The organism is Phyllobacterium chamaecytisi (genome assembly GCF_020164455.1).
Lineage (GTDB): Bacteria > Pseudomonadota > Alphaproteobacteria > Rhizobiales > Rhizobiaceae > Phyllobacterium > Phyllobacterium chamaecytisi.
In genome coordinates this window covers 1-57671 of record NZ_JAIQWW010000027.1, presented here as the reverse complement: position 1 = coordinate 57671, position 57671 = coordinate 1, and the positions used below count along the sequence as shown (strand labels likewise).

The 57671-nt window shown below is 54.7% G+C and carries 49 protein-coding genes, 2 tRNA genes and 1 riboswitch (1 of these 52 running past the window's edge); of the genes, 32 read left to right on the top strand and 19 right to left on the bottom strand.

Annotated features, from left to right (window positions below):
• The 4 genes from LB462_RS28060 to LB462_RS28045 form a co-directional block, all read left to right on the top strand.
• On the top strand, window positions 1–238 hold the end of the coding sequence (locus LB462_RS28060; protein ID WP_224514868.1) for a Dps family protein. It extends 329 nt beyond the left edge of the window; 238 of the gene's 567 nt are visible here — the last part of the coding sequence; its start codon lies off the left edge, out of view; the stop codon is at window positions 236–238.
• Window positions 238–1461 carry an oxalate decarboxylase family bicupin gene (locus tag LB462_RS28055; protein ID WP_304610459.1) on the top strand — a complete coding sequence of 408 codons (1224 nt, stop codon included), beginning with the start codon at window positions 238–240 and terminating at the stop codon, window positions 1459–1461. Before LB462_RS28060 ends, LB462_RS28055 begins: the two co-directional genes overlap by 1 nt.
• A gap of 74 nt (window positions 1462–1535) precedes the next feature.
• Window positions 1536–2345 carry a formate/nitrite transporter family protein gene (locus tag LB462_RS28050; RefSeq protein ID WP_224514866.1) on the top strand — a complete coding sequence of 270 codons (810 nt, stop codon included), beginning with the start codon at window positions 1536–1538 and terminating at the stop codon, window positions 2343–2345.
• Between the two features lie 51 nt (window positions 2346–2396).
• Entirely contained in the window at window positions 2397–4706 is a 2310-nt protein-coding gene (locus tag LB462_RS28045) for an FdhF/YdeP family oxidoreductase (protein WP_224514864.1), read from the top strand.
• Between the two features lie 236 nt (window positions 4707–4942).
• Here the strand turns inward: LB462_RS28045 and LB462_RS28040 are convergent.
• Window positions 4943–5018: transfer RNA gene (locus LB462_RS28040), tRNA-Thr, on the bottom strand.
• 267 nt (window positions 5019–5285) lie between these two features.
• On the opposite strand from LB462_RS28040, the gene LB462_RS28035 reads away from it, so the two are divergent.
• From LB462_RS28035 to LB462_RS28025, 3 genes are all read left to right on the top strand, one after another.
• Window positions 5286–5774: a (2Fe-2S)-binding protein gene (locus tag LB462_RS28035; RefSeq protein ID WP_112528209.1), complete on the top strand. Its 489-nt coding sequence runs from the start codon at window positions 5286–5288 to the stop codon at window positions 5772–5774.
• Between the two features lie 84 nt (window positions 5775–5858).
• Window positions 5859–8204: a xanthine dehydrogenase family protein molybdopterin-binding subunit gene (locus LB462_RS28030; protein WP_224514862.1), complete on the top strand. Its 2346-nt coding sequence runs from the start codon at window positions 5859–5861 to the stop codon at window positions 8202–8204.
• Between the two features lie 12 nt (window positions 8205–8216).
• A complete protein-coding gene (locus LB462_RS28025; RefSeq protein WP_224514860.1) occupies window positions 8217–9026 on the top strand; it encodes an FAD binding domain-containing protein in 810 nt (269 codons plus the stop codon).
• Between the two features lie 34 nt (window positions 9027–9060).
• On the opposite strand, the gene LB462_RS28020 is transcribed toward LB462_RS28025, so the two are convergent.
• Window positions 9061–10023 carry an NAD(P)H-dependent flavin oxidoreductase gene (locus LB462_RS28020; RefSeq protein ID WP_224514858.1) on the bottom strand — a complete coding sequence of 321 codons (963 nt, stop codon included), beginning with the start codon at window positions 10021–10023 and terminating at the stop codon, window positions 9061–9063.
• Window positions 10024–10257: 234 nt separating this feature from the next.
• On the opposite strand from LB462_RS28020, the gene LB462_RS28015 reads away from it, so the two are divergent.
• Both LB462_RS28015 and LB462_RS28010 read left to right on the top strand, forming a co-directional pair.
• On the top strand, window positions 10258–11301 hold the full coding sequence (locus LB462_RS28015) for a hypothetical protein (RefSeq protein WP_224514856.1): 1044 nt from the start codon (window positions 10258–10260) through the stop codon (window positions 11299–11301).
• A 6-nt stretch (window positions 11302–11307) separates the two neighbouring features.
• Complete coding sequence (locus tag LB462_RS28010) at window positions 11308–12222, top strand: class I SAM-dependent methyltransferase (RefSeq protein ID WP_224514855.1); 915 nt, start codon at window positions 11308–11310, stop codon at window positions 12220–12222.
• On the opposite strand, the gene LB462_RS28005 is transcribed toward LB462_RS28010, so the two are convergent.
• The 3 genes from LB462_RS28005 to LB462_RS27995 all read right to left on the bottom strand — a co-directional run bounded on the left by LB462_RS28005 (window position 12223) and on the right by LB462_RS27995 (window position 17453).
• On the bottom strand, window positions 12223–13017 hold the full coding sequence (locus LB462_RS28005; RefSeq protein WP_224514853.1) for a TIGR02186 family protein: 795 nt from the start codon (window positions 13015–13017) through the stop codon (window positions 12223–12225).
• The gene (locus LB462_RS28000; RefSeq protein ID WP_209998059.1) at window positions 13014–13964 is read right to left on the bottom strand and encodes a sulfite exporter TauE/SafE family protein; all 951 of its coding nucleotides are present in this window, start codon (window positions 13962–13964) and stop codon (window positions 13014–13016) included. Before LB462_RS28000 ends, LB462_RS28005 begins: the two co-directional genes overlap by 4 nt.
• A gap of 186 nt (window positions 13965–14150) precedes the next feature.
• Entirely contained in the window at window positions 14151–17453 is a 3303-nt protein-coding gene (locus LB462_RS27995; protein ID WP_224514852.1) for a peptidoglycan-binding protein, read from the bottom strand.
• Window positions 17454–17899: 446 nt separating this feature from the next.
• Here LB462_RS27995 and LB462_RS27990 point away from each other — a divergent pair, with 446 nt between their 5' ends.
• The 6 genes from LB462_RS27990 to LB462_RS27965 all read left to right on the top strand — a co-directional run bounded on the left by LB462_RS27990 (window position 17900) and on the right by LB462_RS27965 (window position 26130).
• Window positions 17900–19693, top strand: coding sequence for an acyl-CoA dehydrogenase C-terminal domain-containing protein (locus LB462_RS27990; protein ID WP_224514850.1), 1794 nt, complete (start codon window positions 17900–17902; stop codon window positions 19691–19693).
• A gap of 64 nt (window positions 19694–19757) precedes the next feature.
• Window positions 19758–20930: an acyl-CoA dehydrogenase family protein gene (locus tag LB462_RS27985; protein ID WP_224514848.1), complete on the top strand. Its 1173-nt coding sequence runs from the start codon at window positions 19758–19760 to the stop codon at window positions 20928–20930.
• A gap of 27 nt (window positions 20931–20957) precedes the next feature.
• Window positions 20958–22166, top strand: coding sequence for an acetyl-CoA C-acetyltransferase (locus LB462_RS27980; RefSeq protein WP_224514846.1), 1209 nt, complete (start codon window positions 20958–20960; stop codon window positions 22164–22166).
• A 13-nt stretch (window positions 22167–22179) separates the two neighbouring features.
• Window positions 22180–24399: a 3-hydroxyacyl-CoA dehydrogenase NAD-binding domain-containing protein gene (locus LB462_RS27975; protein ID WP_224514844.1), complete on the top strand. Its 2220-nt coding sequence runs from the start codon at window positions 22180–22182 to the stop codon at window positions 24397–24399.
• 185 nt (window positions 24400–24584) lie between these two features.
• Window positions 24585–25226 (top strand): S24 family peptidase, encoded by a 642-nt coding sequence (locus LB462_RS27970; RefSeq protein ID WP_224514842.1) that lies wholly within the window; start codon window positions 24585–24587, stop codon window positions 25224–25226.
• Between the two features lie 13 nt (window positions 25227–25239).
• A complete protein-coding gene (locus tag LB462_RS27965) occupies window positions 25240–26130 on the top strand; it encodes a thermonuclease family protein (protein ID WP_224514840.1) in 891 nt (296 codons plus the stop codon).
• Here the strand turns inward: LB462_RS27965 and LB462_RS27960 are convergent, their stop codons facing one another.
• The 3 genes from LB462_RS27960 to LB462_RS27950 form a co-directional block, all read right to left on the bottom strand.
• The gene (locus LB462_RS27960; protein ID WP_224514838.1) at window positions 26131–26514 is read right to left on the bottom strand and encodes a VOC family protein; all 384 of its coding nucleotides are present in this window, start codon (window positions 26512–26514) and stop codon (window positions 26131–26133) included.
• A gap of 33 nt (window positions 26515–26547) precedes the next feature.
• Entirely contained in the window at window positions 26548–28203 is a 1656-nt protein-coding gene (locus LB462_RS27955) for a lysine--tRNA ligase (RefSeq protein WP_224514836.1), read from the bottom strand.
• Between the two features lie 123 nt (window positions 28204–28326).
• Complete coding sequence (locus LB462_RS27950; RefSeq protein ID WP_224514833.1) at window positions 28327–29166, bottom strand: transporter substrate-binding domain-containing protein; 840 nt, start codon at window positions 29164–29166, stop codon at window positions 28327–28329.
• Between the two features lie 350 nt (window positions 29167–29516).
• On the opposite strand from LB462_RS27950, the gene LB462_RS27945 reads away from it, so the two are divergent.
• Entirely contained in the window at window positions 29517–31301 is a 1785-nt protein-coding gene (locus LB462_RS27945) for a glycosyltransferase (RefSeq protein WP_224514832.1), read from the top strand.
• Here LB462_RS27945 and ppk2 read toward each other — a convergent pair.
• Entirely contained in the window at window positions 31273–32187 is a 915-nt protein-coding gene (gene ppk2, locus LB462_RS27940; protein ID WP_370637326.1) for a polyphosphate kinase 2, read from the bottom strand. The genes LB462_RS27945 and ppk2 overlap by 29 nt on opposite strands.
• An 84-nt stretch (window positions 32188–32271) precedes the next feature.
• Between ppk2 and LB462_RS27935 the strand changes: the two genes are divergently transcribed.
• The gene (locus LB462_RS27935; protein WP_224514827.1) at window positions 32272–33525 is read left to right on the top strand and encodes an ATP-binding protein; all 1254 of its coding nucleotides are present in this window, start codon (window positions 32272–32274) and stop codon (window positions 33523–33525) included.
• Window positions 33526–33596: 71 nt separating this feature from the next.
• Here LB462_RS27935 and LB462_RS27930 read toward each other — a convergent pair whose 3' ends face one another.
• Entirely contained in the window at window positions 33597–34121 is a 525-nt protein-coding gene (locus LB462_RS27930) for a GcrA family cell cycle regulator (RefSeq protein ID WP_112528248.1), read from the bottom strand.
• Window positions 34122–34615: 494 nt separating this feature from the next.
• Between LB462_RS27930 and LB462_RS27925 the strand changes: the two genes are divergently transcribed.
• The 3 genes from LB462_RS27925 to LB462_RS27915 are packed head-to-tail and all read left to right on the top strand — an operon-like array spanning window position 34616 to window position 37768.
• Entirely contained in the window at window positions 34616–35821 is a 1206-nt protein-coding gene (locus LB462_RS27925) for an aspartate aminotransferase family protein (RefSeq protein ID WP_224514825.1), read from the top strand.
• Between the two features lie 11 nt (window positions 35822–35832).
• Window positions 35833–36771, top strand: coding sequence for an ornithine carbamoyltransferase (gene argF / locus LB462_RS27920; protein WP_112528250.1), 939 nt, complete (start codon window positions 35833–35835; stop codon window positions 36769–36771).
• Window positions 36671–37768 (top strand): Hsp33 family molecular chaperone, encoded by a 1098-nt coding sequence (locus tag LB462_RS27915; RefSeq protein WP_370637325.1) that lies wholly within the window; start codon window positions 36671–36673, stop codon window positions 37766–37768. The genes argF and LB462_RS27915 overlap by 101 nt, the downstream gene beginning before the upstream one ends.
• 4 nt (window positions 37769–37772) lie before the next feature.
• On the opposite strand, the gene LB462_RS27910 is transcribed toward LB462_RS27915, so the two are convergent.
• A complete protein-coding gene (locus LB462_RS27910) occupies window positions 37773–38069 on the bottom strand; it encodes a hypothetical protein (protein ID WP_224514821.1) in 297 nt (98 codons plus the stop codon).
• On the bottom strand, window positions 38069–38461 hold the full coding sequence (gene apaG / locus LB462_RS27905; protein WP_112528256.1) for a Co2+/Mg2+ efflux facilitator ApaG/CorD: 393 nt from the start codon (window positions 38459–38461) through the stop codon (window positions 38069–38071). The genes LB462_RS27910 and apaG overlap by 1 nt, the downstream gene beginning before the upstream one ends.
• A gap of 148 nt (window positions 38462–38609) precedes the next feature.
• Here apaG and LB462_RS27900 point away from each other — a divergent pair, with 148 nt between their 5' ends.
• Window positions 38610–38945 carry an MmcQ/YjbR family DNA-binding protein gene (locus LB462_RS27900; protein WP_224514819.1) on the top strand — a complete coding sequence of 112 codons (336 nt, stop codon included), beginning with the start codon at window positions 38610–38612 and terminating at the stop codon, window positions 38943–38945.
• A 4-nt stretch (window positions 38946–38949) separates the two neighbouring features.
• Here the strand turns inward: LB462_RS27900 and LB462_RS27895 are convergent, their stop codons facing one another.
• On the bottom strand, window positions 38950–40143 hold the full coding sequence (locus LB462_RS27895) for an O-succinylhomoserine sulfhydrylase (RefSeq protein WP_224514817.1): 1194 nt from the start codon (window positions 40141–40143) through the stop codon (window positions 38950–38952).
• Between the two features lie 62 nt (window positions 40144–40205).
• Window positions 40206–40285, bottom strand: a riboswitch (SAM riboswitch).
• Between the two features lie 83 nt (window positions 40286–40368).
• Here LB462_RS27895 and LB462_RS27890 point away from each other — a divergent pair.
• The 5 genes from LB462_RS27890 to LB462_RS27870 all read left to right on the top strand — a co-directional run bounded on the left by LB462_RS27890 (window position 40369) and on the right by LB462_RS27870 (window position 43891).
• Window positions 40369–41460: a 2'-deoxycytidine 5'-triphosphate deaminase gene (locus LB462_RS27890; protein ID WP_224514816.1), complete on the top strand. Its 1092-nt coding sequence runs from the start codon at window positions 40369–40371 to the stop codon at window positions 41458–41460.
• 53 nt (window positions 41461–41513) lie between these two features.
• A tRNA-Gly gene (locus LB462_RS27885) sits at window positions 41514–41587 on the top strand.
• A 23-nt stretch (window positions 41588–41610) separates the two neighbouring features.
• A complete protein-coding gene (locus LB462_RS27880) occupies window positions 41611–41877 on the top strand; it encodes a DUF6460 domain-containing protein (protein WP_209998037.1) in 267 nt (88 codons plus the stop codon).
• A 79-nt stretch (window positions 41878–41956) separates the two neighbouring features.
• On the top strand, window positions 41957–42451 hold the full coding sequence (locus tag LB462_RS27875) for a CAP domain-containing protein (protein ID WP_224514814.1): 495 nt from the start codon (window positions 41957–41959) through the stop codon (window positions 42449–42451).
• An 87-nt stretch (window positions 42452–42538) separates the two neighbouring features.
• On the top strand, window positions 42539–43891 hold the full coding sequence (locus tag LB462_RS27870) for an MATE family efflux transporter (protein WP_224514805.1): 1353 nt from the start codon (window positions 42539–42541) through the stop codon (window positions 43889–43891).
• On the opposite strand, the gene LB462_RS27865 is transcribed toward LB462_RS27870, so the two are convergent.
• Window positions 43888–44976: a quinone-dependent dihydroorotate dehydrogenase gene (locus LB462_RS27865; protein ID WP_224514803.1), complete on the bottom strand. Its 1089-nt coding sequence runs from the start codon at window positions 44974–44976 to the stop codon at window positions 43888–43890. The two genes, LB462_RS27870 and LB462_RS27865, sit on opposite strands and share 4 nt — an antisense overlap.
• A complete protein-coding gene (locus LB462_RS27860) occupies window positions 44973–45320 on the bottom strand; it encodes a DUF952 domain-containing protein (protein WP_224514802.1) in 348 nt (115 codons plus the stop codon). The genes LB462_RS27865 and LB462_RS27860 overlap by 4 nt, the downstream gene beginning before the upstream one ends.
• 136 nt (window positions 45321–45456) lie before the next feature.
• Between LB462_RS27860 and LB462_RS27855 the strand changes: the two genes are divergently transcribed.
• Together LB462_RS27855 and LB462_RS27850 are read left to right on the top strand one after the other, a co-directional pair.
• A complete protein-coding gene (locus LB462_RS27855; RefSeq protein WP_112526299.1) occupies window positions 45457–45888 on the top strand; it encodes a hypothetical protein in 432 nt (143 codons plus the stop codon).
• A gap of 44 nt (window positions 45889–45932) precedes the next feature.
• The gene (locus LB462_RS27850; protein WP_224514800.1) at window positions 45933–46448 is read left to right on the top strand and encodes a VOC family protein; all 516 of its coding nucleotides are present in this window, start codon (window positions 45933–45935) and stop codon (window positions 46446–46448) included.
• A 41-nt stretch (window positions 46449–46489) separates the two neighbouring features.
• On the opposite strand, the gene pip is transcribed toward LB462_RS27850, so the two are convergent.
• Complete coding sequence (pip, locus tag LB462_RS27845; RefSeq protein WP_224514798.1) at window positions 46490–47440, bottom strand: prolyl aminopeptidase; 951 nt, start codon at window positions 47438–47440, stop codon at window positions 46490–46492.
• Window positions 47441–47667: 227 nt separating this feature from the next.
• Between pip and LB462_RS27840 the strand changes: the two genes are divergently transcribed.
• Window positions 47668–48339 carry a response regulator transcription factor gene (locus tag LB462_RS27840; RefSeq protein WP_224514796.1) on the top strand — a complete coding sequence of 224 codons (672 nt, stop codon included), beginning with the start codon at window positions 47668–47670 and terminating at the stop codon, window positions 48337–48339.
• A gap of 11 nt (window positions 48340–48350) precedes the next feature.
• On the opposite strand, the gene LB462_RS27835 is transcribed toward LB462_RS27840, so the two are convergent.
• Entirely contained in the window at window positions 48351–51842 is a 3492-nt protein-coding gene (locus LB462_RS27835) for a hybrid sensor histidine kinase/response regulator (protein WP_224514794.1), read from the bottom strand.
• A 224-nt stretch (window positions 51843–52066) separates the two neighbouring features.
• Here LB462_RS27835 and mscL point away from each other — a divergent pair, with 224 nt between their 5' ends.
• Window positions 52067–52483 carry a large conductance mechanosensitive channel protein MscL gene (mscL, locus tag LB462_RS27830; protein ID WP_224514793.1) on the top strand — a complete coding sequence of 139 codons (417 nt, stop codon included), beginning with the start codon at window positions 52067–52069 and terminating at the stop codon, window positions 52481–52483.
• A 112-nt stretch (window positions 52484–52595) separates the two neighbouring features.
• Window positions 52596–53762, top strand: a complete 1167-nt coding sequence (locus LB462_RS27825; RefSeq protein WP_224514792.1) for a pyridoxal phosphate-dependent aminotransferase — start codon at window positions 52596–52598, stop codon at window positions 53760–53762.
• An 8-nt stretch (window positions 53763–53770) separates the two neighbouring features.
• Here LB462_RS27825 and hemA read toward each other — a convergent pair whose 3' ends face one another.
• Window positions 53771–55048, bottom strand: a complete 1278-nt coding sequence (hemA, locus tag LB462_RS27820; protein WP_224514789.1) for a 5-aminolevulinate synthase — start codon at window positions 55046–55048, stop codon at window positions 53771–53773.
• Window positions 55049–55174: 126 nt separating this feature from the next.
• Window positions 55175–56185 carry an allantoicase gene (alc, locus tag LB462_RS27815; RefSeq protein ID WP_224514788.1) on the bottom strand — a complete coding sequence of 337 codons (1011 nt, stop codon included), beginning with the start codon at window positions 56183–56185 and terminating at the stop codon, window positions 55175–55177.
• A gap of 123 nt (window positions 56186–56308) precedes the next feature.
• Here alc and galE point away from each other — a divergent pair, with 123 nt between their 5' ends.
• The gene (gene galE, locus LB462_RS27810; protein ID WP_112526278.1) at window positions 56309–57301 is read left to right on the top strand and encodes a UDP-glucose 4-epimerase GalE; all 993 of its coding nucleotides are present in this window, start codon (window positions 56309–56311) and stop codon (window positions 57299–57301) included.
• Window positions 57302–57671 lie beyond the last annotated feature (370 nt).

Sequence of the window (57671 nt, the reverse complement as noted above, 5' to 3'; positions counted from 1 at the left end):
GATGTTGACTGAACTCGCCAGCGACAACAGGCAGCTCTCTTCATTCCTGCGTTGCACCCGCGATGTCTGCGACGTGCACCGGGATTTTAAGACGGCTGACTATTTCGAGACTTGGATCGACGAGGCCGATGGCCGAACGTGGTTTCTCATCGAAGCATGGCGTGCGCATCTCCGATCAACCCCGACAACAGCTGCGGCACTGCAGGTGCAAATGACATTATCGGAAAGGCTCATATAATGAATGCTTTTAGCCGTCGTGAGGCGCTCTTGGCGCTGTCTGCAGGTGGCATGGTCGCCGCTGCAGGGTCAACGAGTTATGCCGCAGACCTACCACAGCCGCGCCGCGCCGGAGCGGGCGGCGATGATCCTGGACCACGCAACGTAGATCGGGATATTCAGAATCCGGATATCCTTAATCAGCCGACTACCGATGCCGGTACCTTGCCAAATCTACGCTTTTCGTTTGCCGATGCGCCTATGAAGCAATATCCGGCCGGCTGGACCCGGCAAATTACGAAACGGGAACTTGGAATCTCCCAGAGCATCGCCGGCGTTGATATGCGGCTGAATGCCGGCGGCGTCCGGGAATTGCACTGGCACAAGGAATCCGAATGGGCTTACATTCTTTATGGGAATGCCAGGGTTACCGCTGTTGATCCCGAAGGCAAGAATTTTGTCGATGATCTTGGTCCAGGGGATATCTGGTATTTTCCATCTGGCACACCGCATTCCATTCAGGGGCTTGGTCCTGACGGCTGCGAATTTCTCCTCGTTTTCGATGATGGAGGTTTTGACGAGGACAGCACGTTCCTGTTGAGCGATTGGTTCAAGCATGTGCCAAAAAGTGTGCTCGCCAAAAATTTCGGCGTCCCTGTAACAAGCTTTGACAACCTGCCCGCTCCTAGCGACCGTTACATTTTCAATCTTCCCATTCCAGGCAACCTGGACAGTGACAAGATCGCTGGCGCAACCGCAGTTCCCAATGGTTTTGTGCATCGAATGGGTTCCCAGGTTCCGATCAAAACTAGCGGGGGCACCGTCCGCATTACCGACTCCAAGAACTTTCCCGTGTCAAAAACGATTGCCGCCGCCCTTGTGGAAGTCGAACCGGGCGGCATGCGGGAGTTGCACTGGCATCCGAATACCGACGAATGGCAATATTACATTCAAGGAATTGGAAGAATGGGCGTATTTGCAGCAAACGGCCACTCCCGCACATTTGATTTCGCAGCCGGCGACGTCGGTTATGTTCCTTTCGCAATGGGACATTACATCGAAAACATCGGCGACAAGCCCCTTGTGTTTCTTGAGACGTTCAAAAGTGACCACTACGCAGATGTCTCTCTCAATCAGTGGCTGGCACTTACCCCTCCGGAACTCGTCTCCGGACATTTGAACTTCGGCAAAGCAGCAATGGAAGCTCTGAAAAAAACCAAACAACCGGTTGTTAGCGGCGCGTAGATACGTTGCGCGGTGATCTACGGGCCGCGCGGCATCAACTTGGATACAGGCTTCGCCTCCCGAAAGGAATCCGGATGTACGAAGAAACAATCAACAAGCTCTCCGAGTCGGGCAAGTCCAAGTCCATAACCCTTAAGGGTAACCCGCTTGCCTTCATGATTGGCTCGACCATGGCGGGTGCATATATCGGCTTTGGCGACATAATCATGTTTACGGTGGGCGCACATGCAGACCCTTCATGGGCTCATCTTGTAATGGGTACTGTTTTCGCCTCGGCACTGACGATCGTCATTTTTGCCGGCTCGGAACTTTTCACCGGTATGACCATGTATATGCCGCTTGCGCTTCTGAGCGGCAAAACTGGTTTGATCGATCTCCTGCGCGTTTGGGTACTTTGCTGGCTGGGCAATTTCGCAGGAGCTTTCTTACTTGCGGTGCTCTTTAAACTTGGCGGCGGAGGTGTCCTGCTCGGCGACGGCAGTCCGGCATTCTTTGCCGCGGTTGCAGCGAAAATCAGTGCCCCGGCTCACGAGCTTTTTGCCCGGGGCATCATATGCAACTGGCTGGTTTGCCTCGCGATCTGGATGTCTTATCGAACCGAAAACGATGCTGCGAAAGTCTTTTTGATTTTTTGGCCGATCATGATTTTCGTTGCTGCTGGTTTCGAGCACTGCGTGGCAAACATGTTCGCCTTCTCATTAGCGCTCCTCGGTCCTCATCCAGCAACCATTAGTGTATATGGCGCTATGCACAATCTGGTATTTGTCACTTTGGGCAACATTGTTGGCGGCGGGATCATGGTGGCCTTCGGATACTGGGTGCAATTCGCAGGCACTGCCCAAGCGGCTTCTCCGCTTGCCAGAAGCCGGACGATCCCCCGGTGAGCAGGATCGGCTGACACTACCTTATCAACATCGTTTGAAAGCGGATTTGACATGGCCAGGAAAAGACCCCACGGCATTGAAACGTATAACGCAGCAGCCGGCGGCTGGGGCGCATTGAAGGCGGTGGCCGAAAGCCTTTCGCGGCAGCAGGTAGTCGCACAGGGAGCCGCAACACTCTTGAAGGTCAATCAACCCGATGGTTTTGACTGTCCTGGCTGCGCCTGGCCTGATCCGAAGCACACGTCTTCGTTCGAGTTTTGTGAGAATGGTGCCAAGGCCGTCACGTGGGAGTCTACCGCCAAACGCCTGACGCCGTCGTTCTTTGCATCTCACACCGTCTCAGAATTGTGGGATTGGCATGATCATGACCTCGAAAACCAGGGGCGACTAACCCATCCGCTGATCTATGATGGGACCGTAGACAGGTACGTGGAAATTGAATGGGACGAAGCATACCGGACGATCGCCGAAGTGCTGAACGCGCTCCCCGATCCGAATATGGCGGAATTCTACACCTCAGGCAGAGCCTCGAACGAAGCCGCCTTCCTTTTTCAACTGTTCGTGCGGGCTTACGGAACGAACAATTTCCCCGACTGTTCCAATATGTGCCACGAAGCGACAAGCGTGGGTTTGCCTCAATCGATCGGTGTCGGCAAAGGCACCGTCACACTTGAAGACTTCGATTATGCTGATGCCATCTTCAGCTTCGGACACAATCCCGGGACGAACCACCCCCGCATGATGACGACACTGCGGGAAGCTGCGAAGCGGGGTGTTCCGATAGTGGTCTTCAATCCGTTAAAAGAGCGGGCGCTCGAACGGTTTGCTTCCCCCCAAAGTGCCGTCGAGATGGCAACGCTGGCGTCCACAGAGATTGCCTCAGCCTATCATCAGGTGCGTCCCGGCGGTGATCTTGCCGTGCTGAAGGGGATGATGAAGCGAATTTTTCAACGGGACAGAGCGGATATAGAAAACGGCGGAAACGGCATGCTCGACCGTAGTTTTATTGCCGAACACACGGATGGCATCGAGGCTCTGCGAACAGACATCGATGAGACGACCTGGGATCAGATCGAGGCGATCTCCGGGCTCACGCGGGCGGCGATTGAAAGTGCCGGTGACGTTTACCTGAAGGCTAAGAACGTCATTCTCTGTTACGGGATGGGTATCACGCAGCACAGGAATGGTACTTCCAATGTTCAGCAAATCGCCAACTTTCTGATGTTGCGCGGGAACATCGGCCGTCAGGGAGCCGGCATTTGCCCATTGCGGGGCCATTCCAATGTTCAGGGTGATCGCACAGTAGGTATTACTGAAGCGCCCAACGCCGCGTTGCTGGATGGCATGGAGCGCGCCTTCGGCTTTCGCCCGGTGGCCGAGCAAGGTCACAGCGCCGTAGAGGCGATTGAAGCTATCTGCGAAGGCCGTTCAAAGGCGCTTATTTGTCTCGGTGGCAATCTTGCCGTGGCAATTTCGGACCCTGACGCCACGTTCGCCGGCATGCGGAAGCTGGATCTGGCGGTTCACCTTACGACCAAGCTCAACCGCTCCCATCTGCTGACGGCGAGAACATCGATTATACTGCCGGTCCTTGGTCGCACCGATCTCGATGTTCAGGCGACGGGCCCACAATCCGTCACGGTCGAAGACTCAATGTCGATGGTTCATGCATCGCGAGGCTTTCTGAAACCGCCAAGCGACTCGGTCCGCTCGGAGTCAGCTGTGATCGCCGGCATGGCCAAAGCCACCCTTGGCAACCGGCATGGTATAGCATGGGATGCAATGATCGAAAACTACGACAGGATACGCGACAAGATTGAAGTGGTCTTTCCGGACTTCCATGACTTCAACGAGAGGATAAGGCAGCCCGGCGGGTTTCGTCTGAGCGTGCCAGCGTCCATCCGTGACTGGCGCACCCCGGCCAAAAAGGCCCAGTTTCTGGTCGCCGAGGGCCTTAACGAAGATCCGCAAGTTTCGGATCCTGACCTTCTCACATTGACGACCATTCGCAGTCACGATCAGTACAATACTACGATCTACGGCATGGATGATCGTTACAGAGGCGTGTTTGGACGACGCGATGTCATCTTTCTCAACGGGGATGACCTCGCCAGCAGGGGGCTCTCTGAAGGAGATATACTTGACGTCGAAGCAGCCCGAAACCCCGCTGAAATTGATGACCGGCCGCGGCTGGTTCGCCGCCTCACTGCGATCGCGTACAATATCCCGAGCGGATCCGCTGCCGGATACTACCCGGAAATGAACGGCCTGATCGCCTTGTCGCACTACGACCGCCGCTCGGGAACCCCTGGATTCAAGTCAATTCCCATCCGCATCAGACTTGCGACACCAGGCGATTGATAGACCTGACAGAAGTTCGCAACCCGGCAACATTGAGCTTGGTACGGCCCCGACCACCGAATGGCTTCCGAGCTCGGCCTTGCTTGCGGTCCAAAGCACTATCGCGCTGACGTGTAAATAATTCGCCTTGTTCCGATAATAGTCGCTACCGCGCTGTCGGCGATCTAACGGATTGCTATTGCCATCTCCGCTCCTTCATCTTCTCGTTAGTCCAAAATGTTATGAAGATGAAAGTATGGTGCCGCATAGGTGACTCGAACACCTGACCCCATCATTACGAATGATGTGCTCTACCAACTGAGCTAATGCGGCAGGAAGAGAACTTCCCGATCCTTGAAAGCGGCCATCGTGATGTGCCGGCGGATGTGGCGCCTGATACCTTCATTGTGCTGCAAATGCAAGCCTAGAGATGCGTTCGTATCGTCAAACTACCAGTCTCCAACTCCCTCGATCCTCACGGGATCGCCAAATTAGAATTTTTCTATTTTGACGATAGACAAGTGCGAAAGAGCGGTTAATCTTCTCTCTACCACATGACGCCCGGAAGAGGCACCTGCGTCAACGTTCTGGGAGGAACCTATGGCCAAAGTGGAATTGTTCGTGAATGGGCGTGCCGTCACAGGCGAAGCCGAAGACCGCACACTGCTTGTGCACTTCCTGCGTGAAAATCTTGGGTTAACTGGCACGCATGTCGGGTGTGACACATCGCAATGCGGTGCCTGCGTGGTTCACGTCGATGGCAGGGCGGTCAAGTCCTGCACAATGCTGGCGGCCCAGGCCTCCGGCTCGACGATCACGACGATCGAGGGCCTCAGTCCAAACGGCGAACTGCATCCGCTTCAGGTCGCGTTTCGGGAAAATCATGCGCTTCAATGCGGTTTCTGCACGCCTGGCATGATTATGACTTCGGTCGATATGATACGGCGACACCCAAACGGGCTCGATGAAGCAACCGTGCGGGATCAGCTCGAAGGCAATATTTGCCGCTGTACCGGCTATCACAACATCGTCAAGGCCGTGCTCGACGCATCGGACAAAATGGGCAAGGGCGCCGTCAAAGCCGCCTGATCATTTGGATTTTCAGTTTTGTAGCCGGTGGCTTGGAGGTCAACTTTTTCCAGGCAAACGCGCTCGCGACAGGGAGACGAAGCCATGGGTGTTGAAGGTATCGGAGCACGTGTTCTTCGCAAAGAAGACAAAAGATTTATCACTGGCAAGGGCCGCTATACCGACGATATGTCCGTACCGGGCATGAAACATGCTGCCTTCGTGCGCAGCCCCCACGCTCACGCGAAAATCACCGGCATCGATGTTGAAACAGCGAAGAAGATGCCCGGCGTCATTGGCGTTCTGACAGGTGCGGAACTGAAGGCGGACGGCATCGGCAATCTCATTTGCGGCTGGATGATCCATTCCAAAGACGGAACGCCCATGAAGATGGGCGCTTGGTCGCCGCTTGCCACCGACACAGTGCGTTATGTGGGCGATGCAGTCGTTATCGTAATTGCTGATACAAAGGGCCAGGCGCGTGATGCCGCCGAGGCGGTCGACGTGTCATACGAAGAGCTTCCGGTCGTTGTGAAGACTGCCGAAGCCCTCAACGAAGGTGCGCCGCAACTTCATTCGGAAGCGCCAGGCAATCTGATTTTTGATTGGGACATCGGGGATGAAAAGGCCACGAATGATGCTTTCGCAGGCGCTGCTCATGTCACCAAGATGGATATTGTCAATGGCCGCCTTGTTCCCAATGCGATCGAACCGCGTGCTACACTCGGTGTCTATGATGCTGGCGAGGACCATTATACATGCTGGACGACGTCTCAAAATCCGCATGTCGCACGCTTGGTGCTGAGCGCATTTTACAATGTCGCTCCGGAAAACAAGCTTCGTGTCATCGCCCCGGACGTCGGGGGCGGCTTCGGATCGAAGATCTTCATTTATCCTGAAGAACTCATTTGCCTCTGGGCATCGAAAAAAACCGGCGTTCCGGTCAAATGGGTGGCCGACCGGACCGAAAGTTTCCTGGCGGATGCGCATGGCCGTGACCACGTCACGCATGCGGAACTAGCCTTTGACAAGGATAATAAAATCCTTGGTCTCAAAGTTCAGACGATCGCCAATCTCGGCGCCTACATGTCGCTATTCTCGAGCTCAGTGCCGACCTATCTTTATGCCACGCTTCTCTCTGGCCAATACGACATTCCGGCGATCCACGCCAATGTGAAAGCCGTTTATACCAACACGGCGCCCGTCGACGCCTATCGCGGGGCGGGGCGGCCGGAAGCAAGCTTTGTGCTTGAGCGCATCATGGAAACCGCAGCGCGCGAATTGAAGGTTTCTCCGGCAGAGCTTCGACGGAAAAATTTTATCCGCACTTTCCCGCACCAGACGCCGGTAATCATGAACTATGACGCGGGCGATTTCGATGCGACCCTTGATGCCGGGCTGAAGGCTGCCGATTATGAGGGATTCGAGAAGCGCCGCGAGGAGGCTGCCAAGCGCGGCAAGCTCCGCGGTATCGGATTGAGCTGCTACATCGAGGCCTGCGGCATTGCACCTTCCGCGGCAGTCGGCTCTCTTGGGGCAGGCGTGGGTCTGTGGGAGAGCGCTGAAGTCCGGGTCAACGCAATTGGCACGATCGAAATTCTGACTGGCTCCCATTCGCATGGTCAAGGACACGAGACAACGTTTGCCCAATTGGCTACCGAGCGTTTTGGTGTTCCGATCGAGAGCGTTTCCATCGTTCATGGAGATACGGACAAGGTGCAGATGGGGATGGGGACCTATGGCTCGCGTTCCGGTGCGGTCGGAATGTCAGCCGTCGTCAAGGCTTTGGATAAGGTGGAAGCCAAGGCAAAGAAAATTGCTGCCCATCTCCTCGAAGCAGATGAAGCCGATATCGAGATCAAGGACGGCAATGTCAGAGTCGCTGGCACCGACAAGTCGCTGCCCTGGTTTCAGGTAGCGCTTGCGGCATACACCGCCCACAATCTTCCCTCCGGTATGGAGCCGGGATTGAAAGAGGGTGCGTTCTACGATCCATCCAACTTCACGTTCCCAGGCGGCTGCCATATCTGCGAAGTAGAAGTCGATCCTGAGACGGGTGTGACAGAGATAATTCAGTTTGTCGCTGCGGATGATTTCGGCAAGATCATCAACCCGATGATCGTCGAAGGACAGGTCCACGGGGGACTGGCTCAAGGCATCGGCCAAGCACTGTTGGAAGGCACCCACTATGACGATACGGGGCAGCTGCTAACTGCCAGCTTCATGGACTACACCATGCCGCGCGCGCAGAACCTGCCGTCGTTTAACATCATGACGACAGAAACGCCGTGCCCGTCCAATCCGCTCGGAATCAAGGGATGCGGCGAGGCAGGGGCAATTGGTTCGCCGCCCGCCGTGATCAACGCCATCACTGATGCAATCCATAACAACAATCTGACCATGCCGGCGACACCGCAAATTGTGTGGAATGCCATTCAGGCTGCGAAGTGAAGGGACAGCACCATGTATGAGACACAGTATCATCGCGCTGCCTCCGTTGAAGAGGCTGCAAGACTGATGGGTGAAGCCGAAGATGGCAAATTCCTGGCTGGTGGAATGACACTGATTCCAACCATGAAGCAGCGTCTGGCGTCGCCGAGCGATCTTATAGATCTCAGGAGAATCGAAGCGTTGAAAGGCGTCACGGTCGATGGCCGCAACGTGCGGATTGGCGCGGTCACGACACATTACGATGTCTCGACTAGTGAGGAACTCGCAAAGATATGCCCAGCCATTACCAATCTCGCTGGCCATATCGGCGATCCGCAGGTGCGAAACATGGGCACGATTGGCGGGTCGATCGCCAACAACGATCCGGCTGCTGACTACCCGTCGGCGCTGTTGGCGCTTGATGCGACGATAATCACCAGCCAACGCTCCTTGCCCGCATCAGATTTCTTCATCGGCCTATTCGAAACGGCCCTTGAGCCAAACGAGATTATTGTGGCCGTGGAATTCGTCGGGCCGGATAGGGCGGCTTACAAAAAATTCCCAAATCCGGCTTCACTTTATGCAATGGCCGGTGTTTTCGTTGCCAAATCGGGCGACAATATCCGTGTTGCTGTAACAGGCGCAGGCGAGGGCGGCGTTTTTCGTCTCAAGGATGCAGAGACAGCACTCGCCGGAAACTTCAGCCCCTCGGCGCTGGATAGTCTCGCGGTGGATCCGGACGTACTCCTTTCCGACATGCATGCTTCTGCCGACTATCGCGCCAATCTGGTCAAGGTCATGGCGAAGCGTGCTGTAGCGGAGATCACGAACAGGCCGATGTGAGACGGACATCCCTCGTGGTGTGGCGACAGCACCGCTAAGCTGCACAAAGCGCCGTCTTTGCTGCGTGATATTCCTGCTCAAGGCGGGCGACGAGGCTGGCTGCGGGAGCGATTTCCTTGACGGCCGAAATGCCTTGGCCGCAGCCCCAGATGTCTTTCCAGGCCTTGGCGCCCGTCGTTGCGGACTCGAAATCCATCTTTGAGGGGTCGGCTTCCGGCAGGTGATCCGGGTCCATTCCCGCCTTGGCTATCGATGGCTTAAGATAATTTCCATGAATCCCGGTGAAGAAATTTGAATAAACGATATCAGAAGAACTGGAATCGACGATCATCTGTTTATAGTCATCGCCAGCGCGCGCTTCTGTGGTGGTAATGAAGGGCGAGCCGATATAGGCAAGGTCGGCACCCATGGCCTGCGCTGCCAGAATGGCGCGGCCGGTCGCGATGGCACCCGACAGCAACAAAGGCCCATCGAACCATTCACGGATTTCCTGGACAAGCGCGAACGGCGAGAGCATTCCCGCATGGCCGCCCGCACCTGCTGCGACTGCAATTAACCCGTCCGCGCCTTTGCGAATAGCTGAATTCGCGTGGCGGTTGTTGATGATGTCATGAAGGACAATACCACCATACGAGTGGATGGCCTCGTTCACCTCCGGAACCGCGCCCAACGATGAGATAACGATAGGAACTTTGTATTTTACGCACATCATTAAATCGTGTTCGAGCCGCTTGTTCGAGCGATGTACAATCTGGTTCACGGCAAAAGGCGCGGCAGGGCGGCCGGGGTTTTTCTCATCATGATTGCGTAGGCCTTCCGTAATCTCTGCGAGCCACTCGTCGAGCTGTGCTTCGGGGCGGGCATTCAAAGCCGGAAAAGATCCAACAATTCCGGCCTTACACTGGGCGAGCACGAGCGCTGGATGTGAAATAATAAACAACGGAGCGCCAACCACCGGAATTCGCAACTTCGACTTCAAAATATCCGGCAAGGCCATTGTCCATCTCCAAATTTTGACGTTAGCGTAAACGTAACTTGCTTTACCAGAGCTGATGCATTGGGGGCAAGTGAAAGGTAAGTGATCTTATGATCGAGCGGCGATGCAGTGTGTCGAACAATAGCGTTCATAATTCGAAACGGCCATCATTGCGCCGCGCGAGTCTTGAATAAGCAGCGAGATGCGTTATGGCTAGCCAATCATGCAAGCCGTGTTGAAGGGATAATTGTCGAGTTGGAAGCAATCGAGCAAGCGATCAGGAATGCGTTGGCCAAAGTCGACGTCGGGAACCCTGCGATTCGGCAGAAGGTTTACGAATCGGCTTGGGGAGCCCATGAGCGTTCGCTTGCGGCAAACGGGGCGTTGGACGATGGGCAACGGGACGAACGCCGCGAACGGCTGAAGGACGCAATCACCAGGATCGAAAAAGAAGTTCAGACAACTGGTTCGATAGTGCCTCCGGTGCCTGCGCCGGTTGTTGAAAGACGCGAACCGGTGCTTTCGCAGTCCACGACCAGGATCGAACCAACGATTGATGTTGGACAGGAACCTGAACTTGACGCGCCGGAACTGGTATCGGATGAACCTGTTACAGCCGATAATTATCGTCCGGACCGTTTGCGCTCACGGCTAAAGCGAAACACGGAACGCAAAAAGGCGAGCGGCCTAACCAAATTTGTTATCATTCTCGCCAGCCTGGCTCTAGCGCTCGGTCTGCTCTGGCTTGTTGCTTCCGGAATCATTAATTCGAAGCCATCCAGCATCCCGCCAAGCACCGGCAATCCGGCCGTAAGCGGTAGCCATGAGCCGCTGAAGGAAGGCGAGTTGTCACCTGAGGGTAACTGGATTACGGTTTTCGATCCGTCCGACACAACGCAGGTATCTGTCGCCGGACGGGCGACGGCGACGATCGGTGGCGATCAGGTGGAAAAGTATCTGCGTATCAAGTCGCCCGGTGAAGCCGATGAAGTTAGTTTCCAGGTCGGCCAAGGCGTTCTAGAACAGCTTGCCGGCAAAAACACGATGTTCGATATCGTAGCCAAGAGCGAGGATGGTGCGAGGACGCAAATGGCGGTGAGCTGCGACTTCGGGGATCTGGGTGATTGCGGACGCAAGCGTTTCGATGTTTCCGATGCGAGCAGCGAGTATCTGGTGCAGAAGCAATTTCCGGCGGACAAGAAACCGGCTGCGGGCGGCGCGATCAAGATCAATTCGGATATAACCCAGGCGGGAAAGTCGGTCGATATCATCTCGATTCGCGTCCAGGTTACGAATTAGAAGAGGATGGAGCGCGCGTTCCTATCTTCCGGCGATCTGATTGCCGACCGCCGTGCATCCTATGCTGACATGCTGTTCGAAACCGGAGATCATGGCGCGGCTGCCGACCTCATGCGGCAAGCGCTGGAGATAACTCCCAATTGGACTGCCGGGCTTTTTCGCCTTGGCGAGATGCATGAGGCGGCGGGGCAGGGTGATGCCGCGGCTGAAGCTTGGCGCAAATTGCTGCAGCTCGATCCAGATGATCGCTTTGGCGCAGGGCTCAAGCTTGCAGCAACCGGCCACGCTGCCGTACCGGAAACGCCGCCGACAGCCTATGTCGAAACCCTATTCGACGCTTATGCGCCAACCTTTGAAACAGCGCTTTTGGCGAGGCTGGAGTATCGCGTCCCCGAATTGCTGGCGAACGCCATCAAGGTGGCTGCGCCGGAACAGCGTTTCCGTTCCGTGCTTGATCTTGGCTGCGGCACCGGCCTGATGGGCCCGTATTTCCGCGCCGATGCCGATGAACTAGGCGGCGTGGACCTCTCCGAAGCCATGCTGCAGAAGGCTGCCGAAAAACAAGTTTATGACACTCTTATCAAAGGCGATGTCAACGAACTCGATACGCCTGCCCAAAGCGCCGATCTCATCATTGCGGCGGATGTCTTTGTCTATGTCGGTGATCTCCACCGTGCCTTCAACAATGTCGCCGGGGCCCTGGTCCCGGATGGGTTGTTCGCATTTTCCGTTGAGAACCATTCGAGCGACAACGAGCTGATCCTGCAGCCATCGCTACGTTACACCCATTCCGAAAGCTACGTTAGGCGGGTACTGGCGGAGAATTCCATGACATTGGTAAGTCTGCAGCAGGAGACCATCCGTCTTGATCGGGGCGAACCCCTGCAAGGGCTTATCGTCGTCGCGAAGCCCGACATCTGATTAATCTTTGCGGAATACCAGTCGTCCCATCCAACCAGTCACGACAGCAAGGAACACGGCAAAAAGACCGTAAAGCAGGCTGTATTGATTAGCGGCGCGGTAGATGCGGAACTCCAGCCCCGCTTTGACAATGTTGAGGCTCGTCGAGCTTTCACGCAAGAACTCACCATTGCGAAACAGATATGCGCGCGCAATGTGTTTGCCCACAGGCACGTTGGCGGGCAGTGAGAGGGTTGCACGGAACAACGTGGATGACAGGAATTGCACGTCGCCAGGGCGTTGATTGTATAGACGCTGTTTGAGCTTCAGCCGGGGTAACTCCTTGGTGAACTCCTTCAGGGATTCGCTCGATCCAAAGCCGTCGGGCATTGGCTCGTAGAAGATATTGTTGACCCCCAGGCTAAGCTGGCCGAATATTTTCGGCGTTGCTATATCCTGCAGATTGCGGGTTGATGCGAGTGAATAGGATGCCGGAATATGTTGGAATGATACGGATTCCGCATTGACCCAAATGCCAAAAAATCTGTCCTTGCGTCGCACGACAAAATCCCTCTCGGGACCTTCCAGAACCACAACGATATCATAGCGACCTTGCCGCTGGATCAGCGGATCAGCATTGTCCAACGCACCGAAAACCGTCAGGTCAGTGCCTCGGAAGCCGGATGTGATCGCGATCGTGTCAGTGGAGAGACCGATTTCAATGGTTTCCTTGTTGCCAGGCAATTGCTGTGCGTGGGCATGTCGTCCCGCAAAGAGTGCAATGATCAGAATTAAAGCAGCGGCGCGCGTATTCATGGCGCCCTCGTGGCGAGCGCAACCGCGACAGAGTAAAGATCATCGGGTGTGACAAAAAGTTCAATCGCGAGACGCAGACCAACCGCCAGAACCAGCATGGCCAGCAGCGCACGCAATTGTTCGCCGCGCAATTTCTGGCCGATGCGAGCGCCATATTGGGCGCCGATCACCCCCCCAGTCATCAAAAGCATCGCCAGTACGATATCGACTGACTGATTGGTCGTTGCCTGCATGACAGTGGTGAAGGCTGTGACGAAAACAATCTGATAGAGGGACGTACCAATGACCACATTCGTCGGTACCTTCAATAGGTAGATCATCGCAGGAACCATGATAAACCCGCCGCCGACACCCATGATCGAGGAGAGAAACCCTATGGCTCCGCCGAGCACCAAAACGGGGATGATGCTCACATAGATCTTCGAGGCGCGGAACCGCATCTTGAAAGGCAGGCGGTGTACCCAATTGTGCTGGCCCGGCTTCTTCAGATTGGAGAGCTGGCCAGCTCTCGTCCTTCGCATGGCCTGAAGGCTCTCATACAACATCAGACCGCCAACAGTGCTAAGAAAGACGACATAGAGAAGCGATACTATGAGATCGAGCTGGCCAAGTTCGCGCAACAAAACAAAGACATAAATACCGACGCCTGCACCAGCGATGCCGCCTACAACCAGCAACGAACCTAGCTTGACGTCGAGTGTGCCGCGTTTGAAATGGGTAAGAGCCCCGCTGAATGACGAAGCGATGACCTGGTTTGCGCCAGTAGCGACCGCAACAGCAGGTGGAATATTATAAAAGATAAGAAGCGGCGTTATCAAAAAACCGCCGCCAACGCCAAACATACCCGATAAAAATCCTACCGCCGCGCCCATAAAAAATAGCACGAAGACATTGACCGAAATCTCGGCGATAGGCAGGTAAATACCCAATGCGAACCCCAAACCCATTGTGGTGTCAGGACACCGTCGTAACACCACAATGACAGCAATTCTTTAAGGTTTCTTGCCCGCTTGCCGGGCTCAAGTCAAATTCTGACTGAGGCCCCCAATACATTGCGGTTTAAACGCGAATCCCTGTGTCGCAATAGCATTGTTATAATGGTTTTAAGAGAGAAACTCATGCCCTTGGCAAGGTCAGCCATTCTTCCTGAGTAAATTGCGAACCAGATCCTTGTCGATATTGCCGGTGGGCTTGAGCCCATTGTCCTTCTGGAACGCCATAATCGCGTCGCGTGTTTTAGAGCCGATTTTACCGTCCGAACCGCCGGCATCGTAGCCGTGCTTGTTGAGGATGAGTTGAACGTTGCGGATGGCCTTTTCCATGTCGATCGAACCGGTCGTCGTTGGGCTTTCCTGCCAGTCCGCGGGCACGTTAAGGGCGTTGGCGTCGGGATTCAGCTGTCTTGGCTTCCAAAGCTCGGTGGCAGCCTTCGCACGTTCAAGCTGCTCGGGAGACATGATCTTGGCCACGTCGTCTCGCTTCTGAGCAGCGTCCTTGTCACCGGCATTGGCCGCAATGGCGAACCATTTATAGCTCTCTTCCAGATTCTGTGGCAGGCCCACACCCTTGGCTGAAAGAATGCCAAGATTGAACTGGCTGTCCTTGACACCGAGTTCGGCTGCCTGGGTAAACCAACGCGCGGCGGCTTCGTTGTCCGGGGCTACACCATCGGTTCCGGCGGCAAAAAGGACTGCGAGGTTGTGCATGGCGCTCGCGTTGCCTTGTTCGGCGGCAAGCTGGTAATAAGTCTTGGCTTTCGCCAGATCGCGAGTAAGACCAAGGCCCTTCTCGTAGAAGTTGCCGATACGGTATTGCGCCGGCGCGAAGCCCCGTTCTGCAGCAAGATTGTACCATTCGGCTGCTTTGGCGAAGTCATTGCTGACACCGCGCCCGTCCATATAGTTGTTACCGATTTCGAAAAGAGCCTTGCTGTCGCCGTTTGCTGCCGCATCGCGCAGCGGTTGGGGTCCAGCCTCAGTCGGAATGGTCGGAATAGCTGTGGTCGATGCAGTATCGGTGACCGGTGCCACCGGCGTGGCGTCGATGGTGGATGGTGTTGCTTGCTGCGTGGCGATAACCGCTTCCACACTATCCGGTGCGGGCTGTGAGGCAGCCAGTTCCGTCGGTGCGCTGTTTTCGGCCGGAGTTGTAAGTTCCGGAGTCTTTCCTTGCTCTACAGGTTGTGGTGCTTTGGCTGCAACATCGCCTACTTGTTCGGGTGGCGTAGGCTGGGCAATGGATGCCTTATCAATTCCATCCGCATAGTTCAGATATGCATTCTTCAGTTGCAGACCTGCAATTGCGATCATGATCGCGCCGATCGCCAAGAGAATTGGCCTGCGCTGGCGTGTAAGCAGGCTGTCCTTGGTATCGTCAGTCCTGTCCGACACAGGAGTGCGTTTCTGGCTCTCGACTTCCGAGGCTGCTGCTTGAGCAGCGCGCCGAGCGGCGGCGATGAAATCGGCCTTGCCTTCCGATGTACCGCCGGCAAGTGGCATATCCCGGCGGTCGTCGCGAACGCGCTTTAGGATAGAATTCAGATCTGGCATACCGGAGCCAGGCTCAAGCGGACGGTTGAGGATGTTCGGATCCAGATCGACTTTATCGGTCTTCTTTGCCTCCTCGACGATATCGATTTCTAAGTCCTGTGGCACCATTTCCTGTTTGCTGCGTCCCTTCAGGCCGCGGGCAAGGCTGCTGAAGAGAGATCTTTTTTCGTGGGGTTCCTCTTCCGCAACATCAGCACGCATCGCTTCCGATGGCAGTTCCTGGCTTGTCAAGATGATCGCCGTATCGAGAGCCGGCCCGACATCTATGGGGGGATCGTAAGCCAGCGTAGCTTTCATCGCCGGCTCTTCGGGGATGGCTGTTTCTTCAATCCGGGCTGCAAGGGGCCTATGGACCGGAACCGGCCCGCTTTCGAGCGAGGCAAGACGGTCAACTATCTTGAGCAACGTATCGTGGATTGCCTCGAATGTCTTGCTGTTGCGCTCTTCGGATTTGCGTGAAAGTTTTTCCAGCGTCTTCAAGTCGGCGGCGAGTTCGCGGGCAATCATGCTATCGTGGTCGCTGCCAAAATTAGCACTGTTGCGGATCGCCTCAGTCGCAGCGTTGCGGGCAGCCTCTACGACGAGATCACGGTTTGCCGCCATTGATTCTTCGATCGCGTCGAGGCGTGGTGGGATCGCGGACATTTCGGCGTATCGATCATTCGATTGAGCCAGATGCTCGGCCAAACCCGTAATCTGCAGTTCAAGACTACGGATGACATCGTGCGTATTCTCGGTTTGCGGCATGTTTTGCGCAATGTAGCGTGCCATGTCCTCGAAACGGGCTTCGATATTGTCGGTCAAGCGAATGTCGCTGTTCTCGCTCATCAGGTGGTGGTCGTCGAGACGGCGCGTTAATTCTTCGAAGCGCTGATCGATCTTTTGGATGAACTCAGGATCAGCTACTGGCTGCGGTAGGGTTTCAAGCTTGTCGAGGATCTGCAGAACGCGGCTTTCAAGTTCGCGGAAATCGGAGATGTTGATCGCCGCCGGTGCGGTTTGCAAATGGCGCATCACTGCCGAAAGCTGTTCAGACAAGATGTCAAGACTGATCGCAGGTGTTTTGCTCTGCTCGGTAAGTTGATCGACACGCTCGGCGAGTTCGCCCATACGCTTGAGGATCGCATCCGAGGTGCGGTCGGGCGACGCCAGTGCCGCAATGCGCGCCTCCAGGCGTTCGAAGGCATCGACTTCGATTGATTGGCCTGAGACTGGTTGCGAGGTAGCGACGATGGCGCGGCTGATCTCGTCAAGTCGTTCATCGAGCTGCTGCATGTATTTGGAAGGCAGCGAGGTGCCACTTCCAGTAGTCGAAGGGTTGCGTTGTACAAAGGCATCGAAGCGTTCATCGATTGCATCCCAGCGATCGCCAAGATTCTGCACCGATTCTTCGCGGGCCAATGTATTGACCGTGCGCTTCAATTCATCGAGGTCCCCGCGCAGCATGGAAAGATGACCCGTCTCGGCCTGGCTTGCAGAAGCGCGATTGAACAGGCGATCACTTGAAGCGGTTGACCGGCTGAGTCTGCCAATCGTTTCGCTGTGTGGTTCCGCAGAGTTGACGGGCGCTATAATCTCGCCTTCCATCTCCTCACGGAGCTGTTTGAGTTGAGCGGCAATTGCCGAGAGGTCATACTTGTTTGAAACAGGTGCCTGGGTTGCTGCAACGTAGCGCGGGGTGGTCAATTGACCGGCACGGGAGGCGAGAGCGGCAAACCGGTCGGCAATATCCTCACTCTCCGGAAGAATCTCCTTCTTTGGCTCCATTGCACCGCGCAACTGACTTTCAAGGTCCTCGAGTGTACGGTTGAGACTGTCGAGCGACATCGCATCACGGCGTGCGCGATTTACATTGACCTGTTCCATTAGTGACCTCTGGTTCGTCATGGACGTCTGCTCGAGTTGACGCCACACCGTGGCGGGTGAAAAACCATCGCTCTGAGGAAACGGCCAATAGCGCTGTACGCGTCGGGGCCAAACCGGAGAGCCAGGGCTTGCGCCCCATGCGATCCGACAAGCCGTGAAAAACAAATCACACATAAACACGGTTCACCGTCATCGTGACATTGGCGAAACGTGGTAAACAACTGGTTAAGACCCTGTATGAAGTGGTTAAAAAAGTATTTGGCCGGCTTAATCCAAGTACGGCGATTTGCCCCGAAAAGACACCGCCGACCTTCAAAGTGGCGGACACTGCGCCTAAATGCATCGTTAAAAAGCGAACTCGAGATAATTTTGACGTTTACGCAAACGTCAAAATTTGCTAGGTTGGGCGACATCACAACGGCGCCATAACTCGTGTGCCGTTTTTGCTTTGTTTTGGAGGAAGCCTAATGCCGAGCTATCGCGCGCCTGTTGAAGACACGCTGTTCATCTTGAACGATGTTCTGGGTTTTGAACGCTACGGTAATCTGCAAGGTTTTGGCGACGCATCGCCGGATATTGTTGAAGCCATCCTCAGTGAAGGCGCAAAACTGGCCGAGAACACACTGTTCCCGGTTAACCAGATTGGTGACCAGGAAGGCTGCGTACGTCACGATGACGGTTCGGTAACAACCCCCAAGGGCTACAAGCAAGCGTTCGATCAATATCGCGAAGGTGGCTGGGTGGGCCTTGCCGTGCCGCAGGAATTTGGTGGTCAGGGTCTGCCATACACGCTGCATGTGGCGGCGGGTGAATACATGGCTTCGGCGAACATGGCGCTCGTCATGTATCCCGGCCTGACGCAGGGCGCGATTGCGGCTATTCTCACGCACGGCACCGACGACCAGAAACAGGCCTATTTGCCCAAAATGACCGATGGTACGTGGACAGGCACCATGAACCTCACGGAGCCGCATTGCGGCACCGATCTCGGTCTGTTGCGCAGCAAGGCTGTGCCGAATGCCGATGGTTCGTATCGGATTTCCGGCCAAAAGATTTTCATCTCTGCCGGCGAGCACGATATGGCCGAGAACATCATTCACCTGGTTCTCGCCCGTATCGAAGGCGCACCGGAAGGCACCAAGGGTATTTCGCTTTTCATCGTACCGAAGTTCAACCTGGACGAGAACGGCAATCCCGGGACGCGCAACGGCGTATCCTGCGGTTCAATCGAAGAGAAGATGGGCATCCATGGCAATTCGACCTGCGTCATGAATTATGACGAAGCGACCGGCTACCTGATCGGCGGAGAGAACAAGGGTCTGCGCGCCATGTTCACGATGATGAACGAGGCACGGTTGGGTGTTGCGCTGCAGGGTTTATCCATCGGCGAGATTGCCTATCAGAACGCTGCCATCTATGCGCGTGATCGTATCCAGGGCCGTGCACTCACCGGGCCAAAGCAGCCGGACAAGAAGGCTGACCCGATCATCGTTCATCCGGACATCCGCCGTATTCTTCTGACGATCAAGTCGTTCAACGAAGCCGGACGTGCGTTCATCCTGTGGTCAGCATTGAAATCGGATATTGCGCATCGCTCGAGTGATGAGACCGAAAGACAATTGGCGGATGACATTCTCGGCCTGATGACGCCGGTATTGAAAGGGGTCCTGACCGACAAGGGCTTCGAGCACGCTTGCATGGCGCAGCAGGTATTCGGCGGTCACGGCTACATCGAAGAACACGGAATGAGCCAGTATGTTCGTGATGCGCGTATCGCGATGATCTATGAGGGCGCAAATGGCATCCAGGCATTGGACCTGGTCGGCCGCAAGCTCGGTGCAAATGGCGGCCGTGCGGTCATGGCTTTCTTCAAGGAAGTCGGTGATTTCTGCGAGGAAAATCGCGGCGACGAGAAGCTGTCCTTCTTCACCAAGCATCTGAAGAAAGGCCTCAACGACTTGCAAGCGGCATCCATGTGGCTGATGCAGAACGGCATGGCGAACCCAGACAATGCGGGTGCCGCTTCGACCGACTACATGCATCTCTTCGGCCTGGTTTCGCTCGGCTACATGTGGGCGCGAATGGCCAAGGCATCGCATACCAAGCTTGCTGAAGGCGCCAGCAACAAGGCCTTCCATGAGACCAAGCTCGTCACGGGCAAGTTCTTCATGGAGCGCGTCATGCCGGAGACGTCGGCGCATCTTGCTCGCATTCAGACGGGAGCGGATACGATGATGGCGCTCGCTGCGGAGGCATTCTAAGCTACCGCACGCTCATTTCGAGCCGCGGTCTCGCGGCTCCTTTACTATTCTCGGGAGGTTTGTGATGGGTCTGCGACCGGAAGAAGTATTGGGTGTTCCAAAACCCGACTGGAAGACTGACGACGTTGTGATGCTGGAAGAGATGGCCACGAAATTTCTCGAGGCCGAGGTTCTGCCGCACTACGACCGTTTTGAGAAACAGGAAATGTTCGACCGTTCGGTCTGGGAGCTTGCCGGTGAGAATGGGCTTTTGTGCGCCTCGATGCCGGAAGAATATGGTGGGGCAGGTGGCACCTATGCGCACGAAAGCGCCATTCTTGAAGCCATCAGCCATGTCGGTGTCGACGGCTTCGGCATAGCACTGCACAATTCCATCGTTGCTCCCTATATCCTCCACTATGGGTCTGAAGAGCAAAAACAGAAATGGTTGCCGAAAATGGCGACCGGTGAGCTAATTGGCGCCATTGCTATGACTGAGCCCGGTGCGGGCTCGGACCTCCAGGGTGTAAAGACCAGTGCGAAAAGGGATGGCAATCATTATGTCATCAATGGGTCGAAGACATTCATCACCAACGGTCAACTCGCTAATTTGGTCATCGTCGTAACCAAGACCGACCCAGCGCAGGGCGCGAAAGGCACTTCGCTCTTCGTCGTGGAGACTGACGGGCAGCAGGGTTTCGAACGCGGCCGTAACCTCGATAAGATTGGGTTGAAATCGAACGATACGTCGGAACTCTTTTTCAATGATGTCCGCGTCCCCACTTCCAATCTTCTTGGCACGGAAGAGGGACAGGGTTTTGTCCAGCTGATGCAGCAATTGCCACAAGAACGGTTGCAGATTGGCGGGACTGCTATTGCCATGGCAGAACGCGCCATTGCGATTACATCGGACTATGTCAAGGAGCGCAAGGCTTTCGGCAAGGCCGTTATCGAGTTCCAGAACACACAGTTCAAGCTGGCCGAACTCAAGACGGAGGCCACGATCGGCCGCGTTTTCTACAATCATTGTGTCGAACGCCATGTGAATGGCGGGCTCGATCCGGTTACTGCCTCCATGGCAAAGTACTGGCTCAGCGACCTGCAGAACAAGGTCGTCGATGAGTGCCTGCAGCTGCATGGCGGGTATGGCTATATGAATGAATATCCGATTGCCCGCATGTTCCGCGACGCGCGCGTCCAGCGGATTTATGGCGGCACCAACGAAATCATGAAGCTTTTGATCGCCCGCAGCCTTTGAGCTGCCGGTTCGAACAGGGAGAATGAAATGACTGAGGCTTATATCTACGACCACGTCCGCACGCCGCGTGGCAGAGGCAAAAAGGACGGCAGCCTGCACGAAGTGCCTGCCGTCCGTCTCGGCGCTCATGTGCTTGAGGCGCTCCGGGATCGCAACGGCCTCGACACGGGCCTGGTCGATGACATCATCTACGGCTGCGTCGATCCGGTCGGCGAAGCTGGCGCTGTCATTCCGCGGTCCTCCGCATTTGAAGCGGGCTATGATTTCAAGGCGCCGGGCATGCAGATATCGCGTTTCTGCGCATCTGGTCTTGATGCCGTGAATTTCGCCGCCGCCAAGATCGTGCAGGGTGCGGACGACATCGTCATCGCCGGCGGTGTTGAATCCATGTCGCGGGTCGGCATGGGGATGTCGGGTGGCGCCTGGTACATGGATCCGTCGGTCGGCCTGCCAGGCTATTTCATGCCCCAGGGCGTTTCCGCTGACCTGATCGCCACGAAATATGGCTTCAGCCGCGATGATGTTGACGCTTACGCAGTTGAGAGCCAGAAGCGAGCCGGCGAAGCCTGGAAAAAAGGCTACTTCAAGAATTCGGTTCTCGAGATCAGAGACCAGAACGGCCTGACGATCCTCGATCATGACGAGCACATGCGGCCGACTACGGACATGCAGGCGCTGGCTTCGCTCAATCCATCCTTCGTGATGCCCGGTGAAATGGGGGGCTTCAACGCTGTCGGCATCCAGGCACATCCCGAAGTCGAGACGATTAATCACGTCCATCATGCCGGCAATTCGTCCGGCATCGTTGACGGGGCCGCCGGCGTATTGCTTGGCTCGAAGAGCGCGGGCAAGGCGATCGGCTCAAAGCCGCGTGCCCGCATCCGTGCATTCGCCAATATCGGTTCGGACCCGGCGTTGATGCTGACCGGACCAGTCGACGTAACCGAGAAACTCTTGAAGCGCGCCAAGATGAAGATTTCGGACATCGATCTCTTCGAGCTCAACGAGGCATTTGCTGCTGTGGTGCTGCGCTACATGCAGGCTTTCGACATTCCGCGCGACAAGATCAATGTCAATGGCGGCGCGATCGCCATGGGGCATCCGCTTGGCGCTACTGGTGCAATGATCCTCGGCACTGTTCTTGATGAACTGGAGCGCCGGGATCTCAATGTTGCGCTCGTGACACTGTGTATCGGTGCGGGCATGGGCACCGCAACCATCATCGAACGCGTCTGAGGAGATAAGGAAGATGAGCTATACGAACTTCAAATTCGACGTCGACGCGGACGGTATTGCACTCGTAACCTGGGATATGCCGGATAAATCCATGAATGTCTTCACCGAAGAGGTGATGAAGGAACTCGACGCGATCGTCGATCGGGTTGCGAAGGATGAAGCGATCAAGGGCGCCGTGATCACCTCCGGCAAGGACACTTTCTCCGGCGGTGCCGACTTGACCATGCTCAAGCGCATGTTCCAGCTTTTCCAGGAAGAGAAGGCGAAGGACCCGAAGAAGGCGGTCGAGCTCCTGTTCGAAAATACTGGCAAGATGGGTGGCCTTTTCCGCAAGCTGGAAACGTGCGGCAAGCCTTGGGTTTCCGCGATCAATGGCACCTGCATGGGCGGAGCCTTCGAGATGTCACTTGCCTGCCATGGCCGCGTCGTTTCCGACGACCCGTCGGTGAAGATGGCTCTGCCGGAAGTCAAGGTCGGCATCTTTCCGGGCGCCGGCGGCACACAACGCGTTCCGCGCCTCACCAACCAGCAGGACGCCCTGCAGATGATGACGACCGGTTCCAGTCTGACGGCGTCACGCGCCAAGGCGATGGGGCTGGTGCATGAGGTCGTTCCGGCCAAGAAGCTGGTTGAGTCTGCCAAGAAGATGATCAAGGCCGGTCTGAAGCCGGTACAACCTTGGGACGAGAAGGGCTTCAAGCTCCCGGGCGGTGCGATCTATTCAGCGGCAGGAGCAAATCTCTGGCCAGCCGCCACGGCAATCCTTCGCCGTGAGACCTACGGCAACTATCCAGGGGCGGCCTCTATCCTGAAATCGGTATATGAGGGCCTGCTAGTCCCGTTCGATACAGCACTCAAGATTGAGCAGCGTTACTTCACCAAAATACTGCAGACGACAGAAGCCGGAATGATGATCCGCTCACTGTTCGTATCCTTGCAGGAACTGAATAAGGGTGCCCGCCGTCCAGCTGATGTCAAACCGACGAAATTCAAAAAAATCGGTGTTATCGGTGCAGGCTTCATGGGAGCGGGCATTGCCTACGTCACTGCCAAAGCCGGCATCCCGGTGGTGCTCCTTGACCAAAGCCTCGAGGCTGCGGAAAAGGGCAAGGCGCATTCCGTCGAGCTGGCTACCAAGGAAATGCAGAAGGGCAAGGCCACTGCAGAAGAAAAGGAAAAGCTTCTCGGCCTGATCACACCATCTGCAGATTATGCCGATCTTGAAGGCGCAGATCTCGTCATCGAAGCGGTGTTCGAAGATCGTGAAGTCAAGCGGATCGCTACTGAAAAGGCGGAAGCCGTGTTGAAGCCCGCCGCGATCTTCGCATCTAACACGTCGACACTACCCATTACTGGCCTTGCCAAGGTCTCGCAACGTCCTAAGAATTTCGTCGGAATTCATTTTTTCTCGCCCGTCGACAAGATGCTGCTGGTGGAAGTCATTCTTGGCAAGAAAACATCGGACAAGGCGCTTGCCGTTGCGCTTGACTACGTACGCGCAATCAAGAAGACGCCGATTGTGGTCAATGACACACGCGGCTTCTACGTCAATCGCTGCGTTCTGCGTTACATGTCTGAAGCGTACAACATGCTCATCGAAGGTGTCCCACCCGCAATGATCGAGAATGTGGCGCGTATGGCAGGCATGCCGGTCGGTCCGCTGGCACTGAACGATGAGACTGCTATTGACCTGTCGCAGAAGATACTGAAGGCCACGCTGACCGATCTGGGCCCAAAGGCAATCGATCCACGGCATGTGGAGCTCGTCGACACGCTAGTCGATAGATATGACCGGCGCGGTCGTAAGAACGGCAAGGGCTTCTACGATTATCCGGCGAAGCCTGCCAAAAAGCATTTGTGGCCCGAGTTGAAGACGCTTTATCCGCAACAGGACCCGGACAAGATCGACGTCGAGGTACTGAAGCAGCGCTTCCTGTTCACGATCGCGCTGGAAGCTGCACGCGTCATGGAGGAAGGCATTGTCACTGATCCGCGTGAAGCGGATGTGGGGTCGATCCTTGCCTTCGGGTTTGCACCCTATACTGGCGGAACCCTTTCCTACATCGATGGGATGGGCGCGGCGAAGTTCGTCGAAATCGCCAAGGGCCTGCAGCGGAAGTATGGCGCACAGTTCAAGGCGCCAAAGCTTTTGCTCGACATGGCTGAGAAAGGCGAAACCTTTTACGACCGTTTCAATCCGTATTCCGCGGAAAACAAAAAGCAGGCTGCTTGATAATGCAACGACAGTTGCCGACATCGCGATGATGTCGGCAATTGACAATTTCCCATTCAAAAGTGTTGGGCCTCGCATCAAAACTGTGAAAAATGAGAAAGTTTTCCGTGATGCTACTCGACTTTTGTCAAGTTTCCTTTATAAAACACAGTTGAAGGTATTTTTTCCTTTATTTGGATCTCATCATGTTTTCACATGACCGCATATGGGCGGCCATAGATGCGCTGGCAGAACGCCACTCGCTTTCCGTCTCGGGATTGGCGAAGCGTGCGGGGCTTGATCCAACAACCTTCAACAAATCCAAGCGCTATGCTGTCGACGGGCGCGCACGGTGGCCGTCAACAGAGTCGCTCGCCAAGATCATGGAAGCTACCGGCGCTTCTCTGGACGAATTCATGACGCTCGTTCTGGGCAGGGCCAGCGGCGGAAATAGTGGCGCGACACGTGCTGTACCGCTGCTTGGCTTCGCGCAGGCCGGCGCTGGAGGCTTTTTCGACGATGGCGGCTTTCCTGTGGGTCAAGGCTGGGATGTCGTCGAGTTTCCGGTAGGGTCTGCCGACTCTGTTTATGCGCTTGAAGTGTCGGGCGAATCCATGCTGCCGCTCTATCGCGACGGCGATACGATCATCGTTGCGCCCGGCGCGGCAGTGCGACGGGGTGATCGTGTGGTGGTGCGTACAAAGGACGGGGAAGTCATGGCCAAGATACTTGCGAGGCAGACGCCGCGGACGATCGAGTTGCAATCGATGAATTCCGAGCATCCCAATCGCACCTTTGATGCAGTCCATATCGATTGGATCGCACGGATCCTGTGGGCAAGCCAATAGGAACGCATTTTACATGCGCCAGCTACCGCTTTATGTCCTGACCGTTCTGGTGGTTTTGGGGCTGATCTACGCTTTCGTCGCGCCGTTTAATGGTGCCATCGATATGCCAAATCAAAGCCAAGGTGTCGATGTCACGCCAGAGAATTTCGAACTGCCCGATGAGATGACCAATGCCGCGCCAGAAGATCCATCGGAAGCCACACAGCCGCAGGGAAGGGTTACATCACCGCAAGCGCGTCAAGTCGATCCGGATGCGATGGCTCCCTCAGGCATTGACAATGCACCGCTCGAACGGGTGGAGCCTCGCCCACCCCTGAGTACAACGCTGGAAATGCTTCCCGCACCGCCAACAGCTCCTACGCCGGCGCCACCTCCAACGCCTGTCGACAACACCGCCAAGCCAGTACTTCTTTATCGCCCCGTCGCTACCGCAGCTGGCACAATTGAAGCAGGCGGTTACCGAATCGCGCTGGATGGGATCGAGGTAGTTCAACCGGAGGAAACCTGCAATATGGATGGCGGTAGCGTATGGCCGTGTGGCATGGCTGCACGGACCGCGTTCCGCAATTGGCTACGCTCTCGCGCGGTCGAATGCAACGTGCCGGGACAACCGCCCGACGATATCATCGCCACACAATGCAGGCTCGGCAACGCGGATCTTGCCGAGTGGCTGGTGCAGAATGGTTGGGCGCGCGCGAAGGATGGAACGGTAATGGCGGATAGAATGAAGAAAGCCGAGGAAGCCAAGCTTGGTATCTTCGGTGGGCCGCCCGCAGCACTGCCAGCCTCAACCAACTTGCCCATCCCGTCGGTAAGTGATGCGCCGGAACCTGCCGCTGAGCCGCTACAGTCTCCGCCGCCATTGGCTGTACCAAATGCCCCATTCCCACCGCGCCCGGAATAGCTATGCTTCGTGGCAAACAGCCTCGATGTTATGGCCGTCAAGGTCTCGCACAAACGCACCGTAATAATTGGGATGGTAATGCGGACGCAATCCGGGTCGTCCGTTGTCACTACCGCCAGCCGCTATGGCAGCCGCGTGAAAAGCATTGACGATATCGCGGCTTTTGACACGAAAGGCGATGTGAAGCGGCGGTTTGTTCGGCTCGCCATTGGTTACCCAGAAGTCGGGCTTGCCACCCTCGCCAAAACCCGCCACATCCGCGCTTCCCGTTATTGAAGCTGGAACTTCGTGGAGCAATTCGTATCCAATTGGAGCGAGCGCTTCCCGATAGAATTTCTTGCTTCGCTCGAAGTCACTTACAACGACACCAGTGTGATCGATCATTCGTCCCTCCGAGAGAATTTGAGGCGCACTATCTCAAGTTAATTGTCCCGTGAGTGCCCTCGCAATCAACGCGCGGGTCTCGGCGATCCCGTAGAGTGCCACGAACGATCCGAAACGTGGTCCGCGTTCCTGGCCGATAAGAACCTCATAGAGCATCTGAAAGAACGATACGGACACACCTGGCCCACCCACCGGGCTTTTTTTTGTATGGTCCTGATAGCGTTCGATGCCGCGAGCCACGTCCAACATGGCATTCTGAATCGTGCTGCCGTCGGCATTGTCAGGCAGGGCTGCGAGCGTTTTGCCCATCCCCTCGAGTGCCAGACGTTCCACTTCGTCGGGTGCTCGGAATTTCTTTGTCGGCTTTACGAAATCGTTGAAATAACGGATAGCGTAGCCGACGAGTGCATCAAGTTCCGGACTGTTCTGCGGGGTAACGCCGGGTGCGTAGCGGGAAATGAAACCCCAGAGAACGCTACGGTTTTCGGCGTTGGAAGCGCTGACGAGATTCAACAGAAGCGCGAACGGTACTGGCATCTCCACAATCGGCGGACTACCATTGTGCAGGTGCCAGACGGGATTGTTCAGCCGGTCTCTCCAGGATTGGCGTTCGTAGGCGGAGAGATAGGTGAAATATTCGTCTACTGCCTTGGGAATGACATCAAAATAAAGCCGCTTTGCGGTTCTCGGCTTCTGGAACATGTAGAGACCGAGACTTTCCGTGGGTGCATAGGTCAGCCACTCGTCGATACTGATGCCATTCCCCTTCGACTTGGATATCTTCTGGCCAACATCATCGAGAAACAATTCATAGACGAAATGTTCGGGAGCGCGGCCTCCCAAAATCTCGCAAATGCGGTCGTACACGATTGCATTTGTCTGATGATCTTTGCCGAACATCTCGAAATCCACACCGAGAGCCGCCCAACGCATGCCGAAGTCAGGCTTCCATTGCAGTTTGACATTGCCACCGGTCACGGGGACGGTAGTCTCGGTGCCGTTTTCGTCGTCAAAAGTTATCGTGCCGTTCTTGGGGTCGACGTTCTTCATCGGTACGTAGAGAACCCTGCCGCTCGTGGGAGAGATCGGCAAAAAGGGGCTATAGGTTGCCTGGCGTTCCTCCCCGAGCGTTGGCAACATCACCTTCATGATGTCGTCATAGTGCTTGACTGCCCGAAGCAACACCTCATCGAAGCGTCCCGATTTGTAGTATTCCGTCGCACTGGCAAATTCGTAATCGAAGCCGAACGTGTCAAGAAAGCGGCACAGCATGACGTTGTTGTGGTCAGCAAAACTGCTGTAATCGCCACCAAAGGGATTTGGGACGGACGACAGTGGCTTATGCAGATGTGGCACTAGAGAGGAGGGGTCCGGTACGTTGTCCGGAATCTTCCGCATGCCGTCCATGTCGTCAGAAAAGCACAGCAGCTTGGTGTTGACCAGGTCCTTGGTCAACACACGAAAGGCATGGCGCACCATGGAAGTGCGCGCCACTTCGCCGAACGTGCCGATATGCGGCAGACCCGAGGGGCCATAGCCCGTTTCGAACAATATCGTCTCGGGGTAACCGGTCCTTTCATAGCGTTTAATGATCTTTCGCGCCTCCTCGAAAGGCCATGCTTTGGCCTCTGCTGCTGCCTCGATTAATTCGGGGCTCAGTTCGATTTGGGTATCAAGGCGCGAAGTCATTCGTTTTTCCTGTGTTCCTGCCGTCTGGTAAGGCGGGCGGACACTATGGCGCAAGGTGGCCGGCGTCAATTGCATGTGCCCGTTTGAAGACAATCTGCGCTGATCTCAAATGGTTCAATCAACTCAATAAAAATCGACCGGAAAATAACGCAGATAGAGTTCGGATGTAGTGCCTTTTTCCTCCATCGCCTTCAAAGCAAAATTAAAGGCATCGATAAGTTCGCTATTCTTGCGTGTGGTCGCAATGGTCATTCCATCACCCAGAAACTGGGGTGCGATATAGGGTCCACCGACGAAGGCGCAGCAGTTGCCCGACTCAATGCTGCCGATCCAGAAGGATAGATCCGACCCGTCACCGAATACGGCGTCAATCTTCTTTGCTTGGAGATCCTTGAGCATGAGATCACGCGAGGGGTAGCCGACCCAATGGCCCTTCGGGAAGTAGTCAGCAAAAATCACTTGATGCACAGACCCTGCTACAACGCCGACTGTCTTTTTCTCGAGCGTATCGGCAAGATGTTCAGTAAGTGGCGTTTCCTTCAGCGTCACAAATCGCGCAGGCAGCCTCATATAAGGCGTCGTAAAGGCGAGTTTCTGACGCAAGGCTGCCGTCGGTCTTAGGCCAGCAATAATCGCTTCCGCCTCTCCATTTTCAAGTGTTGGCAACAATTCATTCCATGGGCGCGCTTCAACCTGACACATTGCAGTGACAGCGAGCTCATCACAGATCGCCCGCACTAGATCGATACTGAAGCCGGAAATGCGTCCTGTACTATCAATAAAATTGAAGGGCGGATAGTCGACCGTAGTCACAAAACGAATGCGCTCGATTGTGGAAAGATTCGGCTTGGAAACATGTTCACGTCCGTCCCAATAGTGCGGAAAGTTCGACGCGGCATGGGCTGGCGACACCGCCATCAGGACGATGCTTAGAGTGGTTGTAGCGAGTGTGCGGAAATGCATTCGGTCTCAACGTAACAGTGTGATTTGCCGTGACAGTAACATGATCTGGGTGCCCTTGACAGGTTGGCTCCAGTCCGTTCAGAAAAACTAATGACAATCACGAAATTTCAATATTAATTGTTAATCTTTCGCATAGTCTGCGTTATATATCGAGAAATACTACTTCTAGTGTATTGATATTTTTATATTTCAATTTTTGATTGAAGGTTTCAAATGGTATTGTTGCGTAACTACATTTGCTATTTCCAGATGTCACCGGGGAGTTTAGTTGCCACCATCCTTCATTAGAGATACCCCCCATGACCAAGGAAATAGCGATTTCGCTCGCCGCTCGCCTCTGCGCAGGTGGAATGGCGAAGCCGCCGATCATCGCGGCGTTCAGGCGATCTTTTTACAATGCGACTTCCTTCCTCGAAGAGCTTTATGCATCCGATGGTGCCGATGACACACTGATCGCCTCGTGTATTGCTGATGAAGCAGGCTTGTTGTTTGATGAGATAGCTAAAGATGTACATGTCGTCGCCCCCACCATACCGAATTCAGTGGCTCTGAGGCGCATAAGACACGCAGTAGTCGTCACATGTGATCACACGACATTGATCTATATTGCGCCGACGCTGCAAGAAATTGCAGTGCTCAAACTTCATCTTCCCCAAAGCCAGGATATCGCAGCCCGATTGAGAATAACGACTCCCGCGCACCTTTTAGAATTTCTGCTACTGCATTACGAGCGGGCGCTAGCGGAAAATGCCGTAGACATTGTCGAAACGACTAGTCGAGGATTCTCGGCAAGGATTGTTGTAACCGGCAGCCAAGGCATCCTTCTCGGGCTTTCGAGCGCGTCAATCCTATTCGGGCTTGCGCTTGCACCTTCTTGCCTATGGTTCATTTTTCATATGCTTTTCTCGGTGTTTTTTTCCGGATGCATCCTACTGCGCCTATTGGCGATGAGGGCAACGATAAGAAGAGAAACGCGAGTCCTCCCAACCGTTCCAGCGCGCGAGCTTCCTGTCTATAGCGTCATGATTGCGCTTTACAAGGAGGCCGATGTAGTTCCGCAATTGGTCCGGGCCATGACTGAGCTCAACTGGCCACGCTCGAAGCTGGAAGTAACCTTCCTGTGCGAAGCGGATGATTTCGCGACCATTGCAGCGTTCGAGGATCAAAAACTACCCCATGGTTTCATGGTCATCCCGGTGCCCGGCATCGGGCCTCGTACAAAGCCGAAAGCCCTGAACTACGGACTTCAAATGGCGCGCGGAGAATTTGTGGTTGTTTATGACGCAGAAGACCGACCGGATCCCGATCAACTGCTCGAGGCATGGCAGCGCTTCAGTGTGGGAGGGGGCAATCTAGGCTGCCTGCAAGCTCCATTGGTTATTGCGAACGCTCACGAAGGATGGCTTGCCCGCTTGTTCGCATTTGAATACGCTGTGCATTTCTTTGGCCTTTTGCCCTGGCTTGCCCGCAACGGTCTCGTGTTACCGCTCGGCGGAAGTTCCAATCATTTTCGCCGCGACTGTCTCGAGGGAGTCGGCGGTTGGGACCCATACAACATGACCGAAGATGCTGAACTTGGTACGCGGCTCGCTCGTCGCGGATTTATTGTCGAGATGTTGTCGTTGCCAACGGTTGAAGATGCGCCGACGGTCACCGACGTGTGGTTGCGGCAGCGGACACGCTGGCTGAAAGGCTGGATGCAGACTTGGCTATTCGAGATGCGGCATCCGAGGCAGTTTCTGGGCGATCTCGGTTTTCGACGGTTTCTAGTCTATCACATGTTGATAGCAGGATTAATTGTCTCTTCGCTGCTGTATCCGCTCATGCTTGTTTTCATTGCGTATTCGGGGGTCAATCTTGTTTTGGAAAACGCTGCTACCGCCGATCGCGGTATTTTACTCTATGATTGCATGAATATTACTATGGGTTATCTTTCGTTCCACGCGCTGGGAAAGCGTAGCCCCGTAGGTAAAGATATAAAGGGTTCGATACTGCGCGTCATACCGTTTTATTGGATGTTGGTATCCGTCGCGGCATGGCGTGCGGTCAAACAGCTCTGCACACAGCCCTTTCTATGGGAAAAGACGCCTCACCGACCGGCCGCGGTTAGAGAAAGCCTGGACCCGAACCGATAATCAAGGCGTCCTCGTTGCCGATCAAATCGAGATCTCGGCCCTTGTAGGGTAGGCTCAAGAGTATTCGGCGGATTACTGCATGGCGTGCGCGGCGTTTGTCGTTGGAACGCACGATCGTCCACGGCGCGTAGGGCGTATGGGTCCGAGCAAACATCTGGTCGCGTGCCTTCGTATAGTCGTCCCACTTTTCGGCGCCCATGATATCGATCGGTGAGAATTTCCAGTTCTTTAAAGGGCTATGCCTGCGATCGTGGAAGCGTTTCAATTGCATGATCTGGCCGATATCAAGCCAGAATTTGAAAAAATGAATATCATCGGCCACGACCATACGCTCAAGGCCGGGTGTCTCTTCGAGAAATGTCTCATGCTGTTCGGGGGTGCAAAATCCTAGCACGGGTTCGACCCCCGCGCGATTATACCAGGAACGGTCGAAGGTTACGAATTCGCCCGTGGTGGGAAAGTGCGAGACATAGCGTTGGAAATACCATTGGCCCCGCTCGGTCTCGCTGGGTTTGGGCAAGGCGACGTTGCGCGCGGAGCGCGGGTTCATGTATTGACGCAAATTGAAGATCGTGCCGCCTTTGCCCGCCGCGTCGCGTCCCTCGAAAACCGCCATCACCCGGCCGCCGGTATCCTGCAGCCAGTATTGCAGCTTCACCAGCTCGATTTGCAGCTTCTCGAGGGTCTCCGCGTATTCGTCTTTTGGCATCTTTTCAGTATAGGGAAAATCACCGGATTCCAGCGCGCCATCCTCGATCCAGACCGGTAATTTCGGATCGTCAATATTGAAGCTGCGCTTCTTGCCGTCAATCTTCAGTTTGAGTGTGGATTTCCCCTGACCCGGGCGTTGCGATGTCTTTTTTGAATCTTTACCCAACTCATTCATCCTCAATTGACATAAAGCCATGTTATTGGGAGAGCGTTGGCTCGTCCAGAGGCGAAAAAGGACTGTAGTGCAGGAGTTTAACGCATGCGCATATGGAGGCTGGAAAGCCGGACCTTGTGGCGAAGAGCTGTGGAAAGGTTGATCCAGGCGCGGTTTGTGCTGGGAGTTGCTGCATTCATAACGGCCTTGGTTTTAAGTTCTGGCGCGTCCTGGTGGTTGAGTTTTGGCATCCTGATGCTGGTTTTCCTTGCCGTCGTCATGCTTTCCGCAGCTCTGCCCCGCAACACAGCCCGACACATCGATATGAATATTAATGATCCGGCAATCTTCAGCCTGTCAGGTCAGCAACTTGCAGCGCAATTGCCGGATCCGCTGATCATTTTTGATCATGAGGGGACGATACTTTACGTCAATCCTGCTGCCAATGGCGCTTTTCCGCCATTGGCGCGGGGCGGTGCGCTATTGATGCATTTTCGTGCGCCTGAAATGCAGACATTGGTCCAATCGGTCGTGGCGGATGCGATGGCGCGATCTGTCGACTACTTTGAGCGCGTTCCAGTAGAGCGCTGGTATCGCGCCACCGTGCTTCTGCTCGACCAGGCGGGTGGAGCAGATCGACAATATCTGTTGTCATTCCGCGACCAAACCGAGGCGCATCGTCTGGAGCGCATGCGGTCCGACTTCATCGCCAATGCCAGTCATGAGTTACGCACGCCGCTCGCCTCGCTCAGCGGTTTTATTGAGACATTACGAGGCCCCGCGCGAAATGATGAGGCGGCGCGCGATAATTTCCTCCAGATCATGCAGAAACAGGCCGAACGTATGGCGCGGCTGATCGATGACCTGCTGTCTTTATCGCGCATCGAGATGAAGGCACATATTGCCGTCAAGGATCAGGTTGATCTGGCGGTGGTGCTCAACCATGTGGCGGACTCGCTTAGTCCGCTCGCTGCCGAGCTTGGCGTCGAGTTCGAGCGCAACATTGATGCTGGCCCCATCAATGTTCTCGGCGATCGTGATGAACTGACGCAGGTTTTCCAAAACCTCCTGGAAAATGCCTGCAAATATGGCCAATCCGGCAAAAAGATTATCATTGAGTTAAAGCGGGATGGTGGGTCCATCAAGGCCACGATACAGGATTTCGGTCCGGGCATACCGGACGAGCATATACCGCGGCTTACTGAGCGGTTCTACCGTGTCAGCTTGGAGACGAGCCGGGCTCAAAAGGGAACTGGTCTTGGCCTTGCTATCGTCAAACACATCCTTACACGACATCGCGCACGGCTGACCGTCCGGTCCAAAGTAGGCGAAGGCTCGTCGTTCACCGTCGTGTTTTGACCCCTGAAAGGCCATAGCTCGCAACAAAAAAGGCGCCACTCGGCGCCTCTATGGGTTGTCTACACTCGAAACTACCGGATACGGCGGCGATCCGAAGCCGGCTGATACGCCAAACGGGAATGATAAGTGCAGTAAGGGCCGGATTCGCCGACATCATTACCGCAGAAATTGAAATCCGGCTGTAGAGGATCCCCGACTGGCCATTTGCAGGTTCGCTCGCTCAACTGCACCAGTTCAAGTCGCCGGGAAATTGGCACGACGACATCGGTCACCGTTTTCGTAACAGTGTGCGTCACGAGATCAGTGCTGTATTCTGTCTGCAATGCGGTTGCGCCGACACTTCGGTTTACAACCCTGCTCGACATGTGTCCGAGGGAGCCGGCGCTTCGATGGCCGCTGGACGCACCGGTGTTGACCTTTTTGCTGCGTGTCTGGGTCGATGTGGTCTTGCCACGTCCCGACAGCTTCAACCGATGTACCTTGCCAATGACAGCATTGCGGCTGACACCACCCAGTTGTGCTGCGATCTGGCTTGCACTCAGACCTTCGGCCCAAAGTTTCTTTAGCTGCTCTACGCGCTCATCTGTCCAGTTCATCGTTTCCTAGCTCCATATGGGGCTCAGTTTTGTGCGGACGTTAGACTGAATCCTTCCTCGTATCTGGATTGCTCCAGATTGGCCTGATACTATATCTATTCAGATGACGAGGACGCCGCACGAAATCTAGCTATTTCGTTTCCCAACGTACAATATGGGATGACTCTGTGACAAGAGTCGGGCGAGTGTCACGGTATGGGTTTTTGGGGTTTTCCCCAACTTGCGCGGTTAACTGTTGCAAAAAAACACTCGCTAAGCGGCTTGGGCTTGCTCGTTAGAGTTGCAGGGAGGAAATCTTGAATGCATCGGGAGCTCAGGTCGCAGTGAAGACTTGTAAAGTGTTCATTTGACAACTGAGGTTCGAATGACGATATTACCATTGTGTGGCCGCCCCCAAAAATGGCATTGTGGGGCGGCTTTTTGATTTCATCGCTGCCGGTTTTTCTTTGTAATCAGCAGGTTTGGCAAACTGGGTTTTGGAGGCCCTTGACGATATGACGGACGCAAACGCGCAACCGCTTTACGACACTTATGCTCGTGCGGATCTGTGCTTTGAGCGAGGTGAGGGCATGTGGCTAATTACCGAATCCGGTGATCGTTATCTCGACTTCGCTGCCGGTATCGCGGTCAATTCGCTTGGCCATGCGCATCCACACCTCGTCGAGACCTTGAAAAGTCAAGCCGAGAAGCTTTGGCATGTCTCCAACATCTATGAAATTCCAGGCCAAAAGCGCTTGGGCCAGCGGCTCGTCGATAATACCTTCGCCGACAAGGCCTTCTTCACCAATTCCGGTGCAGAGGCGCTCGAATGCGCGATCAAGACAGCGCGGCGCTATCACTACGTCAATGGTAATCCCGAGCGATTCCGCATCATCACGTTTGAAGGCGCCTTCCATGGCCGTACGCTGGCGACGATTGCCGCTGGTGGTCAGCTGAAATACCTTGAGGGTTTTGGACCAAAGGTCGAAGGCTTTGATCAGGTAGCTTTCGGTGACGAAAAGGCATTGAAGTCAGCGATTGGACCCGAAACTGCCGCCATATTGATCGAACCGATCCAGGGCGAGGGCGGTGTGCGTCCGGTGCCCGACGAAGAACTGCGCGCGCTGCGCAAGCTCTGCGACGAACACGGCTTGCTATTGATCCTTGACGAGGTTCAGACAGGAATGGGCCGCACGGGCAAGCTCTTCGCGCACGAATGGTCTGGCATCAAGCCGGACATCATGGCCGTCGCCAAAGGTATTGGTGGTGGCTTTCCGCTCGGTGTATGCCTTGCGACCGCCGAAGCCGCCAAGGGCATGACTGCCGGCGTGCATGGCACGACCTACGGTGGCAATCCGTTAGCCATGGCTGTAGGCAATGCAGTCCTTGACGTCGTTCTTGAAGAAGGTTTCCTTGATCATGTGCGGCAGATTGCGCTGTTTATGAAACAGGGGCTGGCCTCAATTTCCGATCGCTATCCGGAAGCGATTTCCGAGGTGCGTGGCCGCGGCTTACTGATCGGTCTGAAGTGCGCTGTACCAAACACGACGATGGTTCAAGCATTGCGCGATGAACATTTGCTTACCGTCGGCGCGGGCGACAACGTCATCCGCCTTTTGCCACCACTGGTTGCAACCGAAGCGGATGCCCGTGAGGCCCTCACGCGGATCGAAGCTGCAGCCGAGCGTCTGTCAGTTACAGCCAGACTGAAAAGCGCGTAGAGACAAGTCTTATGATGATCAAACAGGACCTCCGTCATTTTACGGATATCTCGGCGCTTTCGCCTAGTGATCTGCGGCACATTCTCAACGATGCGCGCGACCGCAAAACGCGTCTCAAAGCCGGCAATATCGAAAAACCCTTTGCCGGCAAGGTGCTGGCAATGATATTCGACAAGCCTTCAACGCGCACGCGCGTGTCCTTCGATGTGGGCATGCGTCAGCTCGGCGGCGAGACGATCATGCTAACGGGATCGGAAATGCAGCTTGGCCGCAGCGAGACTATTGCCGACACCGCAAAGGTGTTGTCGCGCTATGTCGATATCATCATGATGCGAACAACCACACATGAACGTCTGACCGAGATGGCCGAAAACGCCACCGTGCCAGTGATCAATGCGCTGACCGATGACACGCATCCATGCCAGATCATGGCGGATATCATGACATTCGAGGAACATCGCGGTGCGGTGAAGGGCAGGACTTTCGCTTGGACAGGCGACGGCAACAATGTGCTGCACTCGCTCGTCGAGGCGGCGGCGCGGTTTGATTTCAATCTCAACATCGCAACGCCGGAAGGCAGTGAACCCGACAGCAAATATCTCGATTGGGCCAAGCGCGCTGGTGGCAGGATTAGACTGACAACTGATCCAATCTCGGCGGTTGAAGGTGTTGATTGTATCGTCACCGATACCTGGGTATCGATGGGACAGGAAGGCCGTGCGCGCGGTCACAACGTGTTCATGCCATACCAGGTCAACGACGCATTGCTGAAACATGCCGGCCCTGATGCGCTTTTCATGCATTGCCTTCCCGCACACCGCGGCGAGGAGGTGACTGACTCCGTCATAGATGGACCGCATTCTGTCGTTTTCGACGAAGCGGAAAACCGTCTACATGCACAAAAGGCAATTCTTGCCTGGTGCCTCGAAGGAGGTCGCCCGAATGCCTGATTCTTCCATCCGCACTGACGAATATGTATTCGCTGGCGATGACGCCGTGGTTCCGTTCCAGGTCGAGGAACTGGACGCGCGCGGGCGTGCCGTTCAGCTCGGACCTACACTAGACGACATTTTGAGCCGCCACGACTATCCGGAGCCAGTAGCGAAGCTTCTGGCGGAGGCGATCGTCCTTACGGTACTACTCGGCACATCATTGAAATTCGATGGGAAGTTCATCTTCCAGTCCCAGTCGGACGGACCAGTCGACATGCTGGTCGTCGACTTTCGCACGCCGAATTCCGTTCGCGCGTACGCGCGCTACGACGAGGAGCGCTTGGCCGAAGCCATCGCTGAGAACAGACTTTCGCCGGTAGAGCTGATGGGCGGCGGCACGCTCGCACTCACCGTCGATCAGGGCGAATACACCCAGCGGTATCAGGGCATCGTTGCGCTCGATGGCTCCAACCTCGAAGAGATCGCCAAGACCTATTTCCGCCAGTCCGAGCAGATTCCCACCGACCTTCGTCTTTCGGTTGCAAAGCTGATCGAACGTGGCGAAGACGGCAAGCCGGTCGAGCAATGGCGCGCCGGTGGGCTCATCGTGCAGTTCCTGCCTGAATCGGAACTGCGCATGCGTCAGCGTGATCTACCAGCGGGTGACGCGCCGGAATCTGACGACGACGATGAAGTCGACCTTGTCGAAGACGATGACTGGGCTGAAATCAAGGCACTCGTTGCGACCATCGAAAGCTCGGAATTGACCGATCCTCAAGTTGGAGCCGAACGCCTGCTATACCGCTTGTTCCACGAGCGGGGCGTCCGTGTTTTCGACGCAGTGCCGGTGAACGATGATTGCTCGTGCTCACGGGAAAAAATTGCCGGCGTACTGTCTGGCTTCACTGCTGAAGAGATTACCGACAGCATCGAGGATGGCAAGATTAGCGTCACCTGCGAATTTTGCTCGACAGAATATGAATTCGATCCGGCAGAGTTTTTGCCAAAGAATTGAGCAATCAGGCACGCATTGGCGCGGTTATTTCGTGAACGATCGTTACCACAATTAATAGTGCGATGAATGCGCAGATAATCAACCAAAGCGGCCATACTCTCGTTGATTTCTTCGCCAGAAGGCCGACGATGAGACCGGGGACCATCACCAGCGCGACCAACTGACTGACAGCTTCCGTTCTCGTTGTGAAGCTTGGCAGACTATAGCCGAGAAACTGTGCGCCTATGGCCAAAGCAAAGGCAACGGCAGAGCAGGCCAAAGCCTTGATGTAAGGCGATTGAGTGCGATTTGACTCTTGCATCAGTTCAATGTGCGTAACTGATCGGGCAGGTCAAGTGAGAATGCTGGAATCTCGATATCAAACCGTACTCCGCTGTCGGTCTGCATTGTATAGCGACCGACCATGACGCCAGATGTTGTCGTCAGGGGACAACCGGAAGAGTATTGGAAGGAGTCGCCGGGATTGAGAATAGGTTGTTCACCGATGACGCCTGGACCGCGTACTTCCTCCATGTGGCCATTACCGTCGGTGATTTTCCAGTAGCGCGCACGCAATTGCACAGTAATCTCCGACTCGTTGGCGATGGTAATGCGGTATCCCCAAACGTACCGGTTCTCTTCCGGATTGGATTGCTCCTCCAGATAGAACGGTTCGACGGTTACCTCAATATCGCGCGTAATAGCTTTGTACATACCTTCTCTCAGTTTGTGTCCCTCATATCGCGGGTCGGCGCCATCGCGTCAACCATCCAGAGAAAGTCCGGTTTAAATCCTTCGTGATCGGCGCATTTCTCGCTAATATAGGGATGAAGCCGTTCGGTGGAGCTAAGCAATTCTGTTGATGAGCCTCGAAGAATTTGCAGAAATGGCGCTTTCATTTCCTGAAGCTATTCAGGCAAGTCATTTCAACACGACCGATTTTAGGGTGAATGGAAAAATCTTTGCGACGCTGCGCCCTGAGAAGCTGCGCGGTGTATTGTTGCTCACTCGCGAAGATCAATCCCTCTTGTGTGAGACGTCGAGAGATATGTTTGAGCCTGTGCCGGGACGCTGGGGCGAAAAAGGTTCGACCTATGTCGTTCTGGACAGCGCCAATCCGGACGCGGTACGCCATGCCATGGCAATCGCCTGGAAGAAGGCCGCGCCAAAATCAGTCTCCGCGCGGCATATCCTCTAATCTTCTACAGTGCCGCTTTCAGAGCGATATCGAGATCCTCGATCAGATCGTCCGCGTCTTCAAGTCCGACCGACAGCCGTAATAAACCATCGGAAATACCGAGTTCGGCGCGAGCCTCGTCCGTAAGATTCTTGTGGGTAGTTGTGGTCGGATGGGTGATCAGGCTCTTTGAATCACCGAGATTGTTGGAAATCTGGATGACTTCCAGGGTGTTCTCGACGTTGAACGTCGCCTTCTTGGCGCCCTTTACTTCGAAGGCGATCAGCGTGGAACCGCCCGACATCTGCTTGGCGATGATATCAGCTTGCGGATGATCGGCACGTCCCGGATAAATTACTTTGGAGATCGCCTGATGATCGGCAAGGAAATCGGCGATCTTTGCTGCACTCTCCGTCTGCTGGCGCACACGCACGGCCAAAGTTTCGAGACCCTTCAGCATGACCCATGAGTTGAACGGGCTGAGCCCAGGGCCGGTATGGCGGAAATATTCGTGCAGATTTTCGTCTACCCACTGCTTGTCGGAAAGGATCACGCCGCCAAGACAACGACCTTGTCCATCGATATGTTTGGTCGTGGAATAGACAACGATGTGCGCACCGAGTTCCAGCGGCTTCTGGAAGAGCGGCGTCGCGAAGACGTTATCGACGATGAGTTTGGCGCCGACAGAATTCGCTACCTGTGCCACAGCCGCAATATCGATAACTTCCAGTGTCGGGTTGGTCGGGCTTTCGAGGAACAGCACCTTGGTGTTCGGGCGGATGGCGTTTTGCCAGTTCTCGATCTTCGAGCCATCTATCAAAGTAAAATCAACACCGTAGCGCGGCAGAAGCGTTTCTATGATGTAGCGACACGAGCCGAACATCGCCCTTGCGGCCAGAACGTGGTCGCCGGCCTTGACCTGGCAGATTATGGCTGCTGCCACAGCCGCCATGCCTGACGCCGTAGCACGCGCATCTTCAGCGCCTTCTAATGCGCACATGCGCTTTTCGAACATGTCCGTTGTCGGATTAGCATAGCGGGAATAGATGAAGCCCGGCTCCTCACCCTTGAAACGGGCTTCAGCGGCTTCGGCGCTGGGGTAGACAAAGCCTTGCGTCAGGAACAACGCTTCGGACGTTTCACCGAAGCCTGAACGCAGCGTTCCGGCATGGACGAGTTGGGTTGCGGGGCGCAGCTTGCGGGTGATGTTCGCGGTCATCGTCTTCTCAATCTGCCAGAATCTGGCCAATAAAAAACCGGCCTTGCGTGAATCGCAAAAAGGCCGGACGAAACCGGGCCTCTTTTAGCAAATTATTTAACGTGGCTGCAAGCCGGCCGGCCAAATCACCACGGGATAAAACTGCTTTAATCCTCTCAAGCGCTTGCGTCAACCGGGCGAGACGCTAAAGCTTTTGTATGTTTCTGTAAGGTTTTGGCGATTGACATGAGTAGACATCAAGCAGGTATTCTGGCGGACGGTGGCATTAGGGCTCTGTATCAGGCCGGCGCGCTCAGGACAGAGCGGGATTTCGATGCTGATCAGATCCAGCCTGCAAGCCTTGACCTGCGGCTTGGTAGGAAAGCCTATCGCGTCCGCGCCAGTTTCATGCCGGGGCCTGGAACCGCCGTTATCGACAAGCTTGAGCGTCTCAAGCTGCATGAAATCGATCTGACCGAAGGCGCGGTGCTTGAAACCGGCTGTGTCTATATCGTTCCCTTATTGGAAAGCCTGAGCCTGCCGCCTGAGGTTTCTGCTTCGGCCAATCCGAAAAGCTCCACCGGTCGACTCGACATTTTCACGCGCGTCATCGTCGACGGTGCGCAGGAATTTGACAAAGTGCCAGCAGGCTATCACGGGCCGCTCTATCTTGAGGTCAGTCCGCGCACCTTTCCCATCGTGGCACGTACCGGTTCGCGTCTGTCGCAAATCCGCTTCCGCACGGGGCGCGCACAATTGGAAGAGGTAGAACTCACGGCTTTGCATGCGGCGGAAATCTTGGTCGCGTCCGAAACGCCCAACATTTCGGGGGGTGGCATCGCGCTGTCAATCGATCTGACTGGCGATGCGAACGGTCTCGTCGGCTATCGCGGCAAACATCATACCGGTGTCGTTGATGTGGATAAACGCGGTGTGCACGACCTCTTCGATTTCTGGGAACCCATCCACGATCGTGGGGCGCGCGAACTGGTGCTCGATCCCGACGAGTTCTATATTCTGGTTTCGCGCGAGGCCGTGCATGTGCCACCGCTTTATGCCGCAGAAATGACGCCTTTCGATCCGCTGGTTGGAGAGTTCCGCGTCCACTATGCCGGTTTCTTCGACCCGGGTTTCGGCCATACTGCTGCGGGTGGAACCGGCAGCCGCGCGGTACTTGAGGTGCGCAGCCATGAAGTACCGTTCATTCTCGAGCATGGTCAGATCGTCGGACGCCTGATCTATGAGCATATGCTGGAGCGCCCGCGCGCGCTTTATGGAACCGACCTCGGTTCCAACTACCAGGCACAGGGCCTGAAATTGTCAAAGCACTTTAAATGATACGCGGGGAACGCTTGACAAGAATGGGCTTCAACGAACATTGATAAGCAGATGCGGGTGTAGTTCAATGGTAGAACGGCAGCTTCCCAAGCTGCATACGAGGGTTCGATTCCCTTCACCCGCTCCATCTTTTCCAACACCGGAGAACAAATGTCGGAAAGAATGAACCGCTTCCTGGGAGACTCGCCCGGTCGGGTCCTTGTGAAACTGATCGTGGTCTCGTTGGTGGTGGGCGTCGTCATGAATGCCTTCGACTGGTCTCCTATCGACATTCTTTATGGTTTCGAGAACTTTATTCGCCGCATTTGGAATCTCGGTTTTGGTGCTATCGAACGTTTTGCCGCTTATTTCCTGCTCGGCGCGGTGGTTGTCATTCCCTGCTTCATCATTTTGCGCTTGCTGAGTTATCGGCGCTAAATTTCCGCTACAGCCAACTTCGGCCCGAAGGAGCCACAATTGCCGGATATCGGCGGACGGTCTCCTTCAGGAATCTTTCATGTCCGAAAAGAATTTTTATCTGTCGCGCCGCAACTTTCTTGGCCTCACCGCGGCTGCGGTTCTGCCGCTATCTGCCTGCCAGACTGCCATGAAAACGCCAGGAAAAGTTGTGGGAGCTTCTGCTGAGGCTAATTCAAACGTGCAAGCGATCCGCTCCGCCAATGGCCTCGCCGGGTTGAGCGCTGATCCCATGCTGGAACGTGCCGCCTTACAACAGGCGGCCTACATGGTAAGTGCTGGCCGTATGGCTCACACGACTAGCTGGGGTCGGAGCTTTGCCTCCCGTGTAAGGGATAACGAAATTCACGGCCTTGCAGCTGAGAATATCGCCATGGGGCGCATGGATATGGACCAGCTTTTTGCCAGGTGGATGGCATCGCCGCCACATCGGCGTAACATGCTCGATCGGCAATTTACCCGTTTCGGTTTGGCCTATGCAGAGTCCACAAATGGCGGTGCCGAGCGCTATTGGGCACTGGTTCTGGCAAGTTAGCACTGATTGCGGCGATTGCACTGGAAACCGCGGCGATCCGATGGCATAGAGCAATAGTAGCCGTGTGGTTGCAATCTCCGGTGCTTCATGACAATCGAAACTTCGCCTCTCGGATCAAAAATTGTTCGCCCGTTCGAGGTGACCAACAAGTTGATGCTGGCAATTACGATTCCGGTGATGCTGGCATCGCTGACGACGCCATTGCTCGGATTGGTCGATACTGCGGTGATTGGCCAGCTCGGTGATCCGCACCTGCTGGGCGGCCTTGCAATCGGCGCACTGGTTTTTGACTTTCTGTTTTCGACAATGAATTTCCTGCGCGCGGGCACGACCGGGCTTGTAGCGCAGGCAATGGGAAGACACGATAATGTGGAACAGCAAGCAGTCTTTTGGCGCGCCGTCGGCATCGCCGCCGTAGCTGGTGTACTCTTCATTGCGGTGACGCCCCTAGTCCTGCAAGCGACGATCAGTTTCATGAACCCGGATAAAGCAGTCTCGGACGCCATGTCGACCTATGTCTCGATCCGCCTGTTGTCATCGCCCATGGCGCTGGGCAATTTCGTGGTTCTGGGCCTGTTGCTCGGCCAAGGGAAGGCCATGCAAGGGCTGTATCTTCAGTTCCTGCTCAATGGCGTCAACGTTCTGATGACCATCTGGTTCGGCCTTATCATGGGCTGGGGCGTTGCCGGTATTGCTTGGGGGACCTTGCTCGGTGAAACAGTTGCGCTCGTGGTTGGCTTACTCATAATCTACCGGCAATTCCGTGCGATACCGAATCCGTCCCGGGCGCGGGTGTTGGATCCGCACGAGATTCGCCGCATGTTTACTGTCAACCGCGATATCATGCTGAGGTCGTTCTTTCTGCTAATCGCCTATGCCTATTTCACCCGCGCTGGAACGGAAGCGGGTGCGGTGACGTTGGCAACGAATGCGGTTTTAATGAATTTCCTGCTGATCTCCGGTTATTTGATCGATGGCGTAACCACGGCCGCAGAACAGATTTCCGGCCGTGCGGTAGGGGCCCATTATCGTCCGGCATTCGACCGCGGGATAAAGCTGTCGTTCCTGTGGGGCTTGTTGCTGGCGACAGCGATGGCTGTATTCTTTTTGATCTTTGGTGATGCGATTGTTGCGTTCCTGATCAAATCAGACGAGGTGCAGGAAATGGCATCGCTTTATTTGCCGTGGGCAGCCTTGGCGCCGGTTGTCGGTCTGCTGGCTTTCCATATGGACGGGGTGTTTATTGGCGCGACATGGTCGCGCGACATGCGTAACATGATGATCCTGTCGCTGATCGGCTATTTCGCTGCCTATTTCATCCTGCCGAAGTTCTTCGGCAACCACGGGCTATGGCTAGCGCTGCACCTTTTTCTTGGTCTGCGCGGCATTTCCCTATTAGCGATTCTGCCGAGCCGAGCACGAATACAGTTTGCCAACTAGGCTGGGATTGCTTTTGTGGCCCAATCGTCAACGTCGCAATCGCGTAGTGCCGCGATGGTACTGACGCTGTCGCGCTTCAGGGTAGCCGACATGCCCTTGACGATTTCGTTTGCCAGGCCGGGACCGCTAAAGATCATGCTGGTATAGAGCTGGACGAGATCGGCTCCGGCCCGAATTTTGGCAATGGCCGTCGCCGCGCTGTCAATGCCACCAACACCGATTATCGCCAAATCGGTTCCTACGCGCTGGCGCATCTTGGCGAGTACAATCGTCGACCGTTCGAACAGTGGCGCTCCGGATAGGCCGCCTGTCTCGCCAGTGCTCTTCCTGCTTTTCAGACCCGCGCGAGACAGCGTCGTGTTGGAAATTATCAGCCCGTCCAGTGAGTGGGAGCTGATCTCGGCGGCAATATCGTCAAGACTGGCTTCGGTCAGATCGGGTGCGATCTTGAGAAAAACAGGACGCCTGACGCCCGGTTGTGCATCGCGTGCATCGAGTACCTTGCCTAGCAGCTCTCTAAGGCTTTCTCGCGCCTGCAGATCGCGCAACCCTGGCGTGTTCGGAGAGGAAATATTAACGGTAAAGTAACTCGCGAGAGAATGGAATTTCCTTATACCTGCCACATAGTCCGCGACGCGGTCAGTGGAGTCCTTGTTGGATCCAATGTTTATCCCGACGATACCGGCATGCGAGCGTCGCTCGGTCAGGCGTCGGAACGCCGGATCATGACCTTCATTGTTGAAGCCAAGCCGGTTGATTACCGCATTGTCTTCAACAAGGCGAAAAATGCGCGGCTTCGGATTGCCAGATTGCGCCCGCGGTGTGAGCGTTCCGACTTCGGCAAAGCCGAAGCCGAGCCGCAGCAATGCATCGGGTATTTCGGCATTTTTGTCATAGCCAGCGGCCATGCCGAGCGGATTAGGAAAACTGAGGCCAGCGACAGCGACACGCAGAGCCGGATCGTTGTTGGGTAAACATGCTGGCACAAGGCCCGTCTTCAATGCTTTGATCGAGAGACCGTGCGCATCTTCCGGGTCGAGTCTAAACAGCATTTTGCGGCCAATTGACCCGAACAACCTACTCATGCACTCAACTCCGGAAATTTGTGCTTGCCGTCGCCACCCAAGGGCAGTGGCTTGATCCATAAGACAGCGTCGAGAGGCAATGACGCATAGAGGTGCGGGAAGAAATCGCCTCCGCGCGAGAGCTCGTATCTAAGAGCTGTGCCCAGTCTCTCCGCCTCGACTGCAATCAGCACAAGATCATTCTGGCCAGCGAAATGCTTGGCGGCTGTCTCGACTGCCTGGGCCGCAGTGGAAAAATGGATATAGCCATCCGCGTGGTCGATCGGCGCGCCATCGAATATGCCTCTCGCTTCTGCAGCTTGCCAAAGGGCACACGGAGCGATCTTGTAGATCAGTTGAGTCATGAGTGTCTTTACTAGACGCAAACCGCCGATGCGCAAAGGGCAGACTGAACGCCCGTAACAGAAATATCGCCTGACTTCAGATTTTCGGCGTATTATTTCGTCAGGTTCTTGAGACGTAAATGTTGGAGGTTCATCCATGTTAGGAACACGAACTTTACTCATCGCGCTAGCTGGTTCCCTATGGTCGTTCGCCGCCACGGCACAAGAAGCGACGACTTATACGCTTCAGAGAACCGATGACGGCTATGTCCGCATGAACAACAAGACTGGCGAAATGTCGATCTGTCAGGAGAAGTCGGATCAGCTTATTTGCAAGTTGGCGGCTGAAGAGCGGGCGGCGTATGAAGATGATATTGCCGATCTCAAGACGAGAGTCGCAAAACTTGAGGATACGGTTGCAGGCATGGGCAAGCTGCCGCCAGTTGTTCGAGATGCTCTTCCATCCGATGAAGATTTTGAAAAAGGACTGAGCTACATGGAGAGGTTCATGCGTCGCTTCATGGGGATTGCCAAGGAATTCGAGGACAAGAGCAAGCCTGCAAATCCGGAGTCACCGCAAAAAACCTGATCTCGGAGTGACAGGAGATTGGCAGGAGGCAAGGCTTCACAGAGTTGTTTGTTCTTGATTTGTTCGATAATTTAATAGACTTTAACCGCTTGAAATTCTTCTCTGGGAGCGGTGAGATGATTGCAGTGCCAAGACTGATTGGAGAGGTATCGATACGGCTTTTTGTGCGCCATGGCGATCAACAAAAGGCTCTGGATTTCTACGAAAGTGTTTTCGGAGCTCAAGTAGTCGGACGACCCTATCTTCACAATGGCGAACTGATCGCTGCTGAATTGCGCATGGGTGCATCAGTGGTAATGATTGTTGGAGCCAATCCCAAACGCGATGCGGATGCTTCGCTTGGCGGCCCAAGATCTGTTCACGCCATCGGAGCAACGCCGGTCATGCTAGATATTCATGTGGATGATGTCGATCGCGTGATGCACCACGCGATCGAAGAGGGCGGCAATTTACGCAATGAAATCGAGACGCTGGATAGCGGCGATCGCGCCGGAGTGCTTACCGATCCGTTCGGGCATCTCTGGGTTGTCAAATCAAGGCGTAAGCACATCGCTGCATGAATGCAACCGGCCACCACACGAGCCGATTGCGGAGAGCAGGATTACGTAGCAAAACGTTTGGTCGCGGCGATTAATTCATGCACGATGCCGGGCTCGCTGACCGCGTGGCCGGCATCTTCGACAATGCGCAGATCAGCTTCCGGCCAGACCTTCTTCAAATGCCAGGCATTGAGTAACGGCGTGCACATATCGTAGCGGCCGTGCACTATCACACCGGGGATTTCGCGGATCAAATGGGCATTGCGTAGGATATGGTCATCCGTGTCGAAGAAGCCCTTGTTTTGGAAGTAATGGCACTCAATGCGGGCGAAGGCGATAGCGAAATGATCGTTTCCAAACGCTTCTTCGCGGGCCGGGTCTGGCAACAATGACAAGGCCGAACCTTCCCAGCGTGCCCACAATTTTGCAGCAGCCAGCTGGATTGCAGGGTCCGGGCCGGTCAAACGCTTGTAGTAGGCGGCAATCATATCGCCGCGCTCTTCTTCAGGGATATGCTCTTGATATGCCTCAAAACGATCTGGATAAATGATGCTTGCACCGTTCGAATAGAACCACTCAATCTCGAAACGCCGAATCATGAAAATGCCACGCAGAATCAGTGCGCGCACGCGATCGGGATGAGTTTGCGCATAAGCGAGTCCAAGAGTGGAACCCCAGGATCCGCCAAAAACCTGCCACTTGTCGACGCCGAGATGTTCGCGAATGCGCTCCATATCGGAGACCAGATCCCAAGTCGTGTTTTCATCCAGTTCTGCATGCGGCGTCGATTTCCCGCAACCGCGTTGATCGAAAAGTATGATCCGATAACGTTGAGGATCATGCAGGCGTCGCATCGTCGGATTGATCCCACCCCCGGGGCCACCGTGAACCATAATCACCGGTTTTCCATCAGGATTGCCGCATTCTTCAATGTGAATGGTATGCAATTCCGATACTTGAAGCATCTGTTCCAGATATGGTTGGTTCTCAGGGTAAAGAGTATTTGTAATCATTCATCCCGCCTTCAAGAATAATCCCCACAACGAATAATCGCTCGGGAATGAGGTTTTGCCAAGGCATTTGAATAGACTAGCTTAATCGCCGTGCAAGCTTTCTCCATTCGAAACTTTGACACGTGTTAAAATGCTCTTGATATATCAGTCGATTTGGCTTTAGTCGTTAGCATTACGGCTTTTGGATTAGAACTTTTAATTTTTTTAACGTTAAGGACTTTTGAATAATGAAATATACATTTGTCATCGTCGACGATCATCCTCTATTCCGTGGCGCCCTAAAGCTCGCGCTGACGTCAAAAACTAATGATGTCGAGATCGTCGAAAAAGGCGATTTGGAAAGTGCGAAGGCATACATCCAAGGATCTTCAGACATCGATCTGGTACTTCTAGATCTGTCGTTGAACGGCATTGGTGGGCTAACTGGCCTTATCAGCTTGCGCGTGCTGCAACCAATGGTTCCGGTGGCAATTGTTTCTGCTACCGACGACGCGGTCACAATTCGTGCTGCTCTGGCACTCGGTGCTGCAGGCTTCATTTCCAAATCGTCCAGCCCCGAAACCATCAACGAAGCTGTAAAAACTATACTTGACGGACAAATCTGGTCGCCGTTGGTGGGCGACGAAGTTGGGGAACTCGACCCAGAAATCGTTGAACTTATATTGTGCATGCGAAAGCTGACGCCGCAGCAAGGTCGGGTGCTCGCGATGATGGCCGATGGTATGTTGAACAAGCAGATTGCGCATGAACTTAACGTCTCGGAGGCGACTATCAAGGCGCATGTGTCCGCCGTGCTTTATAAACTTGGCGTCGAAAGTCGGACTCAGGCCGTTATCCGGTTGGCGCGTTTCAAAGAGGAGGTGCTTCCAGTTGAAGCGCCGACGACCGGACTTCACTAATTTGCCGTGGATTATTCCGCTGCAATTGCCTGACTGAAATGCGAGAGCAGTGCGCGCAGAATAGCAGGGCGCACGGGTTTATTGATAATCGAAATATCCTCTAGCAACGCGCGTTCCCGCACGTGATTCGAGCGGTCAGCAGTGATCAATGCTGCTTTGAGATGTCGCTGCAAGTGCTCGCGGATATTTTGAATGACGTCGAGTCCGTTTTCTTCGTCCAGATTATAATCCGCCAAAATAACGGCTGGGATTGCTACAGGGTTTTCGACGCAATAGGCTAGCAAAGTCTTTCCGCTTTTGAAGGGCAAGACCTGGCAGCCCCAAGTCGTCAGGAGTTCCTGCATGCCGGCAAGCGATCGCTCATTGTCGTCGACGCACAGGACTTTAAGCCCGGTCAAGACACTAAAAGGTTTAACCGTCTGCGTTGCTTCGATCGTGGGTAGAACCGGCACGTTTGAGGCTACCATAGTAACTGAAAAAACCGATCCTTTGCCGACTCTCGATGTGACAATGATCGACAGGTCAAGGATCTTTGCGATGCGCTCGACAATGGAAAGCCCAAGACCGAGGCCATCGGATTCTTTCATCCCTTCCGGCAACCTCGAAAACTCGCGGAATATATGGTCAAGCTTGCCGGTGGGGATACCAATACCAGTGTCGAGAATTTGCAACTCTATGGATTTGCCACGCCGTCGCACTCCAACCAAAATCTTTCCTGACCGGCAATATTTGATGGCGTTCGACACCAGGTTTTGAATGAGCCTCCTCAAAAGGTTGCGGTCCGTCGCAATGACTGCCGAACTGGCAACTATCCGCAGATCCAGGCCTTTTTCTCGAGCCGTGGGTGCAAAATCCCGCGCAATTTGTTGCAATAACGCATCGAGACGAAAGACAGAAATGACGGGCTTTAACGCACCCGTATCCAATCTTGAAATGTCGAGGAGTGCGCTGATGATGGACTCGACCGCTTCAAGCGACGAATCAACGTTGCTGGCAAGCTCCTTTTCGCGCGAATTTCCAAGCTGCTCCATCAAGGAAGAGGAGTAGAGGCGGGCAGCATTCAGTGGTTGGAGAATGTCATGTCCAGCATCGGCAAGGAACCGTGTTTTACCGAGATTGGCTTCTTCGGCTCGTCGTTGAGCCTTTCCTAGTTGTTGATTTGCCAGCGTGAGCTCTGCCGTACGATCGCGTACACGCAACTCCAGTGACTCATTGGTCTGGCGCAACAGATTATCGGCGTTAACTGCATTTGTCACATCGGTGAACGTTGTCACCAAGCCGCCATCTGGTATCGAGTTGGAGCGGATCTCGATCGTCTGGCCGGTTCCTTTAAGCTTGATGCGCCAGGGAGCTGAAATGTCGGTAAACTGTTCGGTGAAGGTCTTATTCGTAAAGTCCGCGAGATCGTCACGCTCGTATAGATACGAGAGTATGCGGTTAAGGGGAGTGCCCATCCGTTGCAGCTCTTTTGGAAGATCGAGGATGAGGCGGAACTGCGTATTCCAGCAACTAAGCCGATACTGTCGGTCGAAGACGCTGATGCCCTGATCCATCTGGTCTAGCGCTGTCTGCAAAAGGTGGCGGTTCTGCGCTAGCGCGTCGGTAGCGTGATCAAGCAAGATCTGAGCACGACGCTGGGCTGGGCCGGTGGGGCCCATAGCCAAGGAAAGGATCATACGCGCCGAAGGTGAGCCGACAATGCCCGATAGCAACTGCTCAGCGAAGTGTACAGTCTTGAAATCTGCTGCATCACTACCCTCGAGTGCGATATTTTCCTGCTTATGAAAGGATTTGAAAGCGAGGTCGGTTTGTTCGTTGCCAATATATTTCGATATTGTCATTTTGAGCTGATCAACGGTCACACTCGGCTGGAGACTTCCGACAGCATTCATCGACAAGGCGGCGTCCGCAATAAATATCGAAGCCTGGATGCGTTCAAGCGGAGTGGCGCTTCTGGAAAGCGAGCCGGCGATAAAGAGCGCGATGTTGACCGATAAGCTCCAGAACAGGGAGTTTATGTAGTTGCTGGCCTCTAGGCCGAACAGGGCGTGGGGTCGGAGGGCGGCTAGGCCGAACGGACCGTCCACGACAATTGATGATCCGCTGTCGAGCATGGTTGGCAGCACCATTGTGTAGGCCCAGACGCAGAAGCCTGCGAGCATCCCCCAAATCGCGCCCCTTGCCGTGCCTCGGCGCCAGAACAGCCCGCCAAGTAGTGGTGGTAGGAGCTGCATCATGGCAATGGCCGAGATCAGTGCCATGACAGCGAAGTCGACACGAACAGAGACAACAAACTGATAGGCAAATGCCGCGATGAGAATTCCTATAAGAGCTGCTCGTCTCAAATTGGGGATAATCTTGGTGAAATCCTTTGCAATCTCCGGCGAGTTGATATTTGCCCGCCTAAGTAGTACCGGCAGGATAAGATCATTCGAAATCATGACCGAGAGTAAAATCGACGGAGCGATTATCATCGTGGTTGCGGCGGATATCCCCCCAGCAAAAGCTACAATGGCAAGCCAGTGCCGTCCTGCGGCTAAGGGCAGTGAAAGAAAGTAAAAATCTGCTGATGCTTGTGCCGGGAGGACCATCGATCCGATTGCAGAGATAGGTAATACGAATATGCCGATAATCAGCAGGAACAATGGAACAAACCATCGAGCCATGCCGAGTTCGGAAGCGCCCCGATTCTGGACGATCGTTAGATAGAACTGGTTGGGCAGCAACAAGACAGATGACGCGCCGATCAATATCAGGCCGAAGAAATTGCCGGCTGACATACCTTGCTGAAGCGCAGGTATGTCGGGTTGCTTCACTATGAGCCGGGTAAAAATTTCAGTCGGTGAACCAAATAAAAATGTAACTGCGGCGATTCCGACCAGTACGAAGCCGGTAAATTTGATGACGCTGTCAACAGCCAAGGCATGGATGAGCCCCTCATATCTCTCCTTGAAATGCGGCGAGCGGGCGCAGTAGAAGACTGTGAATAGACCGATACCGATCTCTACTGCGACTATGAATAGATGCAGCCTGTGCTCATCGAGAATGTCATTGGGATCAAAAACGCCGCTAAAAACGTCAATCAAATAGTGAATCGCCGTCATTTGCAGCGAAATATAGGGGATGAGGCCGATGGTGGTAATGACGGTCACCAGGGCAGCAACAGTAAAACTTTTGCCGTACCGCGCGCCGATGAAGTCCGATATCGATCTGATACCTTCTGATTTTGCCAACTGGACGATCTTGCGCAGGAGCGGAAAGCCCAGGGTGAAAACAAGAACGATGCCAACATAAAGACCTGCAAACTCGATGCCGTGCTTTGCGGCATAACTGGTGGATCCGTAGTACATCCAGGAGCTGCCGCTCGCAGCCAGACTCAAGGAATAAAGGAGTGGGCGCGAGCTGTTGCTCTTCGCTTCAGTCTGTTGATCAGCCGACTTGATCACCCAATACTGTATTGAAAAGTAAACTATTACGACCAGTGATGCAGCCAAGGCCATCATGGGCCAAAACCTTCCGTCATCTTCCGTTAGCCGCTTCCCATCCAAATAAACTTTGGGTCAGCCGGAACTAGCATAATGTGCTGAGGCGACCCCTAATACTGTTAGAAAGAGCAAACACTCTCTTAATATTCTAAAAACTTCTGTTACTGTCTCTTGGTGCACCACAAGCATCGCTAGGGACAGTTTCGCCTGCAATAACACACAATACTGGAGAGTGGTATATCATGCTGAAGGAATTCAAAGAATTTGCCTTGAAGGGAAACATGGTTGATCTCGCCATCGGCGTGATCATCGGTGGCGCTTTCGGCAGGCTGGTCGAGTCGATCGTCGCTGATCTCATGATGCCGATTATTGGTCTCATGACCGGCGGTATTGATTTTTCTAACCTCTATCTCCAGCTTTCAGGTGCACCCGCTCCAACGTTGGCAGCTGCCCGGCAAGCGGGGGCCACTATCGCTTACGGCAACTTCATCACCCTCCTCATCAACTTCCTGATCATAGCTTGGGTTCTTTTCATGGTGGTCAAGGCCATGAACACTTTCAAGAAGAAGGAAGCTGCGGCCGATCCTGCGCCTGCGAAGGAAATCCTCATTCTTACCGAGATCCGCGATCTCCTCGCCAAAGACAGATCGAAGTCGTAACGCCAGGATACGTCGCCTGCCATCACTCGAAGTGATGGAAACATCACAAATATACGCGTGCCAACAGCACCCCATTACGTTACGCCTTTCACGATATTAGCGGAGTAGCGGAATGGGTCTTTTCGAGTATTTGCGTCATGAGGCAGCGGTTGCGCCAGAGAGCGGCATCGTTGCCGTAATGAATCACGGCCGGCGTCAAGAAGGTGTCATTCCGCTGTGGGCCGGGGAGGGCGACCTACCAACGCCCGACTTTATCCGGAACGCTGCCAGTAATGGTCTCGCCAATGGTGAGACATTCTATACGTGGCAGGCTGGTATTCCCGAACTGCGCCTGGCCCTTTCCGACTATTACAAACGGCATTTCAACGCAGAGCTTCCTGCTGAGCATTTTTATATCACCGGCTCCGGCATGCATTCGATTCAGCTCGCCATCCAGGCGACGGCAGGTGCGGGAGACGAAGTTGTCTATCTTTCGCCGGCGTGGCCGAACTTTGCCGCGGCTGCTGGTGTGGCTGGTGCTACGCCGGTCCCCGTTGCACAGGATTTCACAGGCAATGGCTGGACGCTCGATGCCCAGAAGATCCGCGATGCGATCACTCCACGGACCAAGGCGCTGTTCATAAACACGCCATCCAATCCAACGGGCTGGACGGCGGACATCGAAACGCTAAAGGAAATCCTGGCTATTGCCCGTCATCACGGCTTGTGGATCATCGCGGACGAAATCTACGCACATTTCTACTATGGCGCCCGTCGCGCCCCGTCCTTCCTTGATGTAATGGACCCGGATGAACGCGTTATTTTCGTCAATAGTTTTTCGAAAAACTGGGCGATGACCGGCTGGCGCATAGGTTGGCTAACGATACATCCCTCGCTCGGCAAAACGATGGAAAACCTCATTCAATATTCGACCTCTGGCGTTGCCCAATTTATGCAGCGCGGCGGTGTTGTTGCGCTTGAACAGGGCGATGATTTTATCCGCATGCAGGTGGAGCGGGCGCATCAGGCGCGGGACATTCTTTGTGCAAAGCTTGCGGCAACGGGCAGGGTGCGCTTGGCGCCGCCGGCTGGGGCATTCTATCTGCTGTTCGGCATTGACGGAATTACCGATTCCTACCGCGCGGCCTTCGATATCGTCGACCAGGCAAAAGTTGGGCTTGCGCCGGGAACCGCATTTGGCAACGGAGGAGCAGCCTATCTTCGCCTATGCTTTGCCAGGCGGATCGATCAGGTAGAAGAGGCAGCTGCCCGTCTTGCGGAATGGATCTCTAAACGCTGAAGCTGGCGTTAACCGCCGGCCTTGGAAATAGCGAGCGTTACCACGCGGTCACTGGTCTCGATAGATGGTGCGCTCTCCTTTGAGAAAGGAATGCCTAGCGCCGTCCAGACCTCAACCAGTGCATCCTTCAACTCAACGACGAGTTCATTCGAGTGGAACGGCGTCGGCGTGATACGCAAGCGCTCGGTGCCGCGTGGTACAGTCGGATAGTTGATCGGCTGGATGTAAATGCCATGCAGGTCGAGTAGCCGGTCGCTGGCCTTCTTACACAATTCAGGATCGCCGACATGGATTGGGATGATGTGTGTCTCAGATTTCATAACCGGAAGATTGGCCTGCGCCAGCACATCTTTGGTAAGTTGTGCCTGACATTGATGCCTTCGCCGCTCTTCCTGAGATACTTTGAGGTGCCGGATAGATTGCGTCGCTGCGGCTGCGATAACCGGGGGAAGTGCTGTCGTGAAGATGAAACCAGGCGCGTAGGAGCGTACGGCGTCGATCACGCTTTTGGAACCGGCGATATAACCGCCCAACGTGCCGAAAGCCTTGGCCAGCGTACCTTCGATAATATCAATACGGTGTGACAAACCTTCGCGATCGGTGATGCCTCCGCCCCGATTGCCATACATGCCGACCGCATGAACCTCGTCGATGTAGGTCATGGCGTTATATTCGTCTGCCAGGTCGGCAATGGCAGCGATAGGAGCAATATCCCCATCCATCGAATAGACCGATTCGAACACAATCAGCTTCGCGCGTTCCTGGCCTGCGGCCTTCAACAGCTCTTCGAGGTGGGCGAGATCATTGTGGCGAAAAATCTTCTTTTCTGCACCTGAACGGCGCACACCCTCGATCATCGAGGCGTGGTTCAGCTCGTCGGAAAAAATGAGGCAATTTGGCAAAAGCCGTGCAATGGTCGAAATCGAGGCTTCATTGGAGACGAAACCGGAGGTGAAAACCAGACCCGCCTCCTTTTGGTGGAGATCAGCCAGCTCTATTTCAAGTTCGACCAGTGGGTGGTTATTGCCGGAAATGTTGCGCGTGCCGCCTGCACCAGAGCCCATGCGGCTCGACGCATCATGCATTGCCTTGATGACGTCTGGATGCTGCCCCATGCCGAGATAATCATTGGAGCACCAGACCGTAATTTCCCGAATATTGCCGGCGTCACGCCAAAGCGCACGCGGAAATTTCCCAACGATCCGTTCCAGATTAGCAAAGACCCGGTAGCGCTTTTCAGCGTGCAACTGGTCAATCGCGTCTTCGAAAAACCGACGATAGTCCATGAATTGCTCCTGTATCATGAACTTACTAGCGTTTTTGCCAGCCAAAATCCATGACGAGATTATGGGCAATTTGCCACGGTTAAAGCGAAACTCTCTTCACTAATTGTATAATGCGCAGGCAAACGGTCAAATAGTGCCGAAAACACGTAAACGACTGACACCGCCATCAGGGAATATATTGAGACGTACGTGGCTGACACGGCTTGCTGATACAAGATCGTTCGAGCTGAAGTCATGAACGGCATCCATGGAAAGTTTCTTCTCAGGCAAGATTTCCTGCCAGAACATTGAGGATGTGACAATCGACTGGGAAAGCCCGCCGGATACCGGTCCGAGATCGGCTCCATGGATAGAGCAGCGATCTGGATAATTCCCCTTATAATGCGCTGTGTCGACAACAACGCGGCTTATCTGACCGGGATGACCGAGTTGAACGATGATCCAATCATTACCAGGCTCGCGGCGTCGGCGAGTTTCCCATCCGTCGCCCATGTTGATGCCGCGGCCTGGAGACAAAAGCCGATGTAATGCGCCATAGTGCGCATCGGAATATGCAACGACACGTCCGCCATTTAAAGCGGAGGCAAGGTCTATTTCCTCATTGACGGGAATTTGCGACCAGTCACGCCATGGCTCGCCATAAACCCGAAGGCGCGCAATGCCGCCATCTGGGTAGATAAGCAGACGAAGATGTGTCCAGACACCCTTGTCAGCGCACACAAAAAAATGGTTGCTCGATGGTCCGAGTGGGCTTTGCGGCAAGAGTTCGAACCATGCGGTAGCGTCGGTCGGCTCAGTCTCGGATATGCAGGCTTCGATTGAACAAGCGGGCGGATAATTTCCGGTAAAATGGCTGGTATCGACGTCGAAACCATAGATGATCCCGGGAGCCGCCAGCTTGATGACAGCAAAATCATGGCCGGGGCCCCGCTTGCGGCGGGACTCCCAACCATCCATCCATTTGCCGTGATCATCGTATTTGTCCGGAATGAACACAGCCGGTGCATCGAAAAGCATCCGCTCTACTGGAGCGAAAAAATAGTCAGTGGCAAAAATGGCTTGGGCACCTAGCCCGGCTGAGGCAAGATTTATACGGTTCGTTGCAAACCCGGGCAGTATTTCGTGGGAAGACACCATTGCCGCAATTCGTCCTAAAAAGCTACTGTATCTCGATTACGTGAGTAACGAGCTTTGCACACCTGCTTAAATGCGGCAAGATGAGCGCAAGGCGGCATAAATGGAGATTAAGGGGCTTTGGCTATGACAGTGTTGGTGACCGGAGGCGCCGGATATATCGGCAGCCATATGGTCTGGGAGTTGCTGGATGCTGGTGAGTCTGTGGTCGTTCTTGATCGGCTCTCCACAGGATTCGATTGGGCGATACCTAGCGAGGCAAAGCTCGTTGTTGGTGATATTGGCGACCAAAGCCTGGTCCGTGAGACGATCGAACGCAACTACGTCGATGCGGTCATTCATTTTGCGGGTTCCGTCGTTGTCCCGGATTCGGTTCGCGATCCACTTGCCTATTATGAGAACAATACATCAAAAACTCGGTCACTGATCGAATCAGTCGTAAAATCCGACGTGAAGAATTTCATCTTTTCGTCGACAGCAGCGGTCTATGGCGATGGCGGGATGACTCCGGTCACCGAGGATGTTCCGACTCAGCCGCAATCCCCTTATGGTGTGTCGAAGCTAATGTCCGAATGGATGCTCCGCGACACTGCGGCCGCGCACGATTTTCATTATACCGCGCTACGTTATTTCAACGTTGCTGGCGCCGATCCAAAGGGGCGGACCGGCCAATCGACCAAAGGCGCAACGCACCTGATCAAGGTTGCGTGCGAGACAGCCCTTGGAAAGAGGCGTTATATGGAAATCTTCGGTCATGATTTTCCAACGCCAGACGGTACATGCGTCCGCGATTACATCCACGTCAGCGACCTCGTTGCGGCGCATCGTCTGGCTCTCGAGCGGTTGCGGGAAGGTGGCAGCAGTATGGTCGCCAATTGCGGATACGGTCGCGGGTATTCGGTGAAGGAAGTAATCGAAAGCGTGGAGCGCGTGCATGGTTCGCCCATTGACGCACGTCTGACCGGTCGCCGGCCCGGCGACGCGGCTTCCATTGTCGCCGATAGCAGCAAGGCCCGGGCCAATCTTGGCTGGGAACCCAAGCTCGATGATCTCGACAAAATCGTCGAATCTGCGCTTCGGTGGGAAAAATCTCTTCAGCATCGCAATACCAGACGCTGAAAGCGCTACTTTTCCTCGTTTCTTCTTTCAGCGGCTGTGCGGATTGGAAAACTGTATAAGACTAAAGACTGCGTCGCAGCGACACATTGCTTTAGACGGCTCAAGGCCCGAAAAGGGAACCTTGTTCGTAGTGAATGGGTTTAGTCTACGAAGGAAAGTTGGAGTTTAAGCAACGATGGACGGCATTAACCGGCCCAACGAAAAAGAACTTTCAAGGATCTTGCGACGACAGATATCCCAATCGTCCTACAGATCGGCGATACGTGCTGCCGGCATATACAAGATCGAGGAGGCGGTTCCTGAAAGCCTTCTTGATCAGCTCAGGCGGCTTGATGAAGCTGAAAAGAGTCGGCGCGCTTAATCGCAGCCA

Excerpts from the sequence above, each read along its gene's own strand:
- LB462_RS28020 (WP_224514858.1), bottom strand. The coding sequence starts at position 10,023 with ATGGCCTTGCCGGATATTTTGAAGTCGAAGTTGCGAATTCCGGTGGTT.
- LB462_RS27935 (WP_224514827.1), top strand. The coding sequence starts at position 32,272 with ATGCGCATATGGAGGCTGGAAAGCCGGACCTTGTGGCGAAGAGCTGTG.
- hemA (WP_224514789.1), bottom strand. The coding sequence starts at position 55,048 with ATGGACTATCGTCGGTTTTTCGAAGACGCGATTGACCAGTTGCACGCT.
- LB462_RS27975 (WP_224514844.1), top strand. The coding sequence starts at position 22,180 with ATGAGCTATACGAACTTCAAATTCGACGTCGACGCGGACGGTATTGCA.
- LB462_RS27860 (WP_224514802.1), bottom strand. The coding sequence starts at position 45,320 with ATGACTCAACTGATCTACAAGATCGCTCCGTGTGCCCTTTGGCAAGCT.
- LB462_RS27930 (WP_112528248.1), bottom strand. The coding sequence starts at position 34,121 with ATGAACTGGACAGATGAGCGCGTAGAGCAGCTAAAGAAACTTTGGGCC.
- LB462_RS27985 (WP_224514848.1), top strand. The coding sequence starts at position 19,758 with ATGGGTCTGCGACCGGAAGAAGTATTGGGTGTTCCAAAACCCGACTGG.
- pip (WP_224514798.1), bottom strand. The coding sequence starts at position 47,440 with ATGATTACAAATACTCTTTACCCTGAGAACCAACCATATCTGGAACAG.
- LB462_RS27855 (WP_112526299.1), top strand. The coding sequence starts at position 45,457 with ATGTTAGGAACACGAACTTTACTCATCGCGCTAGCTGGTTCCCTATGG.
- LB462_RS27945 (WP_224514832.1), top strand. The coding sequence starts at position 29,517 with ATGGCGAAGCCGCCGATCATCGCGGCGTTCAGGCGATCTTTTTACAAT.
- LB462_RS27880 (WP_209998037.1), top strand. The coding sequence starts at position 41,611 with ATGTCGGAAAGAATGAACCGCTTCCTGGGAGACTCGCCCGGTCGGGTC.
- LB462_RS27980 (WP_224514846.1), top strand. The coding sequence starts at position 20,958 with ATGACTGAGGCTTATATCTACGACCACGTCCGCACGCCGCGTGGCAGA.
- LB462_RS27925 (WP_224514825.1), top strand. The coding sequence starts at position 34,616 with ATGACGGACGCAAACGCGCAACCGCTTTACGACACTTATGCTCGTGCG.
- LB462_RS28000 (WP_209998059.1), bottom strand. The coding sequence starts at position 13,964 with ATGGGTTTGGGGTTCGCATTGGGTATTTACCTGCCTATCGCCGAGATT.
- LB462_RS27960 (WP_224514838.1), bottom strand. The coding sequence starts at position 26,514 with ATGATCGATCACACTGGTGTCGTTGTAAGTGACTTCGAGCGAAGCAAG.
- LB462_RS27970 (WP_224514842.1), top strand. The coding sequence starts at position 24,585 with ATGTTTTCACATGACCGCATATGGGCGGCCATAGATGCGCTGGCAGAA.
- apaG (WP_112528256.1), bottom strand. The coding sequence starts at position 38,461 with ATGTACAAAGCTATTACGCGCGATATTGAGGTAACCGTCGAACCGTTC.
- LB462_RS28010 (WP_224514855.1), top strand. The coding sequence starts at position 11,308 with ATGGAGCGCGCGTTCCTATCTTCCGGCGATCTGATTGCCGACCGCCGT.
- LB462_RS27910 (WP_224514821.1), bottom strand. The coding sequence starts at position 38,069 with ATGCAAGAGTCAAATCGCACTCAATCGCCTTACATCAAGGCTTTGGCC.
- LB462_RS28005 (WP_224514853.1), bottom strand. The coding sequence starts at position 13,017 with ATGAATACGCGCGCCGCTGCTTTAATTCTGATCATTGCACTCTTTGCG.
- LB462_RS27965 (WP_224514840.1), top strand. The coding sequence starts at position 25,240 with ATGCGCCAGCTACCGCTTTATGTCCTGACCGTTCTGGTGGTTTTGGGG.
- LB462_RS28050 (WP_224514866.1), top strand. The coding sequence starts at position 1,536 with ATGTACGAAGAAACAATCAACAAGCTCTCCGAGTCGGGCAAGTCCAAG.
- argF (WP_112528250.1), top strand. The coding sequence starts at position 35,833 with ATGATGATCAAACAGGACCTCCGTCATTTTACGGATATCTCGGCGCTT.
- LB462_RS27950 (WP_224514833.1), bottom strand. The coding sequence starts at position 29,166 with ATGCATTTCCGCACACTCGCTACAACCACTCTAAGCATCGTCCTGATG.
- LB462_RS28030 (WP_224514862.1), top strand. The coding sequence starts at position 5,859 with ATGGGTGTTGAAGGTATCGGAGCACGTGTTCTTCGCAAAGAAGACAAA.
- ppk2 (WP_370637326.1), bottom strand. The coding sequence starts at position 32,187 with ATGAATGAGTTGGGTAAAGATTCAAAAAAGACATCGCAACGCCCGGGT.
- alc (WP_224514788.1), bottom strand. The coding sequence starts at position 56,185 with ATGGTGTCTTCCCACGAAATACTGCCCGGGTTTGCAACGAACCGTATA.
- LB462_RS27870 (WP_224514805.1), top strand. The coding sequence starts at position 42,539 with ATGACAATCGAAACTTCGCCTCTCGGATCAAAAATTGTTCGCCCGTTC.
- galE (WP_112526278.1), top strand. The coding sequence starts at position 56,309 with ATGACAGTGTTGGTGACCGGAGGCGCCGGATATATCGGCAGCCATATG.
- mscL (WP_224514793.1), top strand. The coding sequence starts at position 52,067 with ATGCTGAAGGAATTCAAAGAATTTGCCTTGAAGGGAAACATGGTTGAT.
- LB462_RS27990 (WP_224514850.1), top strand. The coding sequence starts at position 17,900 with ATGCCGAGCTATCGCGCGCCTGTTGAAGACACGCTGTTCATCTTGAAC.
- LB462_RS27875 (WP_224514814.1), top strand. The coding sequence starts at position 41,957 with ATGTCCGAAAAGAATTTTTATCTGTCGCGCCGCAACTTTCTTGGCCTC.
- LB462_RS27955 (WP_224514836.1), bottom strand. The coding sequence starts at position 28,203 with ATGACTTCGCGCCTTGATACCCAAATCGAACTGAGCCCCGAATTAATC.
- LB462_RS27890 (WP_224514816.1), top strand. The coding sequence starts at position 40,369 with ATGAGTAGACATCAAGCAGGTATTCTGGCGGACGGTGGCATTAGGGCT.
- LB462_RS27900 (WP_224514819.1), top strand. The coding sequence starts at position 38,610 with ATGAGCCTCGAAGAATTTGCAGAAATGGCGCTTTCATTTCCTGAAGCT.
- LB462_RS28045 (WP_224514864.1), top strand. The coding sequence starts at position 2,397 with ATGGCCAGGAAAAGACCCCACGGCATTGAAACGTATAACGCAGCAGCC.
- LB462_RS28055 (WP_304610459.1), top strand. The coding sequence starts at position 238 with ATGAATGCTTTTAGCCGTCGTGAGGCGCTCTTGGCGCTGTCTGCAGGT.
- LB462_RS27915 (WP_370637325.1), top strand. The coding sequence starts at position 36,671 with ATGGACCGCATTCTGTCGTTTTCGACGAAGCGGAAAACCGTCTACATG.
- LB462_RS27895 (WP_224514817.1), bottom strand. The coding sequence starts at position 40,143 with ATGACCGCGAACATCACCCGCAAGCTGCGCCCCGCAACCCAACTCGTC.
- LB462_RS27865 (WP_224514803.1), bottom strand. The coding sequence starts at position 44,976 with ATGAGTAGGTTGTTCGGGTCAATTGGCCGCAAAATGCTGTTTAGACTC.
- LB462_RS27995 (WP_224514852.1), bottom strand. The coding sequence starts at position 17,453 with ATGACGAACCAGAGGTCACTAATGGAACAGGTCAATGTAAATCGCGCA.
- LB462_RS28025 (WP_224514860.1), top strand. The coding sequence starts at position 8,217 with ATGTATGAGACACAGTATCATCGCGCTGCCTCCGTTGAAGAGGCTGCA.
- LB462_RS27835 (WP_224514794.1), bottom strand. The coding sequence starts at position 51,842 with ATGATGGCCTTGGCTGCATCACTGGTCGTAATAGTTTACTTTTCAATA.
- LB462_RS27825 (WP_224514792.1), top strand. The coding sequence starts at position 52,596 with ATGGGTCTTTTCGAGTATTTGCGTCATGAGGCAGCGGTTGCGCCAGAG.
- LB462_RS27840 (WP_224514796.1), top strand. The coding sequence starts at position 47,668 with ATGAAATATACATTTGTCATCGTCGACGATCATCCTCTATTCCGTGGC.
- LB462_RS28035 (WP_112528209.1), top strand. The coding sequence starts at position 5,286 with ATGGCCAAAGTGGAATTGTTCGTGAATGGGCGTGCCGTCACAGGCGAA.